Source organism: Pseudoalteromonas sp. SG43-3 (assembly GCF_014164385.1).
Taxonomy (GTDB): Bacteria; Pseudomonadota; Gammaproteobacteria; order Enterobacterales; family Alteromonadaceae; genus Pseudoalteromonas; species Pseudoalteromonas distincta.
Genome location: NZ_JACJFC010000029.1, coordinates 1 through 45,608, shown reverse-complemented (window position 1 = coordinate 45,608; position 45,608 = coordinate 1). Strand labels below are relative to the sequence as shown.

Below are 45,608 nucleotides of genomic sequence, written 5' to 3'. Positions count from 1 at the left end.
TATATTCCTATATTCCTATATTCCTATATTCAGGTTAACTTCAAAACACCCATTGTAAACTCATACTGTTTTTCTTTAGCCATGTTGATGATGCTTTATAATTAGGAAAAAAATGCTCAACGTGTTGCCAAAAAGCTTTGCTGTGGTTTAAGTGACGTAAATGCGCTAACTCGTGAACAATCACATAATCAATAGCATGGTAAGGGGCTCCGATTAAATGCAAATTAAATGTTAGCTCTCGCTTACTATTACAACTTCCCCACTTTCGCTTATAAATAGCTACTTTTAGACTCGTAGGTAATTCTTCACCCATTTGTGCGCAGAAGTACGCTAAACGCATTTCTATATATGCAGTTAGTTGCTCTTTTAAATATTCTTCAAGAAGTTGCTGATATTTTTGCGAAGTATTTTTAACGCGCGAAGAGTGAGTAATAAGCAAGCTGTCGTTACAGTTTAGTACTTCGGACTTAGTACCTTGCTTAAATTCTATGTTTATAATGCTATCAAAGATTAAAATTTGTTTGTCTTTGAGCGGGTTCTGTCTGCTATCAGCAATATTGTGCTGTTTAGTTAATTGAGCATTTACCCACACCTGCTTATCAAAAAGCCATTCTTGGATGTGTTTATTACTAACAAATTGAGGGGCATATACAGTCACCTTCTTGTTATGTACTTTAATGGCAACCGTTTTACGTTTTATACTTTTCTTTAACTGATATTCAAACACTTTCATACTCATTAATGATATTGCTACGAGAAAATTCACCAGCAATTAATAAAACCAAATAAAGTATAATTTTCGCTTAGTTAAGCCAATTCATTAGTTTTATTAAGGTTACTCGATAGAAACTTAAATATGACCATATAAATCTAACTTAGTCCTGTGACAGGCAATACATTAGAATAAAAAACACCAACTAAAAAACTAATGCCTGATAAATAAAAGAAAACTAAAAGTAATAAATTCGTTATTTTAATCACTTCATTGAATTAACAGTTTATTTATTAATTAATTAGATTAAACTTGATAAATAAAGATTATATTTTGAGCCATTATGTTATCAGCTTTTTTTATCACAGACCAAGATCCTAGCTTAATCATTAATGGCGTTTACGATCCTCTATTAGTTTCAATGTCATTGCTAATTGCTATTTTTGCAGCCTTTTTCACCATTCGGCTTATAGAGCTCGCAAAAGAAACTCAATTTCCTAGCTACCAACGTTTAGCAAATGTGACCGCTGCTACTGTTTTTTCGGCTGGTATTTGGAGTATGCACTTTATTGGTATGCTTGCCTTTTCACTGTGTACTAATATTGATTATGATCCAACAATCACTCTCCTTTCTTTTATACCAGCATTTATAGCATGTCAGTACGCTGTATCAATGCTAGTAAATAGTAAAGGGAATCTAAAAGTATTGTCGATTTGCTCTGTGTTACTAGGAGCCGGCATTGGCACTATGCATTATAGCGGCATGGCTGCAATGGACCTTGCTCCTTTACTTAGATATGATCCATTGATTTTTGCGTTATCAATCATTGTTGCTGTAGCCCTCTCCTTTATAGCCCTTTACAGTCGCTTTAATCTTGAGCGTTTTTTACCCTCTTTATCACCTCTTCAAAATAACTCAATTAGCGCTGTTATTTTAGGGTGTGCTGTTGCTGGTATGCACTACATGGGTATGGCCGCTACACGTTTTGTAGCTACATCGCCACTAATCTATGATGATGCTAATGCAACCGCAGGACTAACTTTTATCGCCATTGCAGTCGCCACAGCAACTATCGCGATTACAAGCGTGGTTGGTGTAATAAATGGTATGGTTCGCTATCGCATGCTACTTGAGGAGAAGTCGGCAAAAGAATCCCGTCTAAATGCTATTTTAGGTACCGCTATAGATGGCATTGTTACCATTGACCATACTGGTATTATTTTAAGTTTTAATGAAGCCGCTAGTAAAATTTTTGGCTGGCAAGAAAACCAAGTTCAAGGCAAAAACGTAAAAATGCTAATGGACGATAACATTGCCAAGCACCACGACGAATACCTCTTAAATGCTCACAATGTTGATCTAGGTAAAATAATAGGCATAAACCGTGATGTATATGCAAAACACATGAACGGACATGTTTTTCCTATTCGCTTAGGTATAGGCGAAGTAAATCAGCCGGGCCATAACCCTTTATATGTTGGCTTTATCACCGACTTGACCGAACAACGCGCTTTGCAGCAAAGTTTAGAAGAGAAAGAACAAAAATACCGCTCTCTTATCGATAACATGCCCGGAGTAGCGTTTAGATGCAAGTTTGATGACAACTGGACTATGTTATTTATTAGTCCAAATATAATTGAGCTTACAGGGTATAACCCAAATGAGTTTACAGAGCATTGTATCGAGTTTAATGACTTGGTCTTGAAATCAGACCAAAAACAAATAGTTGATGAAGTCACTAAAGCTGTTGATGCAAAGTCTCAATATTCTATTGAATACCGAATTAGACATAGAAATGGCAAAATTTTGTGGTTGTTAGATAAAGGGAGTATCGACTTTGATGCTCAAGGCAACCCAAAGTGGATTGATGGTGTTTTAGTCGATATTACTGAACGCAAAGAATATGAAGAAAAACTAGAGCAAGCTAAATTTAAAGCTGAAGAAGCTGCTCATGCAAAGCAATCTTTTATGGCTAATATGAGCCATGAAATACGCACCCCAATGAATTCTATAATAGGTTTTAGCGATCTATTAATGGACACCCCACTTGATCAAGAACAACAAAAGCACTTGGTTACCGTAAATAATGCAGCGCGTTCATTGCTAAGATTGTTAAATGAAATTCTTGATTCTGCAAAACTAGAACGCGGTAAGCTCACCATTGAGCCAGTCCACTTTAGCTTAAAACCAGTGATAGACAGTATTATTTCTACTTTTTGGCTAGAAGCTAAAAAGAAAGATTTAGAACTTAAACTCCATATTAAAGAATCAGTAAGTTCTACGTACTACGGCGACCCAGATCGACTCAGACAAGTACTCACTAATCTAATTGGTAACGCGATTAAGTTCACCGAAAAAGGCTCTGTTACGGTCACCGTTGGCATGACACAAAATCAGCATCTGTTTTTTGAAGTGCAAGATACCGGAATTGGTATTGCAAAAGATCGTATTCAAGCTGTATTTCAACCTTTTGAACAAGCCGATGGCACTACTACCCGCCGCTTTGGTGGTACAGGCCTTGGTACAACCATAAGTAAACAACTTGTAGAGCTTATGGGCGGAACAATAAACTTAGTAAGTGAGCTAGGTAAAGGCACCTGTTTTTACTTTTCATTGCCGCTTACTTTAGGTGACGAATCTAAAATAGATTATTTTGATGGTCTACACACCCAACTGCCTGCACTTAGAGTACTAGTAGTTGATGATATAGAGCAAAATACAGAACTACTGTCTTTGCTTCTATCACGAGATCAGCATTCAGTTACCAAAGCGTCAAACGGACTTGAAGCGATTAAAGTATTTGAAGAGCAAGACTTTGATGTCATATTAATGGATATACATATGCCATTGTGTGATGGCATACAAGCAGCACAAAAAATAAGAGCAATAGAAAACCAAAGGCAGCTTAAGTACACGCCAATTATCGCACTCACAGCAAGCGTATTACAGCAAGATAAGCTTACGGCTAAAAAAGCAGGCATGAATGGCTTTGCCAATAAACCCGTCGATATAAACCAGCTTAACCAAGAAATAGCGCAAGTGTTGGGGCTTGGTATTGCAAAAGAAATGGTTATATCGCAAAGCGATCCTAAAGCGCAGCATATAGATTTTGAAAAAGGATTAGCACTTTGGGGTTCTAAGTGTAAGCAACTTACAGAGATTACTAAGTTTATAAGTGATAGTGATAAGCGGTTTGAGAGATTATTTAATGATAAATTATCAAACATAAAAGATGTCGATAGCCTCATTCACACACTCAAAGGTGTTGCTGGTAATTTGGGCCTAATAACGTTAATGAAGTTATTAGCCGATTTAGAGCAAAAGCAAAGTGATACTAAAGTTATTAGTATTTTAGACGATATCAAAAACGAACTACTTATTATAACGCAACTGCTGTCATCAAATACTTGCGATGAGCCAAATAGCAAGCCTGAAGATGATAGCTCAGACACTCTATCAATAGATGAGATTAAGCAATTGTGTGAAACACTTCATCAAGATGCGCAAAACGCAGAATTAAATGATGAACTACTCGCAAAGTTGCAACGCGGCGCACCTTCTACCTTTCAAAATGAAGTTGATGATATAGCCGAAGCCTTTGATGAATTTGATTTTGATAAAGCACACGTAATACTTGAAACCTTACTTGAAAAACTAACAAACGATGAGTATTAATTAATGGATTTTACGACAGATAGGCCACGGGTATTAATTGTTGACGATGAGCCTGCAAATCTAAAAGTAATGCGCGAAGTGTTAGGTAATCAGTATCGTATGTCGTTTGCTAAATCGGGTGATGCCGCACTGGCACTACTTGAAAAAGAGCTACCTAAGCTAATTTTGCTCGACATAATGATGCCAGATATGAATGGCTTTGAAGTGTGCCAAATAGTTAAGAGAAATCCTAAAACATCACACATCCCAATTATTTTTGTAACTGCGCTTGGCGATGAAAGCGATGAATACAAAGGTTTTGAGTTAGGCGCAGTAGATTATATTACTAAACCAATAAGCCCTGCCATTGTAAGAGCAAGGGTTAATACTCACTTGTCGCTAGTACAAGCAGAGCAATTAAAGCAAGCTCATGTAGATTTAGTAGAACGTCTAGGCCGTGCAGCGGAATATAAAGACACCGACACGGGTGAACATATAGTGCGCATGAGCCAATACAGTAAAGTATTAGCGTTAGCACTAGGTATGGATGAACAACGAGCAGAACTTTTACGTCAAGCCGCCCCAATGCACGATGTAGGAAAAATAGGTATCCCTGACGCTATCCTACTCAAACCTGGAAAGTTAACCTCTGAAGAGTTTGATCATATGAAAGAACACGCCACCATTGGCGCGCAAATTTTAGCAAACTCATCATCTCCTTTACTACAACTTGCGCATACACTTGCAATTGAACACCACGAAAAATGGGATGGCTCAGGCTATCCTAACGGAATCAAAGGCGAAGAAATATCAGTTGAAGGTAGAATTGTTGCTATAGCTGACGTATTTGATGCACTTACCTCAAAACGCCCTTACAAAGAGGCTTGGAGCGTAGAGAAAACAGTTTTGCATATGCAAGAGCAAGCAGGAACTCATTTCGATCCCGCTCTAATCGAGCTATTAGTAAAAAACTTAGACGATATTATTGCTATAAAAAATGCAAATCAAGAAAGCTAATTCTTTTTAGCACTGTGAGAGCCAAGCTCAACATTTGGGTAACAAGATTTTATATAACGATAGTCATGTGACGTAATTTCATGGCTATTGCCACTTTCATCTTTAAAGTACATAGAAAACGTTACACCATGATCTGCTAAAACTACTTTTATATTTAAACTCTCAAGATGAATACGCCATTGAATAAATTGATCCCCTGAGGCCAAAAATGCAATCCCTTTACTGCGCCCCTCTCCTTCAAACAATGCTAAACGAGAGGTTGAACAAGCATCCTCAAGCGTTAAAGGGCCTCGCCCATGCTCATTCCAAAAGGTAAGCTCTGGCACTACGCTAAAACCTAAAACCCGTTCATACCACTTAACGGCATTAGCTAAGTTATCAACATTTAAATGGCAATGATCAATGCCAGATAATTTCGGTATGCTTGTATTATTCACATTACTCACCAATTTCTGACTTTAATTGCTCTAAAAACTCATGCATATACCTTGTTCGTCTATTCGCCTCTGCTTTAGCTGATGGGGTATTCATACTATCGGCAATATGTAATAACTTTATGAAAAAATGATCAAGCGTGTATGTTTTATCATCAGCCTCGCGTTCAACACAAAAAGGGTCATTTGGGTTATATAATAACCGAGAAATTGAGCCACCAACTTTCATGCATCGGCTAACGCCAATAGCGCCCAACGCATCCATTCTGTCGGCATCTTGTACTATTTGCGCTTCAACTGTTTTAATTTTTATATTTGCGCTGAAGCTATGCGCTGCAATTGCATGATGAATCTCATCAAAAAGTGACTCGTCATAATTAATCGATTTTAAAAACTCCAATGCCTTATCAGCTGCCATAGTAGAGGCTTTTGCACGATCAGGGTGGTTTTTAGCCACCGCCACACAGTCGTGCATCCACGCTGCAGGTAATACTACTGACATGTTTGCCTGCTCCGCATTACATAACTGTATTGCAACACGCACCACTCGCTCTATATGAGTAATGTCATGAGCAACATCAGCATGCACTAAAGAGGCGATAAACCCTCTACATTGTGAGTTAAGTATTTCTAAATCAGGGCTTAAAGCGACGTCAGACAAAGTTAGGTTCCAAAAAGCTAATTAATCAATGAATTATCCGTACTTTACCGTGCTTTATGCCCCCCTTGCAAAACATTCATTGTATGTTGCTCCTTGCTTGACTAAAATACAGCGCTTATTTATTACTACTGAGAAGCCTTATGTCATCTGCCGTTTACCTACAAGCTGGTCGCGATAAATCATTAAAAAGAAAACACCCTTGGTTATTTTCAAAAGCCATCAAAAAAATTAAAGGTAAACCTGGATTAGGCGACACAGTAACGATTCACGACAGCGAAGGTAAGTTTTTAGCAACTGCTGCGTATAGCCCTCACTCACAAATTCGTGCACGTGTTTGGAGCTTTGACGAAAAAGAAGTCATCGATCAACACTTTTTTGAACGCCGTTTACGTCGCTCATTAGAAGCCCGTAGCCAAGTTATTGAAGAAGGCGGATTAACAGGGTTTCGCTTATGTGCTGCTGAGTCTGATTACTTACCAGGCGTTACAATAGATAAGTTTGACAACGTATTAGTGTGCCAGCTATTAAGCGCCGGTGCCGAGCGCCATAAAGGCGAGATTGTAGGCGCATTGATGTCTATTTTCCCCGGCTCTAGCATATATGAGCGTTCTGACGTAGATGTACGTACTAAAGAAGGCTTAGAACCAATTAAAGGCGCACTTTGGGGGAATGAACCAAAAGAGCCTGTGCTTATTGAAGAAAACGGCTTAAAAATCGAAGTTGATATAATTGAAGGTCACAAAACAGGATTTTACTTAGATCAGCGTGACAGCCGTGCTGCACTTGAGCGCTTCTCAAAAGGTAAAACTGTCCTTAACTGCTTTAGTTACACAGGTACATTCTCGTTGTATGCCCTGCGTGGTGGATGTGAGCATGTAACTAACGTAGATGTATCGCAACCTGCTTTAGATACAGCAAAACGTAATGTTGAGCATAATAACTTAGATTTAAACAAAGTGAGCTTTGTTAAGCAGGATGTATTTAAATTATTACGCCAATACCGCGACGAAGGTAGACAGTTTGATACCATCGTAATGGACCCACCAAAATTTGCTGATAATAAAGCGCAGCTAACGGGCGCGTGTCGTGGCTATAAAGATATCAACATGATTGCCATGCAAATACTAAAACCAGGCGGAACACTATTAACATTCTCATGCTCTGGTTTAATGGAACAAAACCTGTTTCAAAAAGTAGTAGCCGATGCAGCACTTGATGCAGGTAAAGACCTACTGATAATGGAGCGATTAAACCAGGCAGCCGATCATCCAATTGCTGGCAGCTACCCTGAAGGCTTTTACTTAAAAGGCTTAATCTGTAAGGTTTTTTAATATCTACTATTGAGTTTAACTGAATCGATTTAGTTAAACTGAATGATTTCAAGACCTGCTGTTACCGTGCCATCATCTTCTTTGCTGGCACGTATTACTTTTGCAGTTGCATTTAAAGGCGCAATACTTGGATGAGTCGAATCAATGTTCACCGTCAGTAAGGTATTAGGTTCAAGCAATTCATCTAAATGAATTGATAAACCTGTTGCACTTAAATCCACGCACTCTGCGGCAAAACTTAAACCCGCTATTGGTTCTATCGTTGTTAAATTTGCAGGAGTGTTAATCTGCATGCGTCTAAAATTTCGCTTATCATCAGTAAACATATGTTACCTCTAAACAACCGTGTTAATTTCTTCCAACAAAGCACCCACTGAAAATGGCTTTACAACATACGCGTTACAACCAGCATCAAACCCTGCTTGTTTTTCAGATGGGGACTCTAGGCCCGATACCATAACAACAGGAATATTTTTTGTTTCAGGTGTGTGCTTCAGCATTCGGCATGTATCATAACCATCAAGACCAGGCATACAAACATCAAGCAAAATTATATCTGGCGGACTCGCAATTGCTGACGCAAGGCAGCTTTGCCCTGAATCTGCGTAACTAACATCAAATTTCGACGCTAGTGCGGCTTTGAGCATTTCAAAATTAAAATACTCGTCATCTACCACTAAAAGTCGCTTTGTTTTATGTTCAATCGATGAGGACATAACTATGTCGCTTCCTTTTCAAAACAAAAATAAATCCTTCTATTAAGGTACTAAGCTTAATAGAAAATGCAAGTTTTATTCTATCTCTTTTATCGCATTAAGTACCCGCTTGGCTGAAATTGGGTAAGGCGTTCCTAGTGTTTGAGCAAATAGCGACACTCTAAGCTCCTGTTGCATCCAGAAAATAGCGGTTACCTCTTGTGGTATAGGTAACCCTTTAGGCGTTTTATTAACTACTTTTTTATACTCTTGCGCAACTTTATCTAGCTCTAGTACGCATAACCTATCACGATTTGGATCCACAGGCAGCTTTTCTAAACGTTTTTGAATCGCTTTTAAATAACGAATTAAATCCGCTATTTTATCTGCGCCATGCGCGCTCACAAAACCTTTAAATATAAGTGACTCAAGCTGTGACTTAATATCGCCGTGCGCAGTTATCATGGTTAAATCAACGCGCCCTTTCATTTTTTTATGCAGGGCATGAGCAATACTTAATACTTGCTCAACTTGCGTTGCAATCGATACAACGGCATCGCCCAGCTCACCGCGTATTTGCTCTTTTACTGTTTCAAATGCTTTTTCGTCGCGTATATCACCGTGTTTTACTAATAAGCTATCAACACCTGCGGCAATACAGTCATCAATTAAATCAGCTATTTTACCAAATGGGTTAAAGTACAAACCCAGCTTTGCCTTATTCGGTAAGTTTTGTTGTAAGTACTTAATTGGCGATGGCACATTTAATAGTACTAAACGGCGCAAACCTTGTTGATGTGCTTGCTGCGCTTTTGCTTCGCTATCAAAAAGCTCCACTGCAGCGGCTGATTTTTTATCCACCAGCGCAGGGTATGCTTTTATCTCATATTGACCTTGCTTTTTAACGTATGAAGCGGGTAACTCACCAAAGTCCCATTGTGTTAGGTCTGACTTTTCAATGCCTTTATCGGCTACTTTAGACAGTGTTTCGGTTACTTCACCTTGCAGCTCTGCTTTGAGCTTGGCTAAATCAAGCCCTCGTGCAAGTAACTTATCGCTCTCATCACGTACTTCAAACTGTAATCGTAAATGCGGTGCTAATGCACTTAAATCCCATGCCTCGGGATCAACCCTCACACCTGTCATTCTTAATAAACGCGTGGCTAAAGCATCAATTAAGCTACCTTGCATTGGCTCAATAGCTGCCAGCACTGCATCAGCATAGTTTGGTGCTGGCACAAAATTACGACGAAGCGATTTAGGCAATGACTTTATAAGCCCACTTATTAGCTCATGCCTAAATGCAGGTATGTGCCAGTCAAAACCACTTTCTTGTACTTGATTTAAAAGCGCTACTGGTATTTGTACCGCAACGCCATCAACTGCTTGGCCTGGATCGAAATGATAAGCAAGCGGCAATATAATATTGTCTTGCTGCCATGTGTCAGGGTAGTCAAACTCAGTGATATTACTTGCACCATGCTGCATTAGATCTTCACGAGTCATGTGTAGGTAATGCTTATTTTGTTGTTTTTGTGTTTTATACCATTTTAAAAATGCAGCGCGGTTATTAATTTCTTTGGGTATTTTTTTATCGTAAAACTCAAATAACGTTTGCTCATCAACTAAAATATCACGACGACGTGACTTATTTTCCAGAACTTGAATATCTTCTATTAGCTCACGGTTAAACGCTAAAAAGCCCTCGTTTAAGCCCAGTTCTTGCTCAACTAATGCAGTGCGCACAAAAAGCTCTCGACTCACTTTAGGGTCTATGTTGCTATAAACACAGCGGCGTTTATTTACAACAAGTAAGCCGTATAAAGTTTGCTGTTCAAACGCGATTACCGCACCTGGCTTTTTCTCCCAATGTGGTTCTGTGTAACTACGTTTAACTAAGTGCTGTGCTAATGGTTCTACCCAGTTAATGTCTATTTTTGCATTTGTGCGGGCATATAACTTACTTGTCTCTACCAGCTCCGCTGACATGATCCATTTAGGGCTCTTTTTAAATAAACCTGAACCCGGAAAAATATGAAACTGACTATTACGTGCGCCTTTGTATATTTGTTTTTCATCTTTAAAACCAATATGGCTTAGCATCCCGCTTAACAACGCTTTGTGAACAAGTTCGCCATCAGCCGCTTGGCTGGTGGCTTTCATGCCCATTTCGTTACACACAGTACTTATTTGATAAACAATATCTTGCCATTCACGTAGGCGCATATAGGCTAAGAAGTCTTTTTGACACAGCTTTCTAAATTGGCTATTAGTCAGCTCGCTTTGCTGCTCTTCTAAGTAATTCCATAAGTTTAAAAAAGCGATAAAATCAGAATCTGGATCATCAAAACGACCGTGCTTTTCATTGGCAGCAGCACGTTTTTCTTGTGGGCGTTCACGTGGGTCTTGAATAGACAACGCCGCTACAATGATAATCACTTCACGCAATGCGCCAAGTTTATGGGCTGTTAGCACCATTTTTGCTAAACGTGGGTCAACGGGTAATCGACTAAGCTCCCTGCCCGATTGCGTTAGGCTTGTTTTACTATCGCGTTTAGCTGGTTTTACCGCTTGTAGCTCTTCAAGCAATGTTAGGCCATCATTAATATTGCGGCTATCTGGCGCTTGTACAAACGGAAATTGCGCCATATCCCCAAGCCCTAGCGCCAACATTTGTAAAATAACAGATGCAAGGTTAGTACGCAGTATTTCAGGGTCGGTAAACTCTGGACGTGATAAAAAATCATCCTCAGAGTACAACCTAATACAAATACCCGCTTCAACACGTCCACAACGACCCATACGCTGATTAGCACTTGCTTGTGATATAGGCTCTATTGGTAAGCGCTGTACTTTTGTACGGTAGCTGTAGCGACTTATACGCGCAGTACCTGGGTCTATTACATAACGAATACCTGGCACGGTGAGTGACGTTTCGGCTACGTTAGTCGATAAAATAATATGACGACGAGAATGCAGCGCAAATATACGGTTTTGCTCTGCGTTAGATAAACGCGAGTAAAGTGGCAATACATCGGTGTGTTTTAAATTACGCTTGCTAAGTGCATCTGCGGTATCGCGTATTTCACGCTCACCATTTAAAAATATGAGAATATCGCCAGGGCCTTCAGCGCACAGCTCATCAACGGCATCAAAAATACCTTGTAGCTGATCGCCCTCCGCTTCCATATCATCTTTATTAATATCAGTAATAGGGTTGTAGCGCACATCAACAGGGAAAGTACGACCCGATACTTCTATAATGGGCGCATCATCAAAGTGCTTTGAAAAGCGCTCAGGATCAATAGTCGCTGAGGTAATTATTATTTTTAAATCAGGGCGCTTTGGAAGCAGGTTTTTTAAGTAACCTAAAATAAAATCAATATTTAAACTACGCTCATGCGCTTCATCAATAATAATCGTGTCGTATTGATTTAAAAAACGGTCTTGCTGAATTTCAGCCAGCAAAATACCGTCAGTCATTAATTTAATATACGTATTATTAGATACCTGATCGCTAAAACGAATTTTAAAGCCAACTTGCTGGCCAAGTTCACACTTCATTTCTTCAGCAATACGATTAGCCACAGTACGCGCTGCTAATCGACGTGGTTGCGTATGACCAATTAAACCATCAACACCGCGACCAAGCTCTAAACACATTTTAGGTATTTGCGTTGTTTTGCCTGAGCCCGTCTCACCGGCAATAATAACCACTTGGTTATTTGCAATGGCGCCTTTAATTAATTCCTTTTTTTGACTTACCGGCAATTGCTCAGGGTAAGTCACTTTAGGGAGGCCAGCTAAGCGTTTATCGCGTAATTCTTGGCTACGGGTTATATCAGCCGCTATTTTTTCAAGCGCGTTGGCATGCTTGTTTTCATCCGTTATTTTTTTTACGCCATGTAAGCGTTTTTTGAAAATGAATTGATCTTTTTTTAAGCACGTTTTTAGCTCGCCAAACAACTGACCTAGGTTTACCACCCGCATACCTTATAAAATTAGTTAAAGAGCCGTAATTGTATCAAATTAAACGGCTGGGGTTAATCCTACAAAATGCATAACGCGGGGTTGTTTGTTATATAAACGCTGCTATTGAACTAAACTGTGAATAATAAATTTATTTTAAACAATTATTTTCAGGGCTAACTACATTGAATAAATTAAATGACGTTGACTTATTCGTCACTAAAAATGCCCACGTAGGTCGCTTGCGTATTCGATTTACTTGCCCGATACATGCCAGAGGTATTAAACGGTAAGCTAATATTACCCTTTGTATCAATAATAATTACGCCGCCAGTGCCGCCAATAGGCTTAAGCACACCGTTTATAACTTCATCCCCTGCCTCAGCAATGGTTTTACCTTGGTACTTAACTCGCGCACATATATCGCTCGCTACATTATAGCGAATAAAGTATTCACCATGCCCTGTTGCCGATACCGCGCACGATTCATTTTCAGCAAATGTTCCGGCCCCAATTACCGGCGCATCCCCCACACGACCATAACGTTTTGCGGTCATACCACCTGTTGATGTACCTGCCGCTAAATTACCATTTTTATCAAGCGCCACTGCGCCAACCGTGCCCATTTTGTAAGAGTTAGGTAATGCTTTGTGCGCGGCTTGGTACTCTTTACTGGTTGCTTTGGCTTTATCTAATTTTTGTTTTGCTTTTAAAAGCGCTTTGTAGCGAGGCTCGGTATCAAATAAGTTATTTTCGACAAGCTCAACACCTTGCTCTTTAGCAAACTCTTCAGCGCCTTGCCCACTAAGCATTACATGTACAGAGTTATCCATTACCAAACGTGCTAAGTTAATTGGGCTCTCAATATGCTTTACACCCGCAACTGCGCCTGCTTCACGGTTTCGACCATCCATTATGGATGCATCAAGCTCATGCCCGCCATCGTAGGTGTATACCGCTCCACGCCCTGCATTAAAATAAGGGGATTGCTCTAATACTGCAATTGCTGCAATTACCGCATCTAAGCTTTCGCCGCCTTGGTGTAATACTTTATAACCTGTCTCTACTGCTTGCGTTAATTTTGCACGATACTCTTTTTCTTGAGCGGGTGTAAATCGTGCTTTTTCAATTGTCCCTGCCCCACCATGAATCGCAATGGTAAAAGGAGTCTCTACAGCTACTGCGCTATTACTTAAAGCAACAAAGCTGCTCGCAAAAATCGCTAATAATGGTGTTTTCATAATGAGTTCTTTTATGGGGAAGTTATAAACTAATGTGAATGGTTACGGACTTAATTTCAACTAAAGTGAGTTTAATGGCATAAAAAAGCGCCTTAAGGCGCTTTTTAAAATTTTACGTGTTTGTAATTAAGCTTGTTTAGCTTTTAAACGCGCTAAACGTGCTACTTGGTGAGTAGACGTTAAGAACGAGTAAATTGGTGCTAAGTAACCACGTTTACGAAGCTCTAAGAAATCAGCATCGCTTAACTCGTTTAGTTTTTTCTCATCGATAAGGTAAATACCGTTGATGTCTTTTTTCTCGCCTTTAATGTCTACTGTTAGCGTTTGCGCAATTAGTAGCTCTTTATCAGCAAGGAATTTAGTGAACGCTTCAGTTACTTGAGAAAACTCAATAAATGATACTAGCGCTTCTTTACGACGTTTTAGGTAATCTGTTTCTTCGCCGTTTTCAAATAATGCATTACCTTCGTCTTCACCAACAAGCGCACTTGCTTCGTCAATTACGATACCGTATTGATCTTGATCTGGGTGTTTAACTAAACCAAGTGGGTAACGAGTAGATGCCATAGGTGCAAATGCTGCAGTCCATTTACCATCTTCTACAAAAAGGTTTTCGCCTGGCTCTAAGCCAAACATAGCAACTGCTTGAAAAGTGCCGGTTTCGTTATTTTTAACGAATGACATTGGAAACTCGTTTGCTACACGTGCAAACTCATGTGCAACTACTGGCACTAAGTGTTGAGTTTTCATGAATTCTACATTGATGCCGTTTTGAATTTTAGTGTTGGCATGTTTTTCGTTGTGTAAAGGCTGTACTTGTTGCTCCGCCATGTTACTGCTCCGTTTATTTTAATTTATATGTTTCATTGTTAATGCCTTTAGGCTAATGCTTTTGAGCTAAAAAAGGAAGGGAAACTTTTATGACAACAACCATGAAAAAATAAAATTTAACTAAATCTGAACGTTGCTAAAAAACATACAGCTCAAACTCATAAATTTTGTTCAAAAACAACACACTTCGTGGTTAATTTTAATACAAACCAAAGTTATTCATTAACATTGGTTAACAGTTCAAAGCTATTTTTTTGCAGTGTTTAGGCTTAAATTTAAGCAAATAAAAAAGGCCGCTTATATAAGCGGCCTTTAAAAGTTAAATTGGCATCTAAATTAAGGCGCCCAATATACTTCAATATTTATACTTGGGTGATTAAGCACAGCGCGAAGTGGCATGTCATTAACATCGCCGCCCGCTTTTGCTTGCTTATAAACAGCGAGTTTTTCTTCACCGCTAATTAAAAGCTTAACCACTTTAGATTGCGCAATGGCATTTAAAGTTAATGTCATTCGCTCAGTAATACTACCCGTCACATCACTTTGTATCGCATTAATCGCACATACTGTTTGCTCAGTTGTTAAACCATGCTCTAAACCGTCTGCATTTGGGAATAACGACGCTGTATGGCCATCTGGGCCCATACCTAAAATAGTTACATCATATGGGCTTTTTAGCTCGCTATAAGCCGCTTCACACTCTTGTGCGCCCTGTTGAGCCGTTGCTGCAGCGTTCTTCATAGTAATAAAGTTGGCAGCACTACCATGATTTTGTAATAAAGTACTTTTAATAAATGCTTCATTACTTTTTTCATGGTTTGGATCTACCCAACGCTCATCAACCATAGCAACATCAACATGTTGCCAATCTAAATCAAGCGTTGATAAATGCTTATAAGCGGGCGCAGGAGACGAGCCGCCCGACACCATTAATACAGCACGGCCATCGTTTTTAATGCCATCACGTAATGATTGCTCAAGCGTTGCAGAAAGCTCAGCTGTTAACGCGTCTTTATCGTCAAAAAACTTTTCAACTAATGTTGCCATGCTTATACCTTATCGCCTGTGTTAAACCATACGTGGTTGTTTTCTGCTAATAATTCATCAGCATCATCAGGTCCCCAACTACCAGAACGGTAAAGCGCAGGTTTGCCTTTGCCTTGCCATCTATCAATAATTGGATCAATCCACTTCCACGCTTGGCGCACTTCATCACGGTGAATAAATAACGATGGGTTATTTGCAGCAGCATCAAGCATTAAACGCTTGTACGCATCTGAATGGAAACCATTGCTGTAAGCTTGTGAAAGCTCAATATTCATTGTTACTGGCTCAAGTTGCATTTGAAGATTATCAAGGCGCTTAGACATAAGCGTTAGTTGAATTGTTTCCTCTGGCTGCAAACGAATAACAAGGCGATTCGGCTCGATATTGCCCACGTTATCTTCGTAGATATTGTGAGATACTTTTTTGTATTCAACCACAATTTCTGCACAGCGCTTAGCCATACGTTTACCCGTACGAAGGTAAAATGGAACACCTGCCCAGCGCCAGTTATCAATATGCGCGCGAATAGCTACAAACGTTTCTGTTTTACTAGAACCTTCATTTAGCTCTTCTAAGTAACCCGGTACAATTTTACCGTTTAAGTCACCTGGTACGTATTGACCACGAACAATATTTTCATCAACATCACCATCTACAAGCGGGCGAAGTGCTTCTAATACTTTTAGTTTTTCGTTACGAATGCTGTTAGCGTTTAGCTTATTAGGCGACTCCATTGCAACTAAGCAAAGTAGTTGTAATAAGTGGTTTTGAACCATGTCACGAAGTGCACCGGCTTTATCATAAAAACCAGCGCGGCTTTCAAGACCAACCGTTTCTGACAAGCTAATTTGAATATTATCAATAGATTTAGCATCCCACATATTTTCAAACAATGAGTTTGAAAAACGCAGCGCCATTAAGTTTTGTACTGTTTCTTTACCTAAGTAATGGTCAATACGGAAAATTTGTTCTTCATTAAAAAACTCTGCAATTTTTCCATTAATTGCTTCAGCAGAATCACCGCAATAACCAATTGGCTTTTCAACAACAACGCGTGATGTAGGTGTAATTAAACCTTTAGTCGATAATATTTCACAACATGTGCCGTAAACAGCAGGCGGAAGCGATAAGTAAAACACGCGAGACTTAGTGCTTTCGTGCTCATCTAAAATGCCTTTTAGCACATCCCAGTTGTCGTCTGCTTCTGTAACATTACTTACCACTGGCACTAAAAAAGTAGAAAACGCTTTCCAATCTTTAGCGTTAAACTCACCTTTGCTTAAAAATTCTTGTAATGCTTTATGCGCTGTTTCTATGTATTCAGCACGTTTCGATTCTTCGCGCACTGTTGGTAGGATACGTGAGCCTTCAGGTAAGTTACCTTCTTGATATGCTCTGTACATTGCAGGTAGCAATTTGCGTAACGCAAGATCACCACCGCCCCCAAAAATTATAATATCAAAAGGATTAAGCATAGTTACTCTCTACGTTGTGATACCCAGTACATTTTGTAAATGCGCGGGTATGCCTATTTATTGCTAGATTAGATGGCTTTTATAGCTGTATTTAAATAAAAGCCTGCTGAATTGTTCTGTATCGATGATTTATTATTATTGTTTATCATTGCGCTTATTAAATGAGCCTTAGGGGCCCTGTATCTCCTCTCACAAAAATACAGACCCTAAGCACTCCAGCGCTACCCGTTCAAAGGTACTCGGTTTACTTACTTGCGTAAGCGAATTTTTTACTGCGTACGGTTTTGTTTGTAGTACGCCATTAAGCCGTTTGTAGAACTATCATGAGCGTGTTTCACGCTATCATCAGTGAGTTCACTCTCAATTTTAGATGCTAAACCTTTACCCAGCTCTACACCCCATTGGTCAAACGAGCATATTTCTAAAATAATGCCTTGGCAAAATATCTTATGCTCATACAGTGCAATTAAACGGCCCACTGTTTTAGCATCTACTGTATCTAATAGCATAGACGTTGTAGGACGATTACCTTGATGAATTTTATGATTTAATAACTCATCAATCTCTGCTTGCGATTTACCCTTAGCGGTTAAATCAGCTGTAACTTGCGCTGCATCTACACCACTCATCATCGCTTCTGTTTGTGCAAAGAAGTTCGATAATAAAATATCGTGATGCTTATCAACATTCACTTGTGGCTTAACTGATGCAATAAAATCTGCAGGTACAATTACATTACCTTGGTGTAAACACTGATAAAAGGCATGCTGACCATTAATACCCGTCATGCCCCAAATAATTGGAACTGTAGTATAAGGTACCGTTTCGCCTGCAAAGTTAACGTGTTTACCGTTACTTTCCATTTCGCCTTGCTGTAAATACGCAGGCAACATATGAAGTGCTTGATCGTACGGTAATATAGCTTGCGCTGTATAACCTAAAAAGCTCGTATTCCATACACTAAGCAATGCCATAATTAATGGTATATTTTGCTCAAACGGCGCTGATTTAAAGTGCTCGTCTATTTCAAACGCACCTTCTAAAATTGCTTCAAAGGCGTCGTAGCCTAAATATAAAGCAATTGGTAAGCCTATCGCACTCCAAAGTGAAAAGCGACCACCAACCCAATCCCACATAGTGAATACGTTTTCGTCGCTGATACCAAAGGCTGCCGTTTTTTCTAAATTTGTACTTACTGCAACAAAATGCTTTGCAATTGTACTTTCATCTTTTGTTGTTTGTAAAAACCAGTCAACCGCCGTCTTTGCGTTTGTCATGGTTTCTGACGTAGTAAATGTTTTTGACGAAATAACAAATAATGTTGTTTCAGGGTCAATGGCTTTTAATATAGACGAAATTTGTACACCGTCAGCATTAGATACGTAGTGAACATTTAACGTATCATCAGCAAGTGCTTTTAATGCCTCAGTTGCCATTTGTGGACCAAGGTTAGAGCCACCAACACCAATACTTACAACATCTTTTACCGCTTTGCCGGTATAGCCTAACCATTTACCGCTACGAACTTTTTCTACAAACACTTTAATTTTAGCTAACTCGTTGTCTACGGCTTGTGTCACGTTTTCGCCATCAACAATTAATGGAGTGTGAGCACGATTACGAAGTGCCGTATGCAAAACTGAGCGGTCCTCAGTGATATTTATTTTTTCACCGCTAAACATTTTATCGCGCCACGATGCAATATCGCATTCTTTAGCAAGCGACATTAAGTTAGCAAAAACATCGTTATCAATAAGTTGCTTAGAATAGTCGAATAATACGCCTGGTACTTGAGTAGAAAACTGAGAAAAGCGCGTGTCATCTTGTGCAAATAACGTTTTTAGATGTGTTTGTTTCATCTTAGCTGCACTTTGTTCTAGTGCTTGCCAACTTGCTAGTTGCGTTCGGTTAGACATGGAAATATCCTCTATTTTTTTCAATCAATTGATTTAAAAATGTTTTTTATAAAAGCAAAACTCTTAATACTACTTATTCACACTAAATTAAAGCGCAAATAGTATAACTAAAAATGCAAAAAAAGTGCTGTTTTTATAATTTTATGTGCAGATGATAACGCAATTTTTAGCTTTTGACACCGGTATCATAAAAATTTTATAAATTAATTTACCTGTAATTTTAAAGGCAACGGCATAGCTTAATCAATCAAAATGAAATATTAATGAATTTTTATAAGCGCTGCTAATTACTTTTCATAGTTATTCACTAATTACTGTAATTGTTTGCCTTGCAAACAAATAAACCTTAAAAACAAAAAATCGGCTCTAAAGCCGATTTTGTATAAATTACAATCTTTGCTTAATTACTAAGCGCTAGCCCACCACTTAGGTTATAAACAGTTTTGTACCCTAGCTGCATTAAATTGCTCGCAGCAATCTTTGAGCGGTTACCACTGCGGCATAATAAAATATAGTTGTTATTTTTACTTAACTGCCCTTCAAATACCGCATTTGCCATTCTGCTAAGCGGTATATTTAATGTTTTTTCATCAAGTGTATTAAATAACTGAGCAACATTATTTGCTCCATGTTCATACGGCTCCCGAGTATCTATTAAATACACATCGCTGGTGTTTAACATTGCTTTAGCGTCATCAAAATTTAATTGCTGTGTATCAATCTCAGGCAATGCATTTACATAACCACACAATTGCGTGTTATTTACTTGCTTTGAAGCGTCGTACTGCTGCTTTTGTATTGTAAATTCATCAGCTGAAATACTGCCGCTTACTAACGCATTAAGTAATGGCGTTTGGTTTTGTTGTACAGCCCAGTTCATGGCAAAACATTGTTGGTAGTCGTGCCCTGAGCAAATAATGCTGGTGCTATTAAGTTTCTCGCTTATTGCTAAAATAGAGCGTGCCATTGCTTTTGCATCCCCACCCATAAGCGATGTATTGCCAAGTCCTGCAGGCAAAATTAAATCACCACAAAAACAATAACGCGTTTCGCCATTACTATTTTTTAATAAATAACTTACGCTATCTTTGCTGTGCCCAGGTGTCGCTACTTTTTCAAGTACGTCATTTGCTAAGCTAATACTTTCTGCATTTAGTGGCCAACCTAAAGCATCAACCTCACCTTTTACAACTCTTGATGCCAGAACACTGGTTAATAAATTAGTCGCTGACTCTCGCTCTTGATGCAGATGTGTATTAAGCACCGCTGATATAGTTAAGTTTTGTGTATTAGCTATTTTTTCAAAGCGCGGAATAAGCTCAACAATCGGGTCTATTATAACTGCGTATTTATCATCGCTTACATAAAGCCAACTACATGCTCCTTGGTGCCTAAACTGAGTAAGGCCAAGTGCGCACACTTCTTGTTGTGGTGTAGTGCTATCAGATACAATTAAACAGTTAGCCTGTAGTATTGCTTTAAGAGCGCGAATACGCACACAAGCATCATCAATATCGTGTTGTGTTGCCGCAGGTCCAAACGATAGCCTAATCGCATTTTCACTTTGCCACTTACTTGCACCCATTGCATCTAAAACAAAACTTGTTGATGCGCCCGTACTACAAGCCGAGCCACCACTTACGCGAATGCCCGCAGCATCAAATAAATCAATCACTTCTTTGCTCGTTAAATCGTTTACCGCAAAGTTAAGTGTGGTAGGCACGCTATAAGCAAAATCATGATTGAATGTAATATCGCCAAAGGTGTCTTTTATCGCGCTTTGTAACTGGCTTCGATAAGAGTTTAGTGTGCTAATTGGTTTAAATGTATCGTCTGATTTATCAAGCAACATACTAAATAGTTTGTTTAACCCTGCAATACCGGGTAGATTTTCGGTGCCTGAACGCATTCCACTTTCTTGACCGCCACCCGCTATAAAAGGTGTATACGCACTGCCACTACGAATATATAAAAAGCCAATACCTTTAGGTGCGTAAAGCTTATGCCCCGAAAAAGGAGCGTAATCAATAGTCGTATTACTCAGTGCGAGCGCTTGTTTACCGAGTGCCTGTACGCAATCCACCATCCACGATACATTTTTGTTACGGCTACGGATCACCTGCTCTATAGCGTGTAAATCTTGATATACACCGGTTTCGTTATTAACGGCCATGGTGCAAATCATCAAAGCGTTATTAATATGCTCTGCGATAAAATCTAAATCTAAAATACCGTTACTATCAACCGGAATAGCAAGCACCTCAGCATTAACGTCAAGTACGCTATTCCAATGTTTAAGTGTATTTGGCACCGCTTTATGCTCAGTTGCGCCATATAATAATACAGGGTTTTTAATAGACTGCTTTTTAGCATTAATTAATGTAGAAACCACCGCAGTTTGAATACCCTCCGTTGCACCAGAGGTAAATAGGATATCGCCATTAGTTGCGCCAATAACCGTGCGTGCCTTTTGACGTGTTTGTTCTAATAAATGCTTGGCTTGAATACCTGTGATATGCGGGCTTGAAGGATTACCAAAACATATTTGCATGGTATGAGAAACAACATCAGCAATACAAGGCAACACAGGGGTCGTTGCATTTGCATCAAGGTAAACTTGTTTTACTGGCTCATCGTGCAATAAAAACTCAGACATTAAAAAACGCACCTTATTACTAAAAAATATATCTTATTACCAATAGTACATAAATTTACAGGTAATGAGTAATAATCAATTAGCACTAGAGGTGCGTTTACTATGCTTTTTTAAACTAAAAGTCTGTTTGCTTAACTATTCACTGAGCTCTTTGCTGATCTCTTCGTGCGTTGACGACCAAGCTGTTATTAGCGCTTTTACTAATGAGGCCAACGGGATGGCAAAAAATACACCCCAAAATCCCCATAAGCCACCAAAAAATAATACCGCGACAATTATAAATACCGGATTTAAATCAACTGCCTCAGAAAACAACAGCGGTACAAGTACATTGCCATCAAGCGCTTGAATAATTCCATAAATGATTAAAATGGTCCAAAACTGCGTTTCTAATCCAAACTGAAACAGTGCAACTGCCGCTACCGGAATAGTGACGAGTGCCGCGCCAATAAATGGAATTAATACCGAAAAGCCAACAAGCACACCAAGTAAAGCTGCATAGCGCAAATCTAAAACAGTAAATGCAATGAAAGACACACCACCAACAATTAAAATTTCGAATACTTTACCGCGAATGTAATTCATAATTTGTTGGTTCATTTCGTTCCACACTTGTAAAATCAAGCGTCGTTGCTGCGGGATCAGTTTAGCTATACTCCCTGTCAGCTCCAGCTTATCTTTAAGCATAAAAAACACCAGTAACGGCACAAGTACCAAATATATAAGCCAAGCAACAACATCTTTTAAAGACGTAAGTGAAAACGATAACACCGCTTGACCAAACTCAATAATTTTAGCTTCTACGGTTGCAACAATAGCTTGTACTTGTTCTATATTAATTAAACTTGGGTATTGTTCAGGTAAAGCCATTAAATAAGACTTCCCCTGCTCTAGCATATGCGGTGTTTCTTGCACTAAGTTACTGGTTTGCTTCCAAAGCACTGGGCCAATAACTAAAATAAGAGTGAGCATAATGCTAATAAATATCAACATTACAATAATTGTTGCAGTAAAACGTTTTAAGCCAACACGCTCTAAATGAACAACCGGCCAATCTAGTAAATAAGCGATAACCAGTGCAACAAGCACAGGAACAATTAACGCGCCAAAAAAGTAAAGTAAGGCAACTGATACCAATAATAAAAATAATAAGGTAGACGAATGAGGATCAGAGAACTTCCTTTCGTACCATGTTTTTACGTATTCAAACATGTAATGGCTCCACTAATAACAACCCACGTTGTTTATCAAAATTGTAACTATAAGCATTTTTTTGCAAAAAACGTTCAATGTCGTTCGCACTTTCACCTTTATTAAGACTAAAAGTGATGCATTGTTTTGATGACTGTGCACTTCGAAGCGCAAGCTTGAACTGCACAAATTGCTGAGGACACTTAAACTCTTTTAAATCGCGCTCTACCATAACTACTTTATCCGTATAGTAAATGAATAATAAGTCGCATATTTACGGTCTACGTATTTATATACTCAAACCGTTGTAACTTTTTGTTAAAACAATTCCTGCAATAGTTTATCCTTATAACATAACTAGCAGTAAGGATAAGTTAATGCCTGGCACGCATAATAAAGCGCAACTACCAAGTAATCCAACACTCAAAGAGATTAATTGGTTTAAAAAGCAGATTAATTGGGGCGAACTACCTCCTTTTTATCACCTTGTTGCCTCATCAATAAGCGAATCAGAAGGAATTTTAGATCATGGGTTCGACAATGCAGTTAAACAACTTTTAGATAAACGCAATTGGAACTTAGATTTATTAGAAGGCTATGAAGATAACTTAGGTGAAATACATACCAAACATAAGCCACGTATTGCGCTGCACCAAGTATTTACCGACAGAGGCTTTGAGCTATGGGCACAGCCTTATGCTAAAGATGTTATTGTTGATCAATACATAAAAAACAATCGCTTTATGGAGTTTAGAGTGTGGGACCCACATTCAATGAAAAACTTGATCAGAATAAGTCAGTTACATAAGTTTATTGGCTTTTATTTTGAACGAGGCGACAAAGCAGATAAAGCCATTATTTTACATGCACACAAAGTAGTACATAAAATTATTACTTTTTTGCAGCGAGAATTGAACGTTGTAAAGCTTGATGGAGTCACAATAAAAGAACTGTACCAATTGTGCGAAAAAGACAGCCGTGCAAGCAGTGACGAAATAGACATAGCCAAAATTGCAATTGGCGAACAAATTAACAAGGAATAAAATGCAGCTAAAATCAGCATTTATCACTTTATGCAGTGCTGCGCTTACGTTTAGCTTATTAATAAGCGAACCTTTAAAAGCGCAAACTAACTTTACGCTTCCTGATTTAGGAACATCTGCATTACAAGCACTGCCACTCGAAAAAGAACAAGCCATTGGCGAAGTAATGATGATGCAAATACGAGGCTCATCACCAGTAATAAATGACCCAGTGCTTGATGAATACCTCACAACTATTGGCCGTAAACTCGTTGCTAATGCTAATGACGTGCGCTTTCCGTTTTCGTTTTTTTGGATAAATAACTCAGAAATAAATGCCTTTGCCTTTTATGGCGGCCATGTAGGCGTGCATACAGGGTTAATAGCTCAAGCCGATAACGAGAGCCAGTTTGCCTCAGTGCTTGGCCACGAAATAGCTCACGTAACACAGCGCCACTTAGCGCGAAGAATACAGCAACAACAAGATAACAGCGCGCTGACTATTGCCGGTATGATAGCCGGAATATTAGCAACCGTTGTTGCACCAGATGCGGGTATTGCGATTATATCTGCCAGCCAAACACAATCTGCTTTTAGTCAGTTAACGCATAGTCGCTCAGCCGAGCAAGAAGCTGACCGCATAGGCATGCAAACGCTTAACAATGCAGGCTTTGATGCACGTGCATCGAGCGAATTTTTAACTAAACTTGCCGCGCAAATTCGTTATAAATATAAACCACCTGCGTTTTTACTTACTCACCCATTACCAGAGAGCCGAGTATCAGATGTGCGTTTGCGTGCAGAGCAATTTCCTGTGCGTCATATGAGTGCCAGTCTTGAGTTTAATTTAGCTAAAAGCCGCGTGCTTGCGCGCTACGACAACAAACCAGAAAACGCCGAAGACCTATTTAGAAAACGACTACGCGAAAATAGCTACGATAACACCGCTTTAAAGTACGGTTTAGCTATTAGCTTACTTGATCAAAAAAAGCTTGATGAAGCAGCCCCAATACTAGACGAGCTTTTAAAAAACGATCCTAAAAACCTATTTTATATAGATACCCATACCGATTTACTCATCGCGCAAAAAAAGGCAGATGAAGCCGTAAAATTTTTAGCCGATTTAAATCAGTATCGCCCTAATAATCAGGTAATTACGCTCAACTATGCCAACGCAGCACTTGAAGCTGAGCAATATGAACTAGCCGAAAATATTTTGAAGAGTTTTTTACTCGAAAAGCCAGATCATAACCTAGGCAAGCAACTTCTTGCTGATGCGTATAAAAAACAAGATAAATTAGCCTCATATCACGAAGCGAACGCCGATGTATTGGCTCAATACGGTGCTTATTTAAAAGCCGCAGACGAAGTACAAAAAGCACTTAACTTCGTAGAGCCAACCGAACTTGTAAAGCAACAACGTTTAAAAGCACTACTTACCCAGTATCGACTTTTACAAAAAGAGCTTGCAAGACTTTAAGTCTGCAAGCGCTTACCCTAAAATAGACGCAATTCACACTTTGGAATCATTTTATGTCTGTTACTATTTACCACAACCCACGTTGTTCTAAATCACGCGAAACGCTAGCGCTACTGCAAAGTAAAGCGATAGAGCCAAGTGTTGTAGAGTATTTAAAAACCCCTCTTACTCACGAGCAAATTTCAACGCTTGTAATCCAACTTGGTTTTTCATCCGTACGTGAAATGATGCGCACAAAAGAAGATGACTACAAAGCGCTTAATTTGAAAGATGAAACAAATGAGGACGCACTTATTAACGCTATGGTTAAATACCCAAAATTGATTGAACGCCCTATCGTAGTTAATAACAATAAAGCAGCGATTGGTCGTCCACCAGAAAACGTACTAAGCGTTTTATAATGAGTGCAACCATAGTGGTGCTTTATCACTCAAGCCATGGCTCAGTTGAAGCGATGGCTCACGAGATAGCAGAGTCGATAGAGCAACAAGGTGCTAGTGCACTACTTCGCACCTTTGTGGCTAAAAATGCGCACGATATTGTGATCACCAAAGATGATTTAATAAATTGCGATGGTTTAGCATTTGGTACACCAACTCGATTTGGCATGATGGCCTCTCAAGCAAAAAGCTTTTGGGAAACCACCAGCGACTTGTGGCTAAAAGGCCAATTAATCGATAAGCCAGCGTGTGTATTTTCGTCATCAAGTAGTATGCATGGTGGAAATGAAGCAACCTTACTTAACTTATCTTTGCCACTATTACACCACGGCATGGTGCTTATGGGTGTGCCATACGATGTGCCCGAACTACTTGCAACACAAACTGGCGGAACACCATACGGTGCAACACACGTCGCTGGCAGCGCTAATAGTGCACAGCTAAGCAAAGACGAAATTAAAATATGCCAAAGCGTTGGTAAACGCCTTACTCACATTGCGAGAAAACTTAAATGACTACAGCTGACAGTCCAGCTAAAAAGCCGATTACGGTAAAATTTCAACGTGCAGCACTATTTGGCTATGTTGGTTTACTTATTCTGATTCCTTTGTGGATGTATTTTGTACCCCCTCTAGACGGTAATACTAGTTGGGTGTCATTGTTTTTTCCTATCATTCCTTTACTGCTGCCGCTAAGAGGCATAATTCAAGACAACACATACACCTATGCGTGGGCTAACTTTATTGTAATGCTTTATTTTATCCACGGTCTTACCATGCTGTGGGCAGCACCAGATGAATTAATTTGGGTGTTGTTAGAGCTTGTGTTTGCCTCTTCAATGTTTATTGGTTGTACTTACTACGCAAGACACCGCGGACAAGAACAAGGTTTAAAAATCCGTAAGCTTAAAGAAGAATTAGCTGAAGAAAAAGCAGCAAATGAGCACGGTAAATAAGGCTTAACCATAAACGCTATATACAAAAAAACGCCCTTAAATTACTTTAAGCGCGTTTTTTATTAATTGTTTAAAACTAGCTAAACTAAATCGCTCAAGGCAGCTAGCACCACAATACTCGCCAACCCTATTTGAGCAATTAAGCTAATAAACGAAAAGCCTCTAAGCACAAACAAACCCCAAGGGTGTTTAATATGTGGATATAGCGCACAGCGTTTTAAAGTGGTCGCAAAGAAAAAACAAATCACTGCAGTCATAGTTAAACCCAGCGTCAGCTCACTTTTAATTGAGAGGGTTTCATCAAAAAAGAAAAACAACTGTAAAGGCAGCAATATAGTCACAATAGCATGTAGCACATGCACTTTTTTAATGCGATCGAACTGCCCTTCTGGCGAAAGTTCTTTAATACCAAAGTCACGCTCTAAACATTTAACTAAGTTATTAGCTTTAATACTCACCGCTAAACGGTAACAGCTTAAACCTTCTTTATTACGTGCCCTAAAATCGTATCCGGCTTTAATAAGCAGCACCATTAACGACTCATTTTTAGCAAACACAGCATAATGAAGTGCAGTATTACCAAAGTTATCTGTCGCTTTTTTGTCTTGCTTTGCAAGTAGTGTTTCGATCACATTTACAAAGCCTTTTTCGGCGGCCCACATAAAGGCTGTTTTATTGTTTTCATCAGCAAGTACACCAGTAGCGCCTTGCTCAATAAAACGCATTGCCATTGTTTGCTTGGCTGTTTTTTTACGTAAATGAGTAAGCAAAGCTTTTTCTAGCAGTACAACAGAGTCAACATCAGGAGAAACCTGCGTAAGCAGCGTAAAATAGTCTTTACCCGCAGCTACTTTTTCGCTGGCAAGTTCACAAAGGGTATCCAAGTCAGCAATAGACTCTGGAATAAACGCACTTAGGCGCTCTCTAAAATCAACTTCCTTCCAAAGCGCTAATGTGTCCTTTGCCGAGAGTTTACTTTTATTATTTAACGCATGCTCAATTAAGGTGAAGTAGCGTTTACTAAAAAATAAATCGACTAAAGACAGTGGCGTATCTATGGTATTTTGTGCAGCCACGCTTGCGTATTTTTCAAGGCGCTGGCACAGCATAAGCACTAAGCTTTCAGGGGTGTATTCATTATCGTAGTAATGGCTTTTAACCGCACTAATATACGCTTGTGCGTCTTCGTCATATTCAGAGATATGTTGAAAGTAACATTCTTCAAATGGCTCCAGCGGGGTTAGCCATGCCAAATAATAAATAGGTGGCAGCACGGTGGTGCATACACCATCGTCTTCATTTGTAGAACGACAAGCAGGCCAAGCTTCCAAAGCATCTAAAATAAAGGCACCGTTTTGTTCTACCAGTCCTTTAATAAGTAATGGGTATTCCTTTGGCCAAATCAGTACATTTTCCATTAAAACAACACAACTCCAGTGTGGCTTGGGGGTGGTAAGTTATATCAGTTTTAAGCTGACACCACGCTTAATCAAAGTGCCGATATTCTAGCACACCTTTGTTTTGCTGCTAGCGCAAAATTACGCAATAACAACAATCCTTTAGGATTATACCAATTCGCTTAATTAAGTGATTTATTTTGAGGTAAAAAACCGTGTGATAGCAAGGCAAAAATTTCGTTATTTAGTTGTTCTAAATGATTAAGTATTACTGTGGATTGGTATTGTCCTTAGCAAAAATATAAAAACGGCCAAGTACATAAGTAATTGGCCGTTTTTGAGGTTGGAGTTGGGCTTAATCAGATCCAGACAAATAGTCTATTTACTTTTTAACTCGCTAATAACTTGCTCTAAACCCACATCAGAAATGCGTTGAATAATCTCTTTTTGTTTAGCACTTAATAGTGAAATGCCTTCAGCAACAATATCGTATACTTTCCACTCATTGTTTTTACCTAAACGAAGCTTAAAGCTTAAGTCGATAGTAGGCGCATTTGGCTCAATAATTTGCGTATTAACTGTTGCGTATTCAGAGTCACTTTTTGCGTTATTACGCTCAAATACTACTTTTTGACCCGTGTACTTCATTAGTGCACCGGCGTAAGTGCCTGTTAAGTAATGCTCTACTGCATCTATAAATTGAACAGCTTGCTCGCGCTCAATACCTTTAATGTGTTTACCTAATAATTTAAACGACACAAACTTAACGTCAATATGTGGCATTAAACGTTTTTCAACAATGGCAGCCATCGCGTCTTTGCTGGCTGTACCTTTTGAGTTTACTTGGCCAATATCTGCAAAAAGCTTGTCGGCTACCGATTCAAGTAACTGATCTGGTGATTGCTGAGCTTGTGCAAATAACGAACTGCTAAAAAAAGCAGTGGCTAAAACGAATAGTTTAAAGAGTTTCATAATTGTATATGTCTGTGTGATTAAGATGGCTGTAATTTACGCGAACCATACGCAATAAAAAAGGCACAAATAAGCAACTTATTAATGCCCAATTAGCACCAATCAAATAAATAAAATAAATTCAAGCAGTTAGAAAACTCCATTAACAGCTCATATACAACCGGCATTTTGTCCTCATTGTAATTGTTAACAGGCCGCCCTTATCATTTAGTTATCAACTTAAATCAAACGAACATTTGGCACCTATGAAAACGTCACTTAAAACACTTATTATCTCTTTTGTATTAGTAGTTTCACTTTTTGGCAAGCTTGCTTTTGCTCAATCGGACCACGGTTATGCCGTTGACTTTCTCAAAGGCGAAGGTAACGTAAACGGCGTTAAGCTTGCGTATCAGTATCATGCACCTGGTATGCAAAACCTTATTGGTGATGCACGCTTTTACTTTGAAACCAGCGTAAACATGTGGGAATACCGCCACGGCGATGAAACACAATCAAACCTAGTACTTGCTATGTCACCTGTACTGCAATTTCCTGCTTTTAGTTTTAACAACACCCCATTTTATGTAGAAGCAGGTATTGGTGTATCACTGATTGATGAAACGCAGTTTGCCGGTAAAAACATAAGTACTCACTACCAGTTTGAAGACCGCATAGGGCTTGTAGCCGATTTTGGCCACACCAATGTTGCCCTTCGCGTTATTCACTATTCAAACGCAGGCTTTAAAGAGCCAAACCCTGGTCTTAACTTTTTAACGCTTTCGGTAGCGAGACGTTTTTAACGTTATTGATTGTATTTTTGAGTAAATCAATTGCTGTTATAGTGCAAAGCGGTCACACTTAAACGTACTAAAGTTTAGGTGATACTGCGATGCAAACTTGGCATATTGTAATTATTGTCGCTGTTGTTCTTGCCATTATCATTGGTAATATTGCGCTGATTAGACTCTCTGCAAAACAGGAGTTTATAAAGCCCAACGCCAATATAAAAAATACAACAGACACAAAAAAGCCCTGATCAATCAGGGCTTTTTCAATAATACCAACTCGCTAAATATATTTTTGCTAATTTAGCCTACTAGCCAATGCGCCATTAGCGCAATAACAGGTAAAGTAATTAGCGTTCGCAAAATAAATATAATAAATAGCTCTAAAATATTTACCGGTATTTTACTGCCAAGTAAAAGTGCACCTACCTCAGACATATAAATAAGCTGAGTTACACTCATTGCGGCAATAATAAAGCGCGTTACATCACTTTCAATAGTCCCTGCTGCTAATATTGACGGAATAAACATATCAGCAAAACCAACCATAATAGTTTGCGACGCAGCGGCTGCTTCGGGTACTTGCAATAGCTCTAAAAATGGCACAAACGGCATACCTAAATACTGAAATATAGGCGTATGCTCAGCAATGATCAGTGCAAATGTGCCTACCGCCATTACTACAGGTAACACACCAAACACCATATCAAGCGCATTATGTACGCCCTCTTTTATAGTGCCTTTAACACCCGTTGAGTTATCTGCTTTAGCTAGTGCAACATCTAACGAATGGCCAAATAAAGTTTTATGACCCGGAATTGTTTCAGCGTCTCTATCTGGCTCAGTGCCATCAATGAGTAAGTCTTTTTTAAAGCGCAGTGGCGGTAATCGCGGCACAATAATAGCGGCAACAATACCGGCTAAACATACCGTTGCGTAAAACGGTGCAAATAGGTATTCAAGTTTAACTTGCCCAAGCACCACTAAACTAAATGTAATTGAAACCGCTGAAAACGTAGTACCAATAATAGCCGCTTCGCGTTGTGTATAATGCTTTTGATCGTACTGCCTTGCAGTCATCAAAATACCCACACTGCCATCACCTAACCACGACGCAGTACAGTCTACCGCGCTTCTGCCTGGTACACCAAATACAGGGCGCATTACTTTGGTCATTAACGTACCAGCAAGCTCTAATAGACCAAAGTTAATTAATAGCGGCAGTAATAAGCCCGCTAAAATAAATACCGAAAACAACACAGGCAATAAGTCATTTAATACCAGCGCGCCAGTATTGGCCGAGGTAATCATCTCGCTGCCTAGGCTTAAGTACGTCATTAAACCAAACGCCATACCAAATAAGCGTACCACCAGCCATGTCCAGCTCACATCAAATAAATGCTTTAACAAAGGTGAGTTACATATAGCGGCGGGTTTAAACACTTTAGTAATTACAGAAATAACCCCTGTAATACAAATAATGAGGGTAATAATTGCTTGAGCAGAGCCAAGCATCATTGCTTGAACCGCTTTTGCCATAACTGCAATAGGAATGGTCATCCCTTGCGAAGTACTAATGGGTGTCATAAATAAAAACACACCAATTAACGAAGGAACCAAAAAAGTAAACCAAGTGCGCCACGTATAGTGTGAACGTTCAGGTAGCTGAGACATATTGTTTAACCTATAAAAACCACAAAAAGAGCATAGCGCTCTTTTTGTGGTAAAACTTATTATTATTTAAATTTTAATGCCGCGCTGAATGAGTGCTGCTTCTAATGCTTGTTGTAAACCATTCATAGTACCTGGCTCAAGCGTTTCGCCTTTATCATCCATCCACGTTAAGCTAGTACCGCCTTCTTTAGTTTTGCTTACTAAAATTTGGTATTGGCCTTCATCAATAGGTAGTTGAGCTACGTCATCACCCCAAATTGAATCCCAAACGCTTGTTTCTGGTTTAGTATAATCTGCAGTAATTAAGCCCGTATCTGGGTTAATTTCAACAATAGAGAACGACAAGCGCTCTAAAAACCCAGAGAAACGGTCAAACACAGCGTCGTAAGATTGCTCAGTTACAAGCGCTGCATTACCTTTATTATCAAAGCCCATTTCAAGAGAAATAATACCTTGGCGTTTACGCATATCAACTTCAAGTTGACGGTAACGGTAATCAAACTCGCTCACTACTTGGTTAAGCGCACGTACTTCTAGCTGCTGCTTGAGTAAGTCTGTTAACGTTTTATCACCTTTAAAATCAATCAGCTCTACACGTAAAGACGCAGTACGTTGATGTGACTTTTCTTCAATAGTGAATCTAAACTTTTCTAAATCATCGTTAACTTCATCGCCCCACCACCAAAAACCTTCTTCGGTTTTAATAATTGAGTACCAATCAGTTTCAATAATACCAAGTAGCTTATCTTCTTTAGTAGTTCCTGCATTATTATCAGCTAGGACAGATTTAATCGTGTCCCAAAGAAATTCATCTAAATCAGCAATGCCATCGTTTTTATCAAAATAAATACGCGCTTGTTTATCTGTCTCTTCTACCCAACTGCCTTTAGCAATTGTTAATACTTGTGCCGGTGGGCGGTAATTTGTAGCTTCAGGATTGTTGTCGTATTGACCTACATCCATTTTATAAACTGGGTCTTGAGCTGGTTGAGATAACGACGCTGGTGCTTTTACAGGCTCATGCGTACGATAGTTACGCTCGTCATGTGCCTTATTAATAAATACACTACACCCTGATAAACTTACCAATACACTTACTGCAAGTGCTTTTGGGATCCAATACTGCACAGATATTTCTCCTTAGCATACCCTTTAATTGTTTTAACAAATATATGAGTGGGTAATACCGATTTGGTTCAGTGTAAAATCAATATTAACTTTACATTTATTATTTGGCTGCCTAAATGCAATAAAGTTCAGCACTTCAACTTAGTAAGCAACTAAGCGCAAATAAGCAAATTTTAGCTATGGTACTTTCCCGTGCCAGTAAAAACAAGAAACACCGCACTTTAAAAGCGCTTAATTAGCGTGTGCTGTAGTTTAGAGCCCTTTTTGTGTTAAACTTCGCCGCCGTGCAACTTCTCGTGTGTATTTTTGGTGTTGCCAACTCGGTTGATATAATCCAAGTAACAAGGTATTTGAACTCATGACTGCATTTTCAAATCATCAAATTGTTTTAACAGCGATTGGCGAAGACAGACCCGGTATAGTAAGTGAACTAACCCAACTGGTTAGCGATTGCCACTGCAACATTATTGACAGCCGTATTGCTATTTTAGGCTGCGAATTTACCTTTATAATGCTACTTAGCGGGGACATGTCGGCAATAAGCCGCATAGAACACGTACTGCCCACTAAAGCCATGGAACTTGGCCTGCTAACCATGATGAAGCGCACAGCAAGTCATACTCCTAGCGAGTTTTGTGCAGGTTACACACTAGAATATACAGGCATAGACACCCCTGGTACATTGAGCAAAGTAACGCGCTTTTTTGCCGACAATAATATTAGTATTTGCTCACTTAAGTCAGACACTTATTCCCAAGAAGACAACATTAAAATGCGTTGTGAACTTGAATTCAACATACCTGTTGATGTAGATATAGATCAATTTAAAATTAGTTTTGAGAGCCTTTCTCACACACTAAACGTAGATTATATTTTTAAACGAATTCGTTAAGGATGCTAAACATGAACACAATTAGTCCATTACAAGCTGGCGATACTGCACCCGCTTTTAGCCTACAAAACCAAAACGACGAAACAGTAACATTAAGCGAGCTGTTAAAAGAGCAACAAGTGCTTGTGTACTTTTACCCTAAAGCGTCAACGCCAGGCTGTACTGTACAAGCCGAAAACCTACGCGATGAGCAAGCACAGCTTGCTAAATTTAACACCCGCGTTGTCGGTATTAGCCCAGATCCAATTAAGCGCCTTAAAAACTTTGAAACTAAAAAAGAGCTTAACTTTGATTTATTAGCCGATGAAGATCACGCCATTGCTGAAGCATTTGGTATATGGGGCTACAAAAAGTTTATGGGTAAAGAGTACGATGGTATTCACCGCCTAACATTTTTAGTAGGCCAAGACGGTAAAATTAAACACTTGTTTGATAAGTTTAAAACTAAAGATCACCATCAAGTGGTTTTGGATTACTTAGCGGCGGAATAATCTTGCTGCAGAGTAAGCTAGCGGCTGAGTAAGTTAGCTACCAGCTATTAGACAAATACAGAAAAGCGTTGTTCAAGGGCAACGCTTTTTTTATGCTAGTTATTAAGAATTTTTGTTAAGTGAAAGCATGATCGAGGGAGGGATAAATAGGCAGTCAATAACAGCCATAGGGGTCAAATCTTGACTTCATACATCATAATTAATTAGCTGTTTATATTCGCCGAAACTTATAACAGCCATAGGGGTCAAATCTTGACTTCATACATCATAATTAATTAGCTGTTTATATTCGCCGAAACTTAAACAAGCTACTGTGTCGGATGGCGCTTCGCTTATCCGACCTACGTTTTCAAATATATAATGCGGGGTTATTGGGTGTGGGTATTGGCCGTGGGTATGGAGCTCGTTGGGTTTCGCTACGCTCTACCCAACGTACGTGTTTAACTTAAATTTTTACGCAGACGAAAATGGCGTTGCCTGAGCGCTCTGCCCATGGGGTTATTTTGTCGTAGTCATGTTCAAATATATGGATTTCGAAGTAAGGTTTTAAGGCTTCTTTAAGCTCGGTATAACTAAAAGCCACCATTGGGTGCTCGTCGTGCCATACGAGTGTTTTATCTGCGGTGGTTTTTTCTATGCTGAGTTTTAATAACTGTTTACTGCCGCTGCCACTATAGTGCCAGCCAGAACGAAATGTGAAGAAGCTATTTTCGCTTGTTGCTGTGTGCTCTACAAATGAATCGCTGTCGATTTTGTTTTTATCAACCGTGTTAAAACAAAATATTCCACCTACGTTTAATGCGCTGTGTACGCTGGCAAGGCATTCTTTTAACTTATTAATGCCGTCGCAGTAATGGATTGAATACAAAAAGCAGGTAATTAAATCCAAGTGCTCGGTTACCTTAAATTCACTCATGTTTTGCAACGAAAATTGCGCTTCTGGGCAGCGAGTTTTTGCTTTATCTAGCATTGGCTGGTTTAAATCAAGCCCACTACTTTTATAACCGTTATCAATAAAGTGGCGTACATGCGGGCCGGTGCCACATGCTAAATCGAGATGGGTGTTTGCGCCATTACCAAAAATTTGGTGCAGCCTGTGAATAGAATTGCTTTGGGCTTGATAATTAATATCTGCACACATTAAGTCGTAGTAATCAGAAAGGTCGGTGTAAAGCGCGTTTGCGGACATATAAGCCTAGTGGTAAGTAGTAGAATATTTTTAAGTCGCGCATAGTAAACTAGTTATGGCTATTAGCGAAGAAGATATGAGTTTTAGGGTTGTCGGATGGTACTTCGCTTATCCGACCTACGTATTTAAATATTATAAAACGTTATTAGAAAATGGTGCGGAAGTGGAGATTTGTTGGGTTTAGCTTCGCTCTACCCAACATACGTAATATAACTTTAAGCTGGCTTTAACTAATTCCTAAATACTTATGTACTTGTATTGATAGGCGCCAGTTTTTGGCAATACAGGTGTCGATTGCTAATTTTGTTGCTGATACTTTTTGGCTAATTGGCTGCAAATAAACAAGCTTAGGGTTAACGCCTGTTTTAGCAAATAATTCTTCTAACTCTTCTACATGCTTTTGCATGGCAACGGGGTGTTTAATTTCATTGGCACGCTTCATAGCGCTGGTGAGTACTTCATAACCGCCGCGCATATTGATTTTTGGCGATACCGTTACCCATGTTTGCTCTGGGGCGAGTATTTCAAACGTGCCGCTGGTTTCTATTTGTGTGCTAAAACCGTGTTCATGTAATAAGTTACATACTGGATTTAAATCAAACATGCATGGCTCGCCGCCAGTAATTACAACATGCTTTGCGGTGTAACCACGTGATTGAAACAAAGCTAAAATTTGCTCTGCACTGGCGTTAGCCCAATGATCTGAGTCGGCTTTTTTTTCTACGGTTTCATCCAGCGATACTTTATATACATTATCAACATCCCACGTTTGCTTGGTGTCGCACCAAGAGCAGCCTACAGGGCAACCTTGCAGACGTAAAAATATTGAGGGTGTGCCAGTAAAGCTAGCTTCACCTTGAATGGTTTCAAACACTTCATTAATTTTGTACAAAAGAGATCTCACTTACTACCTAGCAGCCAAATTGCTACTATTAAAAAACCAAAAAGCGCTGTGCAAAAATTGTTATTTAAGCTGCGGCCGTGTAGTATATCGCGCCCTGATATAAACCTCTATTAAAACTAAGAGCAAAACAGATATGACGCAAAAAGTAGTTGTTATTTATTCCGGCGGTATGGACTCATTTACCGTATTAAATAAAGCCCTGCAACAAGGCCATGATGTATATGCCCTTTCATTTGACTATGGTCAGCGTCATGTAAAAGAGCTTAAAGTAGCGGCAAGTGTGTGTGAAAAATTAAACGTTCCACATAAAATTGTTGATATTTCGGCGATTAACCAACTTATTGGTGGCTCATCACTTACTGATGATATTGACGTACCTGAAGGCCATTACGAAGAAGAAAGCATGAAAAGTACGATTGTACCTAATCGTAATATGATTTTGCTCTCGCTTGCTGTTGGTTACGCGGTATCACTTAAAGCTAGCCAAGTTTATTACGGCGCTCATTCTGGGGATCATGCTATTTACCCTGATTGCCGTCCTGAATTTGTGCAAAAAATGGATGATGTGTGTCGTATTGCGAACTACGACGCGGTAGAAATTTTTAGCCCGTATTTAAATAATACTAAAATTGGTATTTTAACCGACGGTATTGAAATGGGTTTAGATTACAGCCAAACGTGGACCTGTTATAACGGCCGTGAAAAGGCCTGTGGTAAATGTGGCGCGTGCCAAGAGCGCCTTGAAGCATTTGCACTAAATAACATTACAGACCCGTTAGAATACGAATAAGCCGCAATTAATTAGTAATACAATTGCTGCAAACAAAAAAGGCTATCATCGATAGCCTTTTTTGTTTGTCAGGTTTTAAGTCAATGGTATTGATTACAGCCAGCGTTTTACGCGCGCTTTATAGGCGGTAAACTCTTCACCAAATAATTTAGTGAGCGCACGCTCCTCGGGTATTATTTGAAAAAATGTTAAATACGCAATAAACCCGATAATACATAAAAGCGCCCACAAGGAACTTAACCAAACACCCCACCCTGCTAAAATAAATGCAAAACCCACATACATTGGGTTACGCGAAATTTTATAAATGCCGCTCGTAATAAGTTTTGACGCTTGCTCAGGTTTATTAGGATTTACTGTGGTGTTTGCTATTTTAAAGCTCGCCACACCTGCAATACAAAAAACACACCCAATAATGACCAAACTTGCTGCTAGGTAGGTAATAAATGCGGTGAAATCAATAACACTGTAATGCGCAATAAGCGCCATTATGCCTGCAAAAAACAGCACAACGATAACCGGTGGAATTTTATTATTTAACATGGCAACTCACTGTATTGGCTAAAGTATGTTTATTATATGGTGATTAGGGCGTGTTGTTCTTTGGTGATTGAATTTACAGCAGTATGTTTGGTTATTAGGCAAGGCAGATCCTATGTAGTGTGGCTATCCCCCATAAATAGGCGATAACGCAGCATAAAGACCAAACATGCGCTGCCCTTTGGGTTCTTTCTAGGGGACAATTAACTCTTTGTTGCTCGGTTTTTACTTAGCCCAATAGGTTACAAACCTCGCGCCGCGATTTAATCGCCCCTAGATTGAACAAATTTCAATCAACAAAGATTAACACGCCCTAGCCATTAAACAATATCTAAAGTGTATAAATGATGAACACGCTCAAAGCTGAATTAAATAAAGTATACAAATTAAGTTACAATTGTCAGCTTTATCAAAAGCGCTTAAAGGTTATACTTTAACCATAAACGAATAATAAAATGATAAGGAATGAGGTTATGTCTGGAACTACGATGATTGTACTTATTGTGCTAATTTCGGTTGGCTCAGGAGTAGTTTACGATATGTATAAAAAGCATCTTGAATTTAAGCATAAAATGCAAAACAACAACAGCGATGCCCATAAACAACTAGCTGAAACAAACGCACAAGTGCTTGCATTAAAAGAGCGTGTACAAACACTTGAGGCTATTGTTACTGATTCAAGCTTTAACGTTAAAGATGAAATTAATAAACTTTAAGTTTTTATAAGTAATTTGGATATAAATGCGCATTTTCTGGCTGCTCAATGCCGTGAGCAGCTAAAAACCCACCAATAGCTTGCCCGCAGCCCTGTGGTGCTCGCCCACTGTCTATCTCAAAATTTAACTGATTAGCATGTTGCTTACCCATAGAGCAAAGCCCTACGGTACTTGGCGAGCGCATAGCGATACTTAGGTTACCTATTTGTTCAACCACTACGTGCTTGCTAAAACGGGCAAAACCTTTGTATTTAAACTGCTCGTTTACGTAGTCATTACTTATGGCCACCAATGCCGCAATTAAGCCGTGTAAAAAACTATTAGCGGATGAGTCTGCTGTTAAAAACGCAATTGTTTTTTTATTAAACTCGCTAAGCTGGCAATCCTCACACAACAGTTCAACAGTATATAAATGTTGCTCGGCTACTTGCTGCTGACTTTTCAGCTCAATACTTTTTCCTGCAAATACAATACGTTTAAGCACTTCATCAACGTTACTTGTAACCGCTTCGCTTTTAACAAGTTCAGGGTTTTGCGCCATTACAGGTAAGTCGTGGTGATTGTTAAATGGCGTGCTTGTTGCGCCGCTTTGCATTAACTGAAAAAGCTCTCTTACTTCATGTTCACGCGCTACTTTTAACGCTAAAAATGCGCTTTGAATAAGCTCTGAAGTAGGTAAGTTTTCCTCTACTATCCAACGTCTGCCAAATAATAGTTTTTTAGATTTGGCTTCATTAGTAGATGCGCTTTTTTGGTAGTTATCAGGGCTCAGCACTGCTACTTGCAGGTAAATTTCTTCACCTTTTTGTGCAGCGAGCACTCTAAAGTGAGCCGAAAACTCAATACTCTCAAGTACTTCGTTTACGCTTTGAAGCGTGTGCTTGTAACGTAAAAAATGCTGTGGCACCACCCAATTACTATTAGCCAATTGCACCAGGGGTGCATAAGAAATAGGTTGCTCGTAACTGTGTTGCCATTTTTGCTCATTGCTAAGCAAATGATTAATGTGACTCTTGTTATCTGACATAAATAAACCAAATAAACTCGCGTAGTGCGATATAAACTATGAACACATTACGTCGTCAATGTCGTAATTAGATCACATGTACGCCCTACTTTCAGGCTTTTTTAACTATCGGTGAGTTCTTGATAGTCTGTTATAACTTTTTGATAGTATGGCTTATCTTTATTGAGCATTTTATTATAATGATTTATGAGTTGTCGTTGGTACATAGCGTGCTCTGTACTAGCAAAGTCCCACATTTTGTTGCCGGTATGGCTAATCTCATTATTGGTACTAAAGCTCACTTCAATCACTTCATAAAAACGTTTGTTGTCGTAGACTATTTGTTCACTTATAAGCCCTAAACCGAGTTGTTTTAAACCCACTCGCAACTTATAAGTGTGATGCACTGGGCATAAAATAAACCGAACATTATTTAAATGCTCCACTGCGTTATTAGCAATAATTTGTTGTACTAAACTTAACAACAGCTCACCGCCAACACCTGCTATTACAACTACTTGGCTTTTACTTTGAGTAATTTCTATTTTGCCTACATCCTGACATAAGACCTGCCACTGCGGATTTTTATCACAGGTTTTTTGTAATTTATTAATAGATGATAATTGCGCTTCTAGGTCGTTCATTAAAGTGGCGACTATATCTACAAAAATAACGTGGTTTGCAGCTGCGCGTTTTAATAGCGCCATGCCTAAATAACCATGGTCGCAGCAACAATCCCAAATAATATCGTGATGCTGCGAAATTAATTTATCAATGGCAGTTAGGCGTTTACTGAGCTTCATTTAAGCAGGTGTTTGTGACGTTTTATAGACAAGCGCTTTTAAACTTTTGTCGCTGTCTACTTCAATAAAACGCTCGGTGGGGGCTAGGCGCTCAACAAATTCAATTGCGCCTTGGGTGTTCTCGTTTATTAATGCTTTAAATGCATCTTCGCTAAGCTCTGGGCTATTAGCACACAATAGTAATTGTGTGGTATCGCAAAGTAGCTCTGGCAACCTGCGCAGCACTTTTTGATAGTCTTTAGTTAATATAAAGCTGCCTTTTTGAAAGCTTGGCGGATCAACTATTATTAAATCAAACGGGGCTGCTTTTTTTAGTTTTCCAAACGATTTTAAAATATCGTGAGGTAAAAAACTTACGCCGCGCTCAAAACCATTTAGCTGATGGTTTTGCTTGCCGACTTTTAGCACGCCTTTGCTCATATCCATGTTCATCACATGATCTGCCCCGCCTTGCATGGCGGCAAGCGAAAACCCACACGTATATGAAAACAAATTAAGCACTTTGCCATGCTTGCTGTTAGCCATTACAAATTCACGGCCGCTGCGCATATCGGGAAATATTCCGGTATTTTGGCGGCTCTGTAAATCAACCAAAAAGCGAATGCCATTTTCGGTTACAACATGTGGGTTAGGTAATTGCCCATAAACCACGGTGTTTTGGCTTTGTACGCCAGCACGTTGCTGGTACACAAGTGACGTAATAAGCTCTGGCTGGTTTTCTTGTGCCCACTGCCACACAACATTGGTGAGCTCGCTTAGTGTTTGCTCGTCAATTTCATCGTACGAAACCAAAAATAAACTGGGCGGGTAAAAGTCTAAATTAACATGGCTTAATGCTTCGACACTGTGGCCTCGGCCATGAAAAACACGACACAGTTCATTTTTTAAAATTGGTGCGTCTTCAAGCGCAGTAATAAGAGGTGTAAAGTTTGCTGTCATTTTTAATTAATCAACTGTTGTTGTAGTTCATGTATTTCATCGCGAACAGAGCCCGCTTTTTCGAATTCTAGGTCGCTTGCGTATGCATGCATTTTGGTTTCAAGCTGCTTAATTTGCACGGCAATTTCTTTCGCACTAAGAACCTTTTTAGACTCTTTACGTATAAGTTTAAGGTTGTCTTTAGGAGCCGCTTCCTCGCCTACATCCATTACATCAAGTATTTTTTTAGCCAGAGCATGAGGCTCTATACCGTGCTGAACGTTGTATGCATGCTGAATTTCGCGCCTGCGTGCTGTTTCGTCCATGGCTTTTGCCATTGATTTTGTAATTCTGTCACCATATAAAATAGCGCGGCCATCTAAATGACGCGCAGCACGGCCAATGGTTTGTATCAGCGAGCGAGCTGAGCGTAAAAAGCCCTCTTTGTCAGCATCAAGTATGGCAACAAGTGCCACCTCTGGCATATCAAGGCCTTCTCGCAGTAAGTTAATGCCCACTAACACATCAAACACGCCAGCTCGTAAGTCACGAATTATTTCAACGCGCTCAACGGTATCAATGTCTGAATGTAAGTAACGTACTTTTACATTATGCTCGCTTAGGTAGTCTGTTAAATCCTCAGACATACGTTTAGTAAGTGTAGTTACCAGTACGCGTTCGCCCTTCTCCACACTTTTGTATATTTCTGAGAGTAAATCATCAACCTGATCGCCCACAGGACGTACTTCTATAAGTGGGTCGAGCAGCCCTGTTGGGCGAATTACTTGCTCTGCTATTTCGCCCGCGCAGCGCTCTAACTCAAAGTCGCCAGGCGTTGCCGATACATAAATAGTTTGTGGTGCTATGGCTTCAAATTCTTCAAAACGCAGTGGCCTATTATCCATTGCTGAGGGCATTCTAAAACCATACTCAACAAGGTTTTCTTTACGGCTTCTGTCGCCTTTATACATGGCGCCAATTTGCGATACGGTTACGTGCGATTCATCAATAATCATTAATGCGTCATCAGGTAGGTAATCAAGCAATGTTGGCGGCGGATCGCCTGGCGTACGCCCAGATAAATAGCGGCTGTAGTTTTCTATACCCGAGCAATAACCAAGCTCGGTCATCATTTCTATATCGTATTGCGTTCGCTGTGCTACACGTTGCTCTTCTACTAACTTGTTTGCACTGAGTAACTGGGCGCGTCGCTCTTTTAGTTCTTCTTTTATTTTTTCGATAGCGCCAAGTATCTTTTCACGCGGGGTAACATAGTGCGTTTTAGGATAAATAGTAGCGCGCACTATATGCTTTTCAATTGCACCGGTAAGCGGGTCAAAAATACTTAAGCGCTCTATTTCATCATCAAACATTTCTACACGTACAGCAAAAGTGTCTGATTCTGCTGGGAATATGTCAACTACTTCGCCACGTACACGGTATGTACCTCGGCTAAAATCTATATCATTGCGGGTATATTGTATTTCAGCAAGGCGGCGTAGCATGTCGCGTTGATCGACTTTTTCGCCCACTTTTAAAAGTAGCATCATTTTCATGTACGATTTAGGGTCACCCAAACCATAAATAGCCGATACCGATGCCACAATAATGGTGTCGCGACGCTCAAGCAATGCTTTGGTCGCACTTAAACGCATTTGCTCTATGTGCTCATTTATCGAAGCATCTTTTTCAATAAATGTGTCGCTAGATACAACATAGGCTTCTGGCTGGTAGTAATCGTAATACGATACAAAGTATTCAACCGCGTTTTTAGGAAAAAACTCTTTCATCTCGCCGTATAGCTGCGCAGCCAATGTTTTATTGTGCGCCATTATTATTGTTGGACGATTTAAATCGCTAATAATATTGGCCATAGTAAAGGTTTTACCTGTACCGGTGGCACCTAATAACGTTTGGTGTGCAAGCCCCGCTTCTAACCCTTCGCATAGCTGTTTAATGGCGGTAGGCTGATCGCCTGCTGGTTTGAAATGTGATTTTAACTGAAAATGGTCGCTCAATTATTGCACTCCTGTAACGATTCGCCGCTCAGCGCTTCTAGTTTTTTCATAAACCATTTATATGCCACTATTGCTGTAAATAAATTACCTATGGCAGCGCCTATAAATAACCCTAATAATCCGGCTATTTCGTTGCCGATATAAGCAAATGGTACATAAAATATGAATAAACGAATAACGCTTAGTACCAATGCGTTCATTGGTTTGTGTAAAGCATTAAACGATGAGTTTGATAATATGATCACCCCTTGTAAGCCATAGCTTAGTGGGATGGTATAAATAAAGAGCTTAATTACATCTATTACGGCTTGTTCTTTACCAAATAATTGGCTTATTACACCTGAAAATGCAATTAGTAATACGTAAATGGCAAATTGCCATACCATCACAAATTTTAGTGTGCCGGTATACGCTTCTTTAACACGGCATAATTTGCCAGCCCCAAAGTTTTGACTCACAAATGGCGGTAATGTCATCGATAGCGCAAGCACTAAAATACTTGCAATAGATTCTATCCGGCTTCCTACTCCAAATGCGGCCACGGCTTCTGGCCCATGATGCGCTACTAAGGCGGTCATTACAGCCATTGCAACGGGTGTAAGCATGTTTGCACCTGCAGCAGGTAAACCAATTTTTAATATTTTACGAATAGCGCCAGTTACAGTTTGCTTGCCCGCTTTTAGACTCAACAAACGTTTTTTAACCGCTAATATATATAAAATAATAACCACAGCGACCGACCATGCGACAACACTTGCTATGGCAGCGCCTTGAATTCCTAACGCGGGTACCGGCCCAAAGCCAAATATCAGTATTGGGTCAAGTACGGCGTTTATCAGCCCGGCTCCGCCCATTACTATACTTGGCGTTTTGGTATCACCGCTGGCACGCAGTACCGAATTACCAATCATTGGGGTTATTAAAAATACGCTACCGATAAACCATACATTCATGTATTCATGTATTAACGGCAATACTTGCGCGCCCGCTCCTAGTAAAGTAAATATGGGGTCAATCAGTAAATATCCAACAGATGACAACACAATAACCAAAACCACACCAACCATTAAAGAAATACTGGCATCAAAACGTGCTTCATCAATTTTATTACTGCCGAGCGCTTTCGCTATTACTGCTGATGTACCGATCCCCAGCCCTATTGCTAAGCTGATAACGGTAAAAGTAACTGGAAATGTAAAGCTCACGGCAGCTAATGGTTCGGTGCCAAGTAAACTTATAAAAAAGGTGTCTACAATATTGAACATCATTAGTGTGATCATGCCGAATATCATCGGTATGGTCATCGTCTTTAATGTAGGCAAGATAGGATCGTTTAGTAAATCTGGGCGAGTCTGAGATTTTGAAATTGCGCGCATGAAATAAATAGGCCTCTTTTACTGAACGAATCATTTTAAAGCATCAAGACAGTTCAAGCCACGGATTTATCACTACAATTGATGTAATTACGTAAGTAAATATTCTAAAAAATAGTAAAACTTGGTTTTTACATCTTTTTGTTAAAATAGAGCCTAAACACGCCAAAAAACAATTAAAACACATTTTTATAACTTTTATTACAAACACCCTGTGTTATCTGATGCTTTTTTACACAAAGCAACTACTTGGTTTATCGTTACGAAAAAATTCATTCATGGAGTTACATCTATTAGCCACCAAAACATAACCCACTGTTTTACAATGAATAAAAAATAGTGATTTAAAAGCTTGAAATCGTTGTAGCACCCTAAAACATTGGTGCCGATGATGTTCTTAAAGTTTCATAAACAGAGTTATCCACAGAAACCGTGGATAACTCATTCAAAGCCGCATTTATAAAGGCCTTGAGAGACTAGCAATTTTCGCTGAGGTCCAACCAATTGTTGATTTGCTAATTGTGGCATTTTTATAAACTCACACTGAAAACGCAAGCTTGCCGATTTTTCTTCTTAACATAGTTATACGTTAGTAAATAAAAAACGTTTAATACAAAGTTAAGTTATTGATTGTTCTATTTTTGAGCGAAGATAATAATTGCTCAATTTATAGATCAAAATTGGATCACTATTAAGAGGGAAAATACTTTTATGACTATTCATGCAGGTATATTTTTAGAAAATTAAAATAAAAAAGTAAATAAATACGAAGAATACCCGAAAGTAAAAAATGAAATTTTATGTTTTTGAGTTGTTTTTTAATTACAAGTGGCTTTAATGGCGTGTTTAATTTAACCAATTTAAAGACTCAACAATAATAAAACTCGCATTAGTATTCTTAAATTCTTAAAAAAACAGCTTTAATAGAGCTATAAATCACGCAGATCGAACACAAAAACAACGAATAAACCTCTTTTTTCAATTTATGACTTTTATATGTTGACACTTTGCGGCTCGGTCATTAATATTTCGCCCCGTTGAAAGGCAAGACGCTTCCCCCTTAGCTCAGTTGGTTAGAGCGACGGACTGTTAATCCGCAGGTCCCCCGTTCGAGTCGGGGAGGGGGAGCCAAGTTTTTCAACCATAAACGATTCCCCCTTAGCTCAGTTGGTTAGAGCGACGGACTGTTAATCCGCAGGTCCCCCGTTCGAGTCAGGGAGGGGGAGCCAAGTCTTTATATATGTATCAGTTCCCTCTTAGCTCAGTAGCTCAGAGCGTCGGACCGATAATCCGCTAGTCCGC

Annotated in this window: 40 protein-coding genes and 2 tRNA genes; 16 read left to right on the top strand and 26 right to left on the bottom strand. The window is 39.3% G+C overall.

The genetic code is table 11. From position 1 onward, the window contains the following. Positions 1 to 40 precede the first annotated feature (40 nt). On the bottom strand, positions 41 to 739 hold the full coding sequence (locus H5157_RS19095) for a M48 family metallopeptidase (RefSeq protein WP_182716748.1): 699 nt from the start codon (positions 737 to 739) through the stop codon (positions 41 to 43). A 316-nt stretch (positions 740 to 1,055) separates the two neighbouring features. Between H5157_RS19095 and H5157_RS19090 the strand changes: the two genes are divergently transcribed. Both H5157_RS19090 and H5157_RS19085 read left to right on the top strand, forming a co-directional pair. Beyond that, on the top strand, positions 1,056 to 4,388 hold the full coding sequence (locus tag H5157_RS19090; protein ID WP_182725288.1) for an MHYT domain-containing protein: 3,333 nt from the start codon (positions 1,056 to 1,058) through the stop codon (positions 4,386 to 4,388). A 3-nt stretch (positions 4,389 to 4,391) separates the two neighbouring features. After that, positions 4,392 to 5,384, top strand: coding sequence for a two-component system response regulator (locus H5157_RS19085; RefSeq protein WP_002961438.1), 993 nt, complete (start codon positions 4,392 to 4,394; stop codon positions 5,382 to 5,384). Here H5157_RS19085 and H5157_RS19080 read toward each other — a convergent pair. Then, positions 5,381 to 5,821 carry a VOC family protein gene (locus H5157_RS19080; protein ID WP_182696112.1) on the bottom strand — a complete coding sequence of 147 codons (441 nt, stop codon included), beginning with the start codon at positions 5,819 to 5,821 and terminating at the stop codon, positions 5,381 to 5,383. The two genes, H5157_RS19085 and H5157_RS19080, sit on opposite strands and share 4 nt — an antisense overlap. A gap of 1 nt (position 5,822) precedes the next feature. Next, the gene (locus H5157_RS19075; RefSeq protein WP_039487345.1) at positions 5,823 to 6,479 is read right to left on the bottom strand and encodes an HD domain-containing protein; all 657 of its coding nucleotides are present in this window, start codon (positions 6,477 to 6,479) and stop codon (positions 5,823 to 5,825) included. 140 nt (positions 6,480 to 6,619) lie between these two features. On the opposite strand from H5157_RS19075, the gene H5157_RS19070 reads away from it, so the two are divergent. Further along, positions 6,620 to 7,810: a class I SAM-dependent methyltransferase gene (locus tag H5157_RS19070; protein ID WP_002961441.1), complete on the top strand. Its 1,191-nt coding sequence runs from the start codon at positions 6,620 to 6,622 to the stop codon at positions 7,808 to 7,810. Positions 7,811 to 7,839: 29 nt separating this feature from the next. On the opposite strand, the gene H5157_RS19065 is transcribed toward H5157_RS19070, so the two are convergent. The 11 genes from H5157_RS19065 to H5157_RS20975 all read right to left on the bottom strand — a co-directional run bounded on the left by H5157_RS19065 (position 7,840) and on the right by H5157_RS20975 (position 23,063). Continuing rightward, complete coding sequence (locus H5157_RS19065; RefSeq protein ID WP_007581065.1) at positions 7,840 to 8,136, bottom strand: PilZ domain-containing protein; 297 nt, start codon at positions 8,134 to 8,136, stop codon at positions 7,840 to 7,842. Positions 8,137 to 8,145: 9 nt separating this feature from the next. Further along, positions 8,146 to 8,526 carry a PleD family two-component system response regulator gene (locus H5157_RS19060; RefSeq protein WP_024597850.1) on the bottom strand — a complete coding sequence of 127 codons (381 nt, stop codon included), beginning with the start codon at positions 8,524 to 8,526 and terminating at the stop codon, positions 8,146 to 8,148. A 75-nt stretch (positions 8,527 to 8,601) separates the two neighbouring features. Then, a complete protein-coding gene (gene hrpA, locus H5157_RS19055; protein WP_182720953.1) occupies positions 8,602 to 12,489 on the bottom strand; it encodes an ATP-dependent RNA helicase HrpA in 3,888 nt (1,295 codons plus the stop codon). A gap of 194 nt (positions 12,490 to 12,683) precedes the next feature. Next, the gene (locus H5157_RS19050) at positions 12,684 to 13,715 is read right to left on the bottom strand and encodes an isoaspartyl peptidase/L-asparaginase family protein (RefSeq protein WP_182725287.1); all 1,032 of its coding nucleotides are present in this window, start codon (positions 13,713 to 13,715) and stop codon (positions 12,684 to 12,686) included. A 126-nt stretch (positions 13,716 to 13,841) separates the two neighbouring features. Then, positions 13,842 to 14,546, bottom strand: coding sequence for a SapC family protein (locus tag H5157_RS19045; protein ID WP_024597622.1), 705 nt, complete (start codon positions 14,544 to 14,546; stop codon positions 13,842 to 13,844). Positions 14,547 to 14,882: 336 nt separating this feature from the next. After that, on the bottom strand, positions 14,883 to 15,593 hold the full coding sequence (pgl, locus tag H5157_RS19040) for a 6-phosphogluconolactonase (RefSeq protein ID WP_182693523.1): 711 nt from the start codon (positions 15,591 to 15,593) through the stop codon (positions 14,883 to 14,885). 2 nt (positions 15,594 to 15,595) lie between these two features. Next, the gene (zwf, locus tag H5157_RS19035; protein WP_182696114.1) at positions 15,596 to 17,068 is read right to left on the bottom strand and encodes a glucose-6-phosphate dehydrogenase; all 1,473 of its coding nucleotides are present in this window, start codon (positions 17,066 to 17,068) and stop codon (positions 15,596 to 15,598) included. A gap of 269 nt (positions 17,069 to 17,337) precedes the next feature. Further along, complete coding sequence (gene pgi / locus H5157_RS19030) at positions 17,338 to 18,984, bottom strand: glucose-6-phosphate isomerase (RefSeq protein WP_039487336.1); 1,647 nt, start codon at positions 18,982 to 18,984, stop codon at positions 17,338 to 17,340. Positions 18,985 to 19,384: 400 nt separating this feature from the next. Further along, positions 19,385 to 21,640, bottom strand: coding sequence for an aminotransferase class V-fold PLP-dependent enzyme (locus tag H5157_RS19025; protein WP_182720951.1), 2,256 nt, complete (start codon positions 21,638 to 21,640; stop codon positions 19,385 to 19,387). 135 nt (positions 21,641 to 21,775) lie between these two features. Then, on the bottom strand, positions 21,776 to 22,852 hold the full coding sequence (locus tag H5157_RS19020; RefSeq protein ID WP_024606584.1) for an AI-2E family transporter: 1,077 nt from the start codon (positions 22,850 to 22,852) through the stop codon (positions 21,776 to 21,778). Continuing rightward, positions 22,845 to 23,063, bottom strand: coding sequence for a hypothetical protein (locus H5157_RS20975; protein WP_024597627.1), 219 nt, complete (start codon positions 23,061 to 23,063; stop codon positions 22,845 to 22,847). Before H5157_RS20975 ends, H5157_RS19020 begins: the two co-directional genes overlap by 8 nt. Before the next feature lie 145 nt (positions 23,064 to 23,208). On the opposite strand from H5157_RS20975, the gene H5157_RS19015 reads away from it, so the two are divergent. The 5 genes from H5157_RS19015 to H5157_RS18995 are packed head-to-tail and all read left to right on the top strand — an operon-like array spanning position 23,209 to position 26,728. Continuing rightward, positions 23,209 to 23,874 (top strand): hypothetical protein, encoded by a 666-nt coding sequence (locus H5157_RS19015; protein ID WP_024597628.1) that lies wholly within the window; start codon positions 23,209 to 23,211, stop codon positions 23,872 to 23,874. Between the two features lies 1 nt (position 23,875). Continuing rightward, a complete protein-coding gene (locus H5157_RS19010) occupies positions 23,876 to 25,333 on the top strand; it encodes a M48 family metalloprotease (RefSeq protein ID WP_039487326.1) in 1,458 nt (485 codons plus the stop codon). Positions 25,334 to 25,386: 53 nt separating this feature from the next. Next, a complete protein-coding gene (gene arsC, locus H5157_RS19005) occupies positions 25,387 to 25,734 on the top strand; it encodes an arsenate reductase (glutaredoxin) (RefSeq protein ID WP_024595681.1) in 348 nt (115 codons plus the stop codon). Further along, on the top strand, positions 25,734 to 26,288 hold the full coding sequence (wrbA, locus tag H5157_RS19000; RefSeq protein WP_024595680.1) for an NAD(P)H:quinone oxidoreductase: 555 nt from the start codon (positions 25,734 to 25,736) through the stop codon (positions 26,286 to 26,288). Before arsC ends, wrbA begins: the two co-directional genes overlap by 1 nt. Continuing rightward, a complete protein-coding gene (locus H5157_RS18995; RefSeq protein WP_024595679.1) occupies positions 26,285 to 26,728 on the top strand; it encodes a DUF2069 domain-containing protein in 444 nt (147 codons plus the stop codon). Before wrbA ends, H5157_RS18995 begins: the two co-directional genes overlap by 4 nt. Before the next feature lie 80 nt (positions 26,729 to 26,808). On the opposite strand, the gene H5157_RS18990 is transcribed toward H5157_RS18995, so the two are convergent. Both H5157_RS18990 and H5157_RS18985 read right to left on the bottom strand, forming a co-directional pair. Beyond that, complete coding sequence (locus H5157_RS18990; RefSeq protein WP_182725286.1) at positions 26,809 to 28,146, bottom strand: ankyrin repeat domain-containing protein; 1,338 nt, start codon at positions 28,144 to 28,146, stop codon at positions 26,809 to 26,811. A 357-nt stretch (positions 28,147 to 28,503) separates the two neighbouring features. After that, the gene (locus H5157_RS18985) at positions 28,504 to 29,097 is read right to left on the bottom strand and encodes a phospholipid-binding protein MlaC (protein WP_024595677.1); all 594 of its coding nucleotides are present in this window, start codon (positions 29,095 to 29,097) and stop codon (positions 28,504 to 28,506) included. Between the two features lie 245 nt (positions 29,098 to 29,342). Between H5157_RS18985 and H5157_RS18980 the strand changes: the two genes are divergently transcribed. Both H5157_RS18980 and H5157_RS18975 read left to right on the top strand, forming a co-directional pair. Beyond that, positions 29,343 to 29,879 (top strand): acyloxyacyl hydrolase, encoded by a 537-nt coding sequence (locus H5157_RS18980; RefSeq protein WP_182672816.1) that lies wholly within the window; start codon positions 29,343 to 29,345, stop codon positions 29,877 to 29,879. 89 nt (positions 29,880 to 29,968) lie between these two features. Further along, a complete protein-coding gene (locus H5157_RS18975) occupies positions 29,969 to 30,115 on the top strand; it encodes a DUF2897 family protein (protein ID WP_138489348.1) in 147 nt (48 codons plus the stop codon). A gap of 52 nt (positions 30,116 to 30,167) precedes the next feature. On the opposite strand, the gene H5157_RS18970 is transcribed toward H5157_RS18975, so the two are convergent. Both H5157_RS18970 and bamC read right to left on the bottom strand, forming a co-directional pair. Next, a complete protein-coding gene (locus H5157_RS18970; RefSeq protein ID WP_138489349.1) occupies positions 30,168 to 31,538 on the bottom strand; it encodes a YjiH family protein in 1,371 nt (456 codons plus the stop codon). 66 nt (positions 31,539 to 31,604) lie between these two features. Then, positions 31,605 to 32,666 (bottom strand): outer membrane protein assembly factor BamC, encoded by a 1,062-nt coding sequence (gene bamC, locus H5157_RS18965; RefSeq protein WP_039487313.1) that lies wholly within the window; start codon positions 32,664 to 32,666, stop codon positions 31,605 to 31,607. Between the two features lie 358 nt (positions 32,667 to 33,024). Between bamC and H5157_RS18960 the strand changes: the two genes are divergently transcribed. Further along, positions 33,025 to 33,558 (top strand): glycine cleavage system protein R, encoded by a 534-nt coding sequence (locus H5157_RS18960; protein WP_007583906.1) that lies wholly within the window; start codon positions 33,025 to 33,027, stop codon positions 33,556 to 33,558. A gap of 11 nt (positions 33,559 to 33,569) precedes the next feature. Next, a complete protein-coding gene (gene bcp, locus H5157_RS18955; RefSeq protein ID WP_182712191.1) occupies positions 33,570 to 34,049 on the top strand; it encodes a thioredoxin-dependent thiol peroxidase in 480 nt (159 codons plus the stop codon). A gap of 445 nt (positions 34,050 to 34,494) precedes the next feature. Here bcp and H5157_RS18950 read toward each other — a convergent pair whose 3' ends face one another. Together H5157_RS18950 and queE are read right to left on the bottom strand one after the other, a co-directional pair. Then, positions 34,495 to 35,238: a class I SAM-dependent methyltransferase gene (locus H5157_RS18950; RefSeq protein ID WP_024604945.1), complete on the bottom strand. Its 744-nt coding sequence runs from the start codon at positions 35,236 to 35,238 to the stop codon at positions 34,495 to 34,497. Positions 35,239 to 35,464: 226 nt separating this feature from the next. Then, entirely contained in the window at positions 35,465 to 36,130 is a 666-nt protein-coding gene (gene queE / locus H5157_RS18945; RefSeq protein ID WP_024591014.1) for a 7-carboxy-7-deazaguanine synthase QueE, read from the bottom strand. A gap of 145 nt (positions 36,131 to 36,275) precedes the next feature. On the opposite strand from queE, the gene queC reads away from it, so the two are divergent. Next, the gene (gene queC, locus H5157_RS18940; RefSeq protein ID WP_002960416.1) at positions 36,276 to 36,932 is read left to right on the top strand and encodes a 7-cyano-7-deazaguanine synthase QueC; all 657 of its coding nucleotides are present in this window, start codon (positions 36,276 to 36,278) and stop codon (positions 36,930 to 36,932) included. A 93-nt stretch (positions 36,933 to 37,025) separates the two neighbouring features. Here queC and H5157_RS18935 read toward each other — a convergent pair whose 3' ends face one another. Continuing rightward, the gene (locus tag H5157_RS18935; RefSeq protein ID WP_007378935.1) at positions 37,026 to 37,475 is read right to left on the bottom strand and encodes an isoprenylcysteine carboxylmethyltransferase family protein; all 450 of its coding nucleotides are present in this window, start codon (positions 37,473 to 37,475) and stop codon (positions 37,026 to 37,028) included. Between the two features lie 470 nt (positions 37,476 to 37,945). On the opposite strand from H5157_RS18935, the gene H5157_RS18930 reads away from it, so the two are divergent. Then, positions 37,946 to 38,188, top strand: a complete 243-nt coding sequence (locus H5157_RS18930; RefSeq protein WP_010553668.1) for a hypothetical protein — start codon at positions 37,946 to 37,948, stop codon at positions 38,186 to 38,188. Between the two features lie 4 nt (positions 38,189 to 38,192). On the opposite strand, the gene H5157_RS18925 is transcribed toward H5157_RS18930, so the two are convergent. The 5 genes from H5157_RS18925 to H5157_RS18905 all read right to left on the bottom strand — a co-directional run bounded on the left by H5157_RS18925 (position 38,193) and on the right by H5157_RS18905 (position 44,309). Beyond that, positions 38,193 to 39,215 (bottom strand): hypothetical protein, encoded by a 1,023-nt coding sequence (locus tag H5157_RS18925; RefSeq protein ID WP_182725285.1) that lies wholly within the window; start codon positions 39,213 to 39,215, stop codon positions 38,193 to 38,195. Positions 39,216 to 39,316: 101 nt separating this feature from the next. Continuing rightward, positions 39,317 to 39,997 (bottom strand): tRNA (adenine(22)-N(1))-methyltransferase TrmK, encoded by a 681-nt coding sequence (locus H5157_RS18920; protein ID WP_182712194.1) that lies wholly within the window; start codon positions 39,995 to 39,997, stop codon positions 39,317 to 39,319. Next, positions 39,998 to 40,936 (bottom strand): class I SAM-dependent methyltransferase, encoded by a 939-nt coding sequence (locus H5157_RS18915; protein ID WP_182725284.1) that lies wholly within the window; start codon positions 40,934 to 40,936, stop codon positions 39,998 to 40,000. A gap of 2 nt (positions 40,937 to 40,938) precedes the next feature. Beyond that, the gene (uvrB, locus tag H5157_RS18910; RefSeq protein WP_182725283.1) at positions 40,939 to 42,933 is read right to left on the bottom strand and encodes an excinuclease ABC subunit UvrB; all 1,995 of its coding nucleotides are present in this window, start codon (positions 42,931 to 42,933) and stop codon (positions 40,939 to 40,941) included. Beyond that, positions 42,930 to 44,309 (bottom strand): MATE family efflux transporter, encoded by a 1,380-nt coding sequence (locus H5157_RS18905; RefSeq protein WP_138489356.1) that lies wholly within the window; start codon positions 44,307 to 44,309, stop codon positions 42,930 to 42,932. The genes uvrB and H5157_RS18905 overlap by 4 nt, the downstream gene beginning before the upstream one ends. A gap of 1,051 nt (positions 44,310 to 45,360) precedes the next feature. Here H5157_RS18905 and H5157_RS18900 point away from each other — a divergent pair. Together H5157_RS18900 and H5157_RS18895 are read left to right on the top strand one after the other, a co-directional pair. Beyond that, positions 45,361 to 45,437, top strand: a tRNA-Asn gene (locus H5157_RS18900). A 21-nt stretch (positions 45,438 to 45,458) separates the two neighbouring features. Next, positions 45,459 to 45,535: transfer RNA gene (locus tag H5157_RS18895), tRNA-Asn, on the top strand. The last annotated feature ends 73 nt before the right edge of the window (positions 45,536 to 45,608 follow it).

Coding starts and splice junctions, on each gene's coding strand:
- H5157_RS19095 (WP_182716748.1), bottom strand. CDS start 739: ATGAGTATGAAAGTGTTTGAATATCAGTTAAAGAAAAGTATAAAACGT.
- H5157_RS19090 (WP_182725288.1), top strand. CDS start 1,056: ATGTTATCAGCTTTTTTTATCACAGACCAAGATCCTAGCTTAATCATT.
- H5157_RS19085 (WP_002961438.1), top strand. CDS start 4,392: ATGGATTTTACGACAGATAGGCCACGGGTATTAATTGTTGACGATGAG.
- H5157_RS19070 (WP_002961441.1), top strand. CDS start 6,620: ATGTCATCTGCCGTTTACCTACAAGCTGGTCGCGATAAATCATTAAAA.
- H5157_RS19065 (WP_007581065.1), bottom strand. CDS start 8,136: ATGTTTACTGATGATAAGCGAAATTTTAGACGCATGCAGATTAACACT.
- H5157_RS19060 (WP_024597850.1), bottom strand. CDS start 8,526: ATGTCCTCATCGATTGAACATAAAACAAAGCGACTTTTAGTGGTAGAT.
- H5157_RS19050 (WP_182725287.1), bottom strand. CDS start 13,715: ATGAAAACACCATTATTAGCGATTTTTGCGAGCAGCTTTGTTGCTTTA.
- H5157_RS19045 (WP_024597622.1), bottom strand. CDS start 14,546: ATGGCGGAGCAACAAGTACAGCCTTTACACAACGAAAAACATGCCAAC.
- pgl (WP_182693523.1), bottom strand. CDS start 15,593: ATGGCAACATTAGTTGAAAAGTTTTTTGACGATAAAGACGCGTTAACA.
- zwf (WP_182696114.1), bottom strand. CDS start 17,068: ATGCTTAATCCTTTTGATATTATAATTTTTGGGGGCGGTGGTGATCTT.
- pgi (WP_039487336.1), bottom strand. CDS start 18,984: ATGTCTAACCGAACGCAACTAGCAAGTTGGCAAGCACTAGAACAAAGT.
- H5157_RS19025 (WP_182720951.1), bottom strand. CDS start 21,640: ATGTCTGAGTTTTTATTGCACGATGAGCCAGTAAAACAAGTTTACCTT.
- H5157_RS19020 (WP_024606584.1), bottom strand. CDS start 22,852: ATGTTTGAATACGTAAAAACATGGTACGAAAGGAAGTTCTCTGATCCT.
- H5157_RS20975 (WP_024597627.1), bottom strand. CDS start 23,063: ATGGTAGAGCGCGATTTAAAAGAGTTTAAGTGTCCTCAGCAATTTGTG.
- H5157_RS19015 (WP_024597628.1), top strand. CDS start 23,209: ATGCCTGGCACGCATAATAAAGCGCAACTACCAAGTAATCCAACACTC.
- H5157_RS19010 (WP_039487326.1), top strand. CDS start 23,876: ATGCAGCTAAAATCAGCATTTATCACTTTATGCAGTGCTGCGCTTACG.
- arsC (WP_024595681.1), top strand. CDS start 25,387: ATGTCTGTTACTATTTACCACAACCCACGTTGTTCTAAATCACGCGAA.
- wrbA (WP_024595680.1), top strand. CDS start 25,734: ATGAGTGCAACCATAGTGGTGCTTTATCACTCAAGCCATGGCTCAGTT.
- H5157_RS18995 (WP_024595679.1), top strand. CDS start 26,285: ATGACTACAGCTGACAGTCCAGCTAAAAAGCCGATTACGGTAAAATTT.
- H5157_RS18990 (WP_182725286.1), bottom strand. CDS start 28,146: ATGGAAAATGTACTGATTTGGCCAAAGGAATACCCATTACTTATTAAA.
- H5157_RS18985 (WP_024595677.1), bottom strand. CDS start 29,097: ATGAAACTCTTTAAACTATTCGTTTTAGCCACTGCTTTTTTTAGCAGT.
- H5157_RS18980 (WP_182672816.1), top strand. CDS start 29,343: ATGAAAACGTCACTTAAAACACTTATTATCTCTTTTGTATTAGTAGTT.
- H5157_RS18975 (WP_138489348.1), top strand. CDS start 29,969: ATGCAAACTTGGCATATTGTAATTATTGTCGCTGTTGTTCTTGCCATT.
- H5157_RS18970 (WP_138489349.1), bottom strand. CDS start 31,538: ATGTCTCAGCTACCTGAACGTTCACACTATACGTGGCGCACTTGGTTT.
- H5157_RS18960 (WP_007583906.1), top strand. CDS start 33,025: ATGACTGCATTTTCAAATCATCAAATTGTTTTAACAGCGATTGGCGAA.
- bcp (WP_182712191.1), top strand. CDS start 33,570: ATGAACACAATTAGTCCATTACAAGCTGGCGATACTGCACCCGCTTTT.
- H5157_RS18950 (WP_024604945.1), bottom strand. CDS start 35,238: ATGTCCGCAAACGCGCTTTACACCGACCTTTCTGATTACTACGACTTA.
- queC (WP_002960416.1), top strand. CDS start 36,276: ATGACGCAAAAAGTAGTTGTTATTTATTCCGGCGGTATGGACTCATTT.
- H5157_RS18935 (WP_007378935.1), bottom strand. CDS start 37,475: ATGTTAAATAATAAAATTCCACCGGTTATCGTTGTGCTGTTTTTTGCA.
- H5157_RS18930 (WP_010553668.1), top strand. CDS start 37,946: ATGTCTGGAACTACGATGATTGTACTTATTGTGCTAATTTCGGTTGGC.
- H5157_RS18925 (WP_182725285.1), bottom strand. CDS start 39,215: ATGTCAGATAACAAGAGTCACATTAATCATTTGCTTAGCAATGAGCAA.
- H5157_RS18920 (WP_182712194.1), bottom strand. CDS start 39,997: ATGAAGCTCAGTAAACGCCTAACTGCCATTGATAAATTAATTTCGCAG.
- H5157_RS18915 (WP_182725284.1), bottom strand. CDS start 40,936: ATGACAGCAAACTTTACACCTCTTATTACTGCGCTTGAAGACGCACCA.
- H5157_RS18905 (WP_138489356.1), bottom strand. CDS start 44,309: ATGCGCGCAATTTCAAAATCTCAGACTCGCCCAGATTTACTAAACGAT.